Source organism: Cellulosimicrobium cellulans, assembly GCF_024124905.1.
Lineage (GTDB): Bacteria > Actinomycetota > Actinomycetes > Actinomycetales > Cellulomonadaceae > Cellulosimicrobium > Cellulosimicrobium cellulans_G.
In genome coordinates, this window is record NZ_JAMXST010000005.1 from 1 (window position 1) to 57,671 (window position 57,671).

45 protein-coding genes (1 of these 45 running past the window's edge) are annotated in these 57,671 nt (G+C 75.2%); 19 read left to right on the forward strand and 26 right to left on the reverse strand.

The window, feature by feature from the left end; all coding sequences use genetic code 11:
- Positions 1-568: 568 nt before the first annotated feature.
- On the reverse strand, positions 569-1,597 hold the full coding sequence (locus NHH00_RS15190) for a helix-turn-helix transcriptional regulator (protein ID WP_253053741.1): 1,029 nt from the start codon (positions 1,595-1,597) through the stop codon (positions 569-571).
- A gap of 93 nt (positions 1,598-1,690) precedes the next feature.
- Between NHH00_RS15190 and NHH00_RS15195 the strand changes: the two genes are divergently transcribed.
- Both NHH00_RS15195 and NHH00_RS15200 read left to right on the forward strand, forming a co-directional pair.
- Positions 1,691-2,779, forward strand: a complete 1,089-nt coding sequence (locus NHH00_RS15195) for an ATP-binding cassette domain-containing protein (RefSeq protein WP_253053751.1) — start codon at positions 1,691-1,693, stop codon at positions 2,777-2,779.
- Entirely contained in the window at positions 2,776-3,630 is an 855-nt protein-coding gene (locus NHH00_RS15200) for an ABC transporter permease (protein ID WP_253053753.1), read from the forward strand. The genes NHH00_RS15195 and NHH00_RS15200 overlap by 4 nt, the downstream gene beginning before the upstream one ends.
- A gap of 83 nt (positions 3,631-3,713) precedes the next feature.
- On the opposite strand, the gene NHH00_RS15205 is transcribed toward NHH00_RS15200, so the two are convergent.
- A complete protein-coding gene (locus NHH00_RS15205) occupies positions 3,714-5,168 on the reverse strand; it encodes a restriction system modified-DNA reader domain-containing protein (RefSeq protein WP_253053755.1) in 1,455 nt (484 codons plus the stop codon).
- A gap of 115 nt (positions 5,169-5,283) precedes the next feature.
- Positions 5,284-5,604: an MTH1187 family thiamine-binding protein gene (locus NHH00_RS15210; protein WP_253053765.1), complete on the reverse strand. Its 321-nt coding sequence runs from the start codon at positions 5,602-5,604 to the stop codon at positions 5,284-5,286.
- A 70-nt stretch (positions 5,605-5,674) separates the two neighbouring features.
- On the opposite strand from NHH00_RS15210, the gene cofD reads away from it, so the two are divergent.
- Both cofD and NHH00_RS15220 read left to right on the forward strand, forming a co-directional pair.
- Positions 5,675-6,628 carry a 2-phospho-L-lactate transferase gene (cofD, locus tag NHH00_RS15215; RefSeq protein ID WP_253053767.1) on the forward strand — a complete coding sequence of 318 codons (954 nt, stop codon included), beginning with the start codon at positions 5,675-5,677 and terminating at the stop codon, positions 6,626-6,628.
- Complete coding sequence (locus tag NHH00_RS15220) at positions 6,621-7,493, forward strand: 2-phospho-L-lactate guanylyltransferase (protein ID WP_253053769.1); 873 nt, start codon at positions 6,621-6,623, stop codon at positions 7,491-7,493. The genes cofD and NHH00_RS15220 overlap by 8 nt, the downstream gene beginning before the upstream one ends.
- 60 nt (positions 7,494-7,553) lie before the next feature.
- Here NHH00_RS15220 and NHH00_RS15225 read toward each other — a convergent pair whose 3' ends face one another.
- The 4 genes from NHH00_RS15225 to NHH00_RS15240 form a co-directional block, all read right to left on the reverse strand.
- A complete protein-coding gene (locus tag NHH00_RS15225) occupies positions 7,554-8,303 on the reverse strand; it encodes a hypothetical protein (protein WP_253053771.1) in 750 nt (249 codons plus the stop codon).
- A complete protein-coding gene (locus NHH00_RS15230; RefSeq protein ID WP_253053780.1) occupies positions 8,300-8,917 on the reverse strand; it encodes a nitroreductase family protein in 618 nt (205 codons plus the stop codon). Before NHH00_RS15230 ends, NHH00_RS15225 begins: the two co-directional genes overlap by 4 nt.
- Before the next feature lie 88 nt (positions 8,918-9,005).
- Positions 9,006-9,146: a hypothetical protein gene (locus tag NHH00_RS15235; RefSeq protein ID WP_253053782.1), complete on the reverse strand. Its 141-nt coding sequence runs from the start codon at positions 9,144-9,146 to the stop codon at positions 9,006-9,008.
- A gap of 59 nt (positions 9,147-9,205) precedes the next feature.
- Positions 9,206-10,189: an aldo/keto reductase gene (locus NHH00_RS15240; protein WP_253053784.1), complete on the reverse strand. Its 984-nt coding sequence runs from the start codon at positions 10,187-10,189 to the stop codon at positions 9,206-9,208.
- A 108-nt stretch (positions 10,190-10,297) separates the two neighbouring features.
- Between NHH00_RS15240 and pdxR the strand changes: the two genes are divergently transcribed.
- Positions 10,298-11,941, forward strand: a complete 1,644-nt coding sequence (pdxR, locus tag NHH00_RS15245; RefSeq protein WP_253053794.1) for a MocR-like pyridoxine biosynthesis transcription factor PdxR — start codon at positions 10,298-10,300, stop codon at positions 11,939-11,941.
- Here the strand turns inward: pdxR and NHH00_RS15250 are convergent.
- The gene (locus NHH00_RS15250; RefSeq protein WP_253053796.1) at positions 11,916-13,715 is read right to left on the reverse strand and encodes an oleate hydratase; all 1,800 of its coding nucleotides are present in this window, start codon (positions 13,713-13,715) and stop codon (positions 11,916-11,918) included. The two genes, pdxR and NHH00_RS15250, sit on opposite strands and share 26 nt — an antisense overlap.
- Positions 13,716-13,866: 151 nt before the next feature.
- On the opposite strand from NHH00_RS15250, the gene NHH00_RS15255 reads away from it, so the two are divergent.
- Complete coding sequence (locus tag NHH00_RS15255; RefSeq protein ID WP_253053798.1) at positions 13,867-14,361, forward strand: DUF6174 domain-containing protein; 495 nt, start codon at positions 13,867-13,869, stop codon at positions 14,359-14,361.
- A gap of 58 nt (positions 14,362-14,419) precedes the next feature.
- Here NHH00_RS15255 and NHH00_RS15260 read toward each other — a convergent pair whose 3' ends face one another.
- The 3 genes from NHH00_RS15260 to NHH00_RS15270 all read right to left on the reverse strand — a co-directional run bounded on the left by NHH00_RS15260 (position 14,420) and on the right by NHH00_RS15270 (position 21,069).
- A complete protein-coding gene (locus NHH00_RS15260) occupies positions 14,420-17,338 on the reverse strand; it encodes an FAD-binding and (Fe-S)-binding domain-containing protein (RefSeq protein WP_253054896.1) in 2,919 nt (972 codons plus the stop codon).
- A gap of 792 nt (positions 17,339-18,130) precedes the next feature.
- Positions 18,131-20,233, reverse strand: coding sequence for a YhgE/Pip domain-containing protein (locus tag NHH00_RS15265; protein ID WP_253053800.1), 2,103 nt, complete (start codon positions 20,231-20,233; stop codon positions 18,131-18,133).
- The gene (locus NHH00_RS15270) at positions 20,230-21,069 is read right to left on the reverse strand and encodes a hypothetical protein (protein WP_253053802.1); all 840 of its coding nucleotides are present in this window, start codon (positions 21,067-21,069) and stop codon (positions 20,230-20,232) included. Before NHH00_RS15270 ends, NHH00_RS15265 begins: the two co-directional genes overlap by 4 nt.
- Positions 21,070-21,184: 115 nt before the next feature.
- Between NHH00_RS15270 and NHH00_RS15275 the strand changes: the two genes are divergently transcribed.
- Both NHH00_RS15275 and NHH00_RS15280 read left to right on the forward strand, forming a co-directional pair.
- Positions 21,185-21,886, forward strand: a complete 702-nt coding sequence (locus NHH00_RS15275) for a TetR/AcrR family transcriptional regulator (RefSeq protein WP_253053804.1) — start codon at positions 21,185-21,187, stop codon at positions 21,884-21,886.
- Positions 21,887-21,946: 60 nt separating this feature from the next.
- Positions 21,947-22,990, forward strand: a complete 1,044-nt coding sequence (locus NHH00_RS15280) for an NAD-dependent epimerase/dehydratase family protein (protein WP_253053814.1) — start codon at positions 21,947-21,949, stop codon at positions 22,988-22,990.
- A 101-nt stretch (positions 22,991-23,091) separates the two neighbouring features.
- Here NHH00_RS15280 and NHH00_RS15285 read toward each other — a convergent pair whose 3' ends face one another.
- Complete coding sequence (locus NHH00_RS15285) at positions 23,092-23,535, reverse strand: OsmC family peroxiredoxin (protein WP_253053816.1); 444 nt, start codon at positions 23,533-23,535, stop codon at positions 23,092-23,094.
- 255 nt (positions 23,536-23,790) lie between these two features.
- On the opposite strand from NHH00_RS15285, the gene pnuC reads away from it, so the two are divergent.
- The 7 genes from pnuC (at position 23,791) to NHH00_RS15320 (ending at position 32,696) form a co-directional block, all read left to right on the forward strand.
- The gene (pnuC, locus tag NHH00_RS15290) at positions 23,791-24,468 is read left to right on the forward strand and encodes a nicotinamide riboside transporter PnuC (RefSeq protein ID WP_253053818.1); all 678 of its coding nucleotides are present in this window, start codon (positions 23,791-23,793) and stop codon (positions 24,466-24,468) included.
- Positions 24,465-25,592 (forward strand): AAA family ATPase, encoded by a 1,128-nt coding sequence (locus tag NHH00_RS15295; RefSeq protein WP_253053820.1) that lies wholly within the window; start codon positions 24,465-24,467, stop codon positions 25,590-25,592. Before pnuC ends, NHH00_RS15295 begins: the two co-directional genes overlap by 4 nt.
- Positions 25,593-25,674: 82 nt before the next feature.
- On the forward strand, positions 25,675-27,282 hold the full coding sequence (locus NHH00_RS15300; RefSeq protein WP_253053822.1) for an AAA family ATPase: 1,608 nt from the start codon (positions 25,675-25,677) through the stop codon (positions 27,280-27,282).
- The gene (locus tag NHH00_RS15305) at positions 27,279-28,544 is read left to right on the forward strand and encodes a hypothetical protein (protein ID WP_253053823.1); all 1,266 of its coding nucleotides are present in this window, start codon (positions 27,279-27,281) and stop codon (positions 28,542-28,544) included. The genes NHH00_RS15300 and NHH00_RS15305 overlap by 4 nt, the downstream gene beginning before the upstream one ends.
- Complete coding sequence (locus NHH00_RS15310) at positions 28,541-30,517, forward strand: hypothetical protein (protein WP_253053825.1); 1,977 nt, start codon at positions 28,541-28,543, stop codon at positions 30,515-30,517. Before NHH00_RS15305 ends, NHH00_RS15310 begins: the two co-directional genes overlap by 4 nt.
- Positions 30,507-31,118 carry a hypothetical protein gene (locus NHH00_RS15315; RefSeq protein WP_253053827.1) on the forward strand — a complete coding sequence of 204 codons (612 nt, stop codon included), beginning with the start codon at positions 30,507-30,509 and terminating at the stop codon, positions 31,116-31,118. Before NHH00_RS15310 ends, NHH00_RS15315 begins: the two co-directional genes overlap by 11 nt.
- Positions 31,119-31,139: 21 nt before the next feature.
- Complete coding sequence (locus NHH00_RS15320) at positions 31,140-32,696, forward strand: AMP-dependent synthetase (RefSeq protein WP_253053829.1); 1,557 nt, start codon at positions 31,140-31,142, stop codon at positions 32,694-32,696.
- Positions 32,697-32,700: 4 nt separating this feature from the next.
- On the opposite strand, the gene NHH00_RS15325 is transcribed toward NHH00_RS15320, so the two are convergent.
- A complete protein-coding gene (locus tag NHH00_RS15325; RefSeq protein WP_253053831.1) occupies positions 32,701-33,435 on the reverse strand; it encodes a hypothetical protein in 735 nt (244 codons plus the stop codon).
- A gap of 313 nt (positions 33,436-33,748) precedes the next feature.
- Between NHH00_RS15325 and NHH00_RS15330 the strand changes: the two genes are divergently transcribed.
- Both NHH00_RS15330 and NHH00_RS15335 read left to right on the forward strand, forming a co-directional pair.
- Positions 33,749-37,351 (forward strand): S8 family peptidase, encoded by a 3,603-nt coding sequence (locus tag NHH00_RS15330; protein WP_253053833.1) that lies wholly within the window; start codon positions 33,749-33,751, stop codon positions 37,349-37,351.
- Positions 37,352-37,453: 102 nt separating this feature from the next.
- Complete coding sequence (locus tag NHH00_RS15335; RefSeq protein ID WP_253053835.1) at positions 37,454-38,143, forward strand: DUF4241 domain-containing protein; 690 nt, start codon at positions 37,454-37,456, stop codon at positions 38,141-38,143.
- A 104-nt stretch (positions 38,144-38,247) separates the two neighbouring features.
- Here the strand turns inward: NHH00_RS15335 and NHH00_RS15340 are convergent, their stop codons facing one another.
- The 9 genes from NHH00_RS15340 to NHH00_RS15380 all read right to left on the reverse strand — a co-directional run bounded on the left by NHH00_RS15340 (position 38,248) and on the right by NHH00_RS15380 (position 48,055).
- Positions 38,248-39,666: an alkaline phosphatase family protein gene (locus NHH00_RS15340; RefSeq protein ID WP_253053837.1), complete on the reverse strand. Its 1,419-nt coding sequence runs from the start codon at positions 39,664-39,666 to the stop codon at positions 38,248-38,250.
- On the reverse strand, positions 39,663-40,979 hold the full coding sequence (eboE, locus tag NHH00_RS15345; protein WP_253053839.1) for a metabolite traffic protein EboE: 1,317 nt from the start codon (positions 40,977-40,979) through the stop codon (positions 39,663-39,665). Before eboE ends, NHH00_RS15340 begins: the two co-directional genes overlap by 4 nt.
- Positions 40,980-41,007: 28 nt before the next feature.
- The gene (locus NHH00_RS15350) at positions 41,008-41,886 is read right to left on the reverse strand and encodes a TatD family hydrolase (RefSeq protein WP_253053841.1); all 879 of its coding nucleotides are present in this window, start codon (positions 41,884-41,886) and stop codon (positions 41,008-41,010) included.
- Entirely contained in the window at positions 41,886-42,587 is a 702-nt protein-coding gene (locus NHH00_RS15355; RefSeq protein ID WP_253053843.1) for an EboA domain-containing protein, read from the reverse strand. Before NHH00_RS15355 ends, NHH00_RS15350 begins: the two co-directional genes overlap by 1 nt.
- Positions 42,584-43,534 carry a sugar phosphate isomerase/epimerase family protein gene (locus NHH00_RS15360; RefSeq protein WP_253053845.1) on the reverse strand — a complete coding sequence of 317 codons (951 nt, stop codon included), beginning with the start codon at positions 43,532-43,534 and terminating at the stop codon, positions 42,584-42,586. The genes NHH00_RS15355 and NHH00_RS15360 overlap by 4 nt, the downstream gene beginning before the upstream one ends.
- The gene (locus NHH00_RS15365; RefSeq protein WP_253053847.1) at positions 43,531-44,448 is read right to left on the reverse strand and encodes an SCO3242 family prenyltransferase; all 918 of its coding nucleotides are present in this window, start codon (positions 44,446-44,448) and stop codon (positions 43,531-43,533) included. Before NHH00_RS15365 ends, NHH00_RS15360 begins: the two co-directional genes overlap by 4 nt.
- A complete protein-coding gene (locus NHH00_RS15370; RefSeq protein ID WP_253053849.1) occupies positions 44,445-45,683 on the reverse strand; it encodes an inositol-3-phosphate synthase in 1,239 nt (412 codons plus the stop codon). The genes NHH00_RS15365 and NHH00_RS15370 overlap by 4 nt, the downstream gene beginning before the upstream one ends.
- Positions 45,684-45,973: 290 nt before the next feature.
- Entirely contained in the window at positions 45,974-47,434 is a 1,461-nt protein-coding gene (locus NHH00_RS15375; protein ID WP_253053851.1) for a hypothetical protein, read from the reverse strand.
- A 69-nt stretch (positions 47,435-47,503) separates the two neighbouring features.
- The gene (locus NHH00_RS15380) at positions 47,504-48,055 is read right to left on the reverse strand and encodes an RNA polymerase sigma factor (protein ID WP_205206527.1); all 552 of its coding nucleotides are present in this window, start codon (positions 48,053-48,055) and stop codon (positions 47,504-47,506) included.
- Between the two features lie 140 nt (positions 48,056-48,195).
- Between NHH00_RS15380 and NHH00_RS15385 the strand changes: the two genes are divergently transcribed.
- Positions 48,196-50,037 carry a DUF4012 domain-containing protein gene (locus NHH00_RS15385; protein ID WP_253053853.1) on the forward strand — a complete coding sequence of 614 codons (1,842 nt, stop codon included), beginning with the start codon at positions 48,196-48,198 and terminating at the stop codon, positions 50,035-50,037.
- A 303-nt stretch (positions 50,038-50,340) separates the two neighbouring features.
- On the forward strand, positions 50,341-51,381 hold the full coding sequence (locus NHH00_RS15390) for a hypothetical protein (RefSeq protein WP_205206529.1): 1,041 nt from the start codon (positions 50,341-50,343) through the stop codon (positions 51,379-51,381).
- A gap of 99 nt (positions 51,382-51,480) precedes the next feature.
- Here NHH00_RS15390 and NHH00_RS15395 read toward each other — a convergent pair whose 3' ends face one another.
- From NHH00_RS15395 to NHH00_RS15410, 4 genes are all read right to left on the reverse strand, one after another.
- Positions 51,481-52,101 (reverse strand): hypothetical protein, encoded by a 621-nt coding sequence (locus NHH00_RS15395; RefSeq protein ID WP_253053855.1) that lies wholly within the window; start codon positions 52,099-52,101, stop codon positions 51,481-51,483.
- A 204-nt stretch (positions 52,102-52,305) separates the two neighbouring features.
- Positions 52,306-54,972, reverse strand: coding sequence for a glycosyl hydrolase family 18 protein (locus NHH00_RS15400; protein WP_290445530.1), 2,667 nt, complete (start codon positions 54,970-54,972; stop codon positions 52,306-52,308).
- Between the two features lie 293 nt (positions 54,973-55,265).
- On the reverse strand, positions 55,266-57,179 hold the full coding sequence (locus NHH00_RS15405; RefSeq protein ID WP_253053857.1) for a glycosyl hydrolase family 18 protein: 1,914 nt from the start codon (positions 57,177-57,179) through the stop codon (positions 55,266-55,268).
- Between the two features lie 226 nt (positions 57,180-57,405).
- Positions 57,406-57,671, reverse strand: the 3' end of a protein-coding gene (locus NHH00_RS15410; protein WP_253053859.1) for a helix-turn-helix transcriptional regulator. 2,803 nt of this gene lie beyond the right edge of the window; only the last 266 of its 3,069 coding nucleotides appear in the window; its start codon lies beyond the right edge, outside the window; the stop codon is at positions 57,406-57,408.

The following is a 57,671-nucleotide window of genomic DNA, read 5'->3' on the forward strand; positions in this document are numbered from 1 at the left end:
TGATGAACAATCCATACGAAGCGAACCCACCAGGGTTCACAAAACTGGCATCAACACGAAAGATGACATCATCTTCCGAAATCAACCAAAGGAATCCCAGACACAACCAACCACCCCACCCGACGGGCGAAGACGATCAGCCATGCCACAGGGACAAAAATTGGCATTGACTAACAAGCACACTGTTGAGTTCTCAAACAACCGACACACACCGCCTCCGACCTCGTTCCCGAGGCCCTTGCGCGGGGCGTTTCCTTCGTTCTGAATCCTACCAGACCCGGCCGTTCGTCCCGGACCGGTGAAAACCGGATTTCCGTTCAGAAATGTACCTGATCCAGACACCCTCACCGTACTCACGGCGCAGCACTGTGCTCCGAGAATCTGGTGGGAGTTTCACCCGGGGGACCAGCCACTTCGCATCTGCTCCGAGGAGCTGTGCCGTGGTGTCTGTTCCTCCCTGCCGGGCGACCTCGAGAACATTACGGGGTCCGGAGGCAGGAGGTCAACTCGCGCCGTGGTGACCCGGACCACTCTCCTCCGGGGCACCACGCCCGGCGAGCACCGCCCCTCACGCAGGACGTTGCCGTAGGCCCGCTGCGTCCGTCCCCGCGGGATCGGCCGCGGCCGTCGCCCGCGCCGCGAGGCGGGTCATCGCCGTGCGCAGCTCGTCCGGCCCGACCACGGTGAAGGGGGCGTCGAAGATCCCGAACCAGGCGGCGAGCCCGCCCCACGACCAGGAGCCCGCCGTCAGCCGGCACCGCCCCTCGCCCACGGCCTCCACGAGTGCGCCCGTTCCGGCCCATGCCGCCACGACGGCGGCGTCCAGCTCGAGCTCGACCGTCCCCCGCACGGGCGTCACGGGCTGCGTGAACCTCTCGGCGATGAACGTCGCCACGTCCGGGGCGGGCAGCGCCCGCCGCTCGAAGCGTGCTCCGACGCCCTCGCGCGGCGCCATCCGGTCGATCCGGAAGGTTCTCCAGTCGTCCCGGTCGAGGTCCCACGCGACGAGGTACCACCGCCCGCCCCACGTGACGACGTGGTGCGGCTCCACCCGGCGCGGCGCACGGAACCCCTCCCCCTCCTCCTGGCCCGGGGCGCGGAGCACCTCGCCCGTCCCGCCGTCGTAGTCGAACCGCAGCACGCGGCGTTCGGCGGCCGCCGAGCCGACGGCCACGAGCACGTCGGCGCTGACCGCGGGCAGGGCCCGCTCCCTCCGGCCGGGCACCGCCGTCACCTCCAACGCGTCGATGCGCGTGCGCAGGCGCGCGGGCGTGACCTGACGGATCGTCGCGAGCGCGCGTGCTGCGGCGTCCTCGACTCCGGGGAGCGTCCCGGTACGCAGCGCGATCGCGACGGCGACCGCCTGCTCGTCGTCGAACAGGAGGGGCGGCACGTCCGCCCCGGCATCGAGCCGGTACCCGCCGTCGGGCCCCTTCGTCGCGCGGACCGGGTAGCCGAGCTCGCGCAGCCGGTCGACGTCGCGCCGCACGGTGCGCGGGCTTACCTCCAGCCGCTCGGCGAGCGCGGACCCGGGCCAGTCCCGGCGCGCCTGGAGCAGCGAGAGCAGTCGGAGCAGTCGTCCAGAGGTCTCGAGCATGACCCCAGGGTGCCAGGAGTAGAGGACCGAACCTGGCCTCTACTCCTGGCACCGTCGGTCTCGACGCACGAAGCACACCCAGGAGGAGCCACCGTGATCCGCACCAGAGCACTGACCAAGGACTTCGCCGTCGGGCGCGACGCGAGCGCCACGGTGCACGCCGTCCGCGGCATCGACCTCGACGTCGCACCCGGCGAGCTCGTCGCCGTCCTCGGCCCCAACGGCGCCGGCAAGACGACCACGCTTCGCATGCTCACCACGCTCATCCGTCCCACGTCGGGCACCGCGACCGTCGCGGGCCACGACGTCGTCGCCGAGCCCGACGCCGTCCGCCACCGCATCGGCTACGTCGGGCAGGGCAACGGCGCCGGTCACGCGCAGCGCGCCGTCGACGAGCTCACCAGCCAGGGCCGCATCCACGGCCTCGACCGACGCACCGCCCGACGCCGCGCCGACGAGCTCCTCGACTCGCTCGAGCTCGGGTCCTACGGCGCGCGCAAGGTCTCCGACCTCTCCGGCGGGCAGCGTCGCCGGCTCGACGTCGCCATGGGCCTCGTGCACGCGCCGTCGCTGCTGTTCCTCGACGAGCCGTCGACCGGCCTCGACCCGCACAACCGCGCGAACCTGTGGGAGCACGTGCTGCGCATGCGCGACGACGCCCTCGCGTCGACGGGCGAGCCCATGACGATCGTCCTCACCACGCACTACCTCGACGAGGCCGACACCATGGCCGAGCGCGTCGTCGTCGTCGACCACGGTCAGGTCATCGCCGACGACACCGCCGAGAACCTCAAGGCCGACCTCGCCGGGGACCGCGTCGTCGTGACGCTCGCGCCCCCGCAGGGCCCGCTGCACGACGACGCGGCGCGCCTCCTCGCGCTCGCCCGCCGCGTCGAGGGCTTCCGCGAGGCGACCCGCACGCCCGACGGCACCCCCGCCGTCGGGCACGACGCCGCACCCTCGCTCGAGGTGCGGGCCGAACGCGGCGACGCGTACCTCCCCCGGCTGCTGCGCGCCGCCGACGCGGACGGCATCGCCGTCGAGACCGCGCTGGTGCACCGCCCCACGCTCGACGACGTCTTCCTCGCCCTGACGGGCCGCAGCCTGCGCGAGGCCGGCGCCGCGACCCCGACCGACACCCCCGCCGAGGGCACCCGCACCACCGAGAGGACCGCAGCATGAGCACCGTCGACATCGCCCCCACCAGCATCGCCCCGCACCCGGCCCCGGCGCGTCCGCGTGCACGTCGCGGGCTCGCCGCGTTCGCGCGCGACACCGGGATCGTGCTCGTCCGCGAGCTGCGGCCCGTGCTGCACGACCCGTTCTCCGTGCTGTTCGGGCTCGTCCAGCCGATCGTCTTCCTCGCGCTGTTCGGCCCCCTGCTCGTCGGGTCGCTCGGCGGCACGACGACCGGGCAGGAGGTCCTGGGCGGCAACGTCTGGCAGTGGTTCGTCCCGTCCATCCTCGTGATGACCACGCTCTTCGGGACCACCACGACCGGCGCGAACCTGCTCGTCGAGCTCCAGACCGGCGCGCACGAGCGCATGCTCGTCGCCCCGCTCTCGCGCGCCTCGCTGCTCGTGGGCCGCGCGCTCAAGGAGATGGTCCCGATCGTCGCGCAGTCGGTCGTCGTCGTGCTCGTCATGCTCCCGTTCGGGTTCGAGCTCCACCCCGCCGGGGCCGTCGTCGGGCTCGCGCTCCTCGCCGTCTTCGGCGTCGGGATCGGGTCCCTCAGCTACGCGCTCGCGCTCGCGGTGCGCAAGCAGGACTGGATGTTCTGGGTCGTGCAGCAGACGCTGATCTTCCCGCTCATGATCCTGTCCGGCATGCTCCTGCCGCTCGAGACCGGGCCGCGGTGGATGCAGGTGGCGTCCGACGTCAACCCGCTCCGGTACGTCGTCGACGCCGAGCGCGCGCTGTTCGCCGGCGACCTCACGGCCTCGGCCGTCGCGTGGGGCTGGGTCGCCGCCGTCGTGACGGCCGCCGTCGGGCTCGCGGTCGGGATCCGCACCATGGTGCGCTCGACCGACTGAGCGCGGCCTCCTCGCGTCGGGCCCGGGCCGGCTCCACGGCCCGGGCCGCCGTCCTGCCCGGGCTCGTCAGCCCGAACGGTGGGTCAGGCGTGGTGCTGGCGGAAGGCGTCGGTGAGGGTGGGGCCGTCGTCGCCGCCGAGGCGCCAGACGCTCCAGCCGTCGGCGGTGTGGGTGCCCGACACGGCGACGGCGGCGAGGTCGGGGTGGCGGTAGCGCGCGCCGTCGGACAGCTCGATGAAGCCGTCGGGCTGGAGGACCGCCTCGAAGCGCTGGCCGCGCCGCGGCCGGGACCACACGAGCTCGCGGGGCGTGCCGAACGCGCGGGCGAGGGCGACGAGGTCGGGGTCGTCGTCGGGGCCGAGCGGCACGTCCGCGGGGGGCGGGGGCGGCACGGGGACGACGTCCCGGCTCGCGGACGCGCGCGGGGGTGCCGGGTCGAGGTCGACCGGCGGGTGGTACGACAGCGGGTCGTACGGCTGCTCGCGCGACGGGCTCCGCTGCTCGCCGTACTCGTGGGTGAGGTACGACTCGCGCGTCCGGATGGACTCGCGGGTCCGGATGGACTCGCGCGTGAGGATCGAGGTGCGCGGGGTGGGCGTCTCGTCGCCGGCCTCGACGGGTCGGCGGTCGGCCCAGCCGGTGGACGCGGGCTCGGGCACGGTCCGCGCCGTGAGCGGGTCGTCGAGGGGGACGAAGTCGAGGACCGGGGGCTCGGCGTGCGACGGCACCGAGGGCGCGGCGACCGGGGCCAGCGGGCCGGTCTCGTCGGCCGCGGTGGGTGCGATCCCGGGGAGGGCGCGCGGCTCGAGCTCGGCGGCACGACGGCGCTCGGCCCGGGACTGCGCGGCCTGCCGCGTCACCACGGGAAACTTGCCGGTCAGGGCTCGGCCCACGGCGACGCCGTCCGCGAAGTCGGATCCGGGGGCCACGGCGCGGCCCCGGCGGGGCTCGGGTGCCGCGGGTGGCGCGGGGTTGTCGCGCGTCATCGCGAGCGGGGACACGTCGACGAAGCGGCGGCCGTCGGCCCCCTGCACGACGCCGAGGCGCAGGACCGCGACCGGGGAGCCGGGCTGGCGGAGGAAGTCGAGCGCGTCCTGGATGCCCGGTGCGGCGCTCGAGCAGATGACGATGAGCCGGGCACCGGTCGCGCGGGCGGTCGCCTGCGAGCGCGTGAGGGGGACGTTGTCGTAGAACGCCGCGACGTCCTGCTGGAACCGCGACGCGCCGCCGCTGTAGCGGGCGGCGAGCTCGGCGCGCGTGAGACGCCCGGCCCGGCCGGCGTGGTTGAGCGCCGCGGTGAGGGCCTCCTCCGTGAGCTCCGCGGTGACCTCGATGACGACCGGGAGCCCTGCGGCGTCGAGCGCGAGCAGGTGGGGCTCGTCGTCGGACGTGCCCTGCGCGACGGGGAAGATCTGCTCGCCCAGCAGCCCCTCGATGTTGCCGTCCACGACACGCTGCGCGTCCGTCCCGAAGGCACCTGCCGGCTGGGGCGGCTGGACCAGTACGGGACGCTCGGCGTCCACCTCGAAGAGGGGCATCGGGGGATCTCCTGCTGCAGCGGGACGCGACCTGGGCGGGGGCGTTTGCGCCATAGCCTACGTCGCCGGTCAAGTCCCTCGAACCGGTCGAACCGCCCCCGCGCGACCGTGCAGGTCAGGCGTGCCCGGTCTCCTCGGACTCCACGGCGAGGCGCTCCTCGACCCGTTCGACCTTCCCCGTGAGCTCCCCGGTACGGCCGGGACGGATGTCCGCCTTGATGACGAGCGAGACGCGGTGCCCGCCCGCGCCCACGGCCTCCGTGGCGCGCTGGATCACGGGCATGACGGCGTCCCAGTCGCCCTCGATCTCGGTGAACATCGCGGTGGTGCGGTTGGGCAGGCCCGACTCGCGGACGATGCGGACGGCCTCGGCGACGGAGTCCGCGACGGACTCGCCGGCACCGAGCGGGGCGACGGAGAAGGCGAAGACGGCCATGCGTCCATCGTGGCACGGGTCCGGCACACGAACCGCCGGGACCCCGACGCCCCGACGTAGGCTCGTCGTCGTGACAGCAGAACACCGCACCGACCGCGTGACCGTGCTCGCGGGCGGGGTCGGCGGGGCACGCCTCGCGCACGGTCTGGACCTCGCCGGGGCCGAGCTCACGGTCGTCGTCAACGTGGCGGACGACGTCGAGCTGCACGGGCTGTGGATCTCGCCCGACCTCGACACCGTGACGTACACGCTCGCCGGGCTCGCGGACGAGGAGCGCGGCTGGGGCGTCGTCGGCGAGACGTACGCGGCGCTGGAGGCGATGGGCCGGCTCGGCGAGGACACGTGGTTCACGCTCGGGGACCGCGACCTCGCGACGCACGTGGTCCGGACGGCCGGGCTGCGCGCGGGGTCGACCCTGACCGAGGTGACCGCGCGGCTCACGACGGCGCTCGGCGTCCGGGCGCGCGTCCTGCCCGTGAGCGACGACCGCGTCGCGACGCTCGTCGACACGCCCGCGGGCCGGCTCGGGTTCCAGGAGTACTTCGTGGGGCGCCGGCACGCGGACGACGTCCTGGGCCTCGTCTACGACGGGATCGACGCCGCGCGCCCCGCGCCCGGCGTGCTCGACGCGGTGACCGACGCCGACGTGGTCGTGGTCGCGCCGTCGAACCCGTTCCTGTCGGTCGAGCCGGTGCTCGCGGTCCCGGGTGTGCGGGAGGCGCTGGCCGGGACGTCCGCGCGCCGCGTCGCGGTGAGCCCGATCGTCGGCGGCCGCGCGATCAAGGGGCCCGCGGCGCAGATCCTCACGACGCTCGGGCACGAGGTCTCCGCGCTCGGCGTCGCGCGCCTGTACGCCGGGCTCGTCGACGTCATGGTGATCGACGACCACGACGCCCACCTCGCGGACGCCGTGCGGGGCCTCGGGATGGACGTCGTGGTCACGGACACCGTCATGGGCGGCGCCGCGGGCCGCGAGCGCCTCGCGCGCACGCTCCTCGCGTCGGCGGGTGCCGCGCGTGGGTGACCTCGTGGTGCCCGACGGCGCTGCTCGTCCCGGTGGGCCCGCCCGTCCGGGGCGCGTGGTCGCCGTCGTGCCGCTGCGCGACGGGTCGTCGGGGAAGTCGCGGCTCGCGCACGTCCTCGACCCTGCGGCGCGCAGCCGGCTGATCGCCGTGCTCGCGCGGCACGTCGTGGGGACGCTGCTCGCGAGCGACGGCGTCGAGCGCGTGGTCGTGGTGACGTCGGACCCGCGGTTCACGTGGCGGGCGCTGCGCGACGTCGTGGTGGACGAGTCCGCCGGCGCTGCGGACGCGGCCGCGTCGGACGGTCTCCTGCTGACCGACGACGCCGACCGGCTGCGCATCGTGCTGCAGCCCGCGGACCGGCCGGGGCTGGACGCGGCGGTCGACCTCGGCCGGGAGATCGCGGCGCGTGACGAGTCCCCGGAGGGTCCGGTGCGGCTCCTCGTCGCGCACGCCGACCTCCCCGCGCTCACGCCCGCCGACGTGGCGGCGCTGCTCGCCGAGGACGCGCCCGTCGTCGTCGCGACGGACCGCGGGGGCACGGGCACGAACCTCCTCGTCCTCGACCCCCCGGCTTCCGCGCCGACGACCACGGGGTCGCTGTCGGAAACCGGCTCAGAACGACGGGAACCTCGTGCTCGGCGAGGCAGCGGTCCCGTCGGCGACGGGTTTCGGTTTCGGTTCGGGGCGGGCAGCCGTGCGGCCCACGTCGCGGAGGCCGCGCGGCTCGGGCTGCGGGCCGTCGTCGTGCAGCGGCCCGGGACCGCGGTCGACCTCGACACCGTCGAGGACTGGGACGAGCTGCCCGCGGACGCGCGCGCCGTCGTCGGGCTGCACGTCCCGGCGCTGCGCGACCGCGACGCCTGACGTCGCCGCGCCACGGCTCCGCGCCCACGGGCCGGGCCGTGCGCCGGCTCCAGGATCCGGCTACGAGAGCCAGACGCCGGGTTCCTCGACGGGTGCGACGAGACCGACGCGCACGTCGGCGAGCAGCCGCTGCCACGCGCCCTCGTCGAGCGGCCCGGCGCAGTCGAGCGCGAGCACGACGGACTGGGTCGACGCGCCGCCGTCGAACGTCGGCACGCTCACGACGCGCGCCGCACCGCGGACCCGGACCTCGCCGCGCGGCGTGCCCACGGCCCAGTCCTGGGCGACCGCGTTCACGCCCTGCACCGCCACGCCGTCGGACGTGAGCGGGAGCAGGACCTCACGCGTCGCACCCGGGTCGCCCCGGTCCGCGACGACGGTCTCGGTGAGCAGGGCGTCGGACGCCTCCCGGGCGCCTGCTCCCGGCGCCTCAGGGTCGCTCGCGCCGCGCCACGACAGCACGCACGCGCCGCTCGACCCGACGACCTGCCACCCGGCGCGCGCGACGAGCGGCGGTGCGGACGCGGCCCCGCCCAGGATCGTGACCTCGGGGGCCGGCGCGTCCGCGGGGTCGGGCAGCAGGTCGGACGGGCCGCCGGTCGTCGCGTCCGGATCCCCCGGTGCGGTCTCGGTCGTCGGCGCCGGGGACGTGGGGTCGCCGGCGTCCGGACCGGGCGCGTCCGCGGTGCCCGACGTCGTCGGGCCGCCGGTCGGGCCGGGCGACGGTCCGCCGGTGCAGGCGGTCGTCCCAAGGACGGCGAGCACGGCCGACGTCGCGAGCACCGCCGCGCGGGCGGGCGGGCGCCTCACGATCGGCCTCCCCAGCGGCCGCGGTGCACGACGTCGTCGAGCGGCTTGCGCTCGCGACGTCGCGGCGAGCCCGTGGTCGCCCGGTCGGCGGGGTGCCCGACGGCGACGACCCCGGTCGGGGCGTACGCGTCGGGGATGTCGAAGGCCGCGCGCAGCCGCCCGACCTCGCCCGGCGCGACGCCGAAGAAGCACGCGCCGAGCCCCTCGTCGACGGCGGTCTGGAGCATGAGCAGCGCCGCCATCCCGGCGTCGACGTGCCAGTAGGGGACGGCCCAGCGGTTCTCGTCGCGGTCCGCCCAGCCCTTGTCGTCCTCGGCGTACCGGTCGAGGTAGACGTCCTTCGACGTGAGGACCACGACGAGCACGGGCGCGGTGCGCATCCCGGCGAGCCACGCGCTCATGCTCCGCTCGGGCCGCTCGGGTGAGGTCGCGGCCCAGAAGCGCGCGACGTCGTCGGGCTCGGTGAGCACGAGGAACGACCACCCCTGCGCGAACCCCGCGCTCGGCGCGCGGACGGCGTTGCGCACGAGGCGGTCGACGGCGTCCGGCGCGACGGGCTCGTCGGTGAACCGGCGCACCATGCGTCGGCGTCGCACGACGTCCTGGAACTCCACGTGGCCCCCTCGGCACGGTCCGGGAACAGGTCCCCGCACCCTACCCGGCGACGCCCCGCGACGTCCGCAGCCCGGCCGCGCGCTCGCGTCACACGTCGTGGGGGAAGGCGGCCTCGCGCGCGACGGTCGAGCCGAACGCGGTCGGCGCGTCCGCGAGCGCGCGCAGGCGGACGTCCCGGAGGTCGCGCCAGTCGTCCGCCCGGACGCGCGCGACGGTGGTGGTGAGCACCCGCCCACGGTGGCAGCCCGGCCCGACGCCGTGGCGCCGGGCCGGGCGAGCACGCGGGCTCAGGCGGCGTCGAGCCGCGCGCGCAGCTCCGGGTCGAGCTCGAGGTCGGCCGCGCCGAGGAGCTCGTCGAGCTGCTCGATCGTGCTGGGCCCGACGAGCGGGATCACCGGGTGCTCGCCCCCGAGGAGCCACGCGAGCGCGACCTGGTTGGGCGTCGCGCCGAGCTCGCCCGCGACCTCGTGCAGGAGGCGGATGCGCTCGCGCGTGGTCGGGTGGTCGAACCCGTCCCACAGCGGCTTGTCCCGGCGCACGTACGCGCCCTGGAGGATCGGCGAGTAGGCGGTGACGGCGAGCGGCGGGCGCCCGTCGACCCCCGTGGACGCCGCGTAGTCGAGCAGCTCGTACGAGGCCCAGTTGTGCCGGCCGACCTCCGGCGTCGGGTAGGCGTACGTGTAGTTCTGCTGGACGAGCCCGTAGGGCGCGACGCCCTGGCGCAGCGCCTCCTCCCGCGCCTCGACGACGCGCCACAGCGCGACGTTCGAGATGCCGGTGATGCCCACGACGCCCTCGGCCTGGAGCTTGCCGAACGCGCCGACGGTCTCGGCGAGCGGCGTCTCGTGGTCGTCGACGTGCCCGTACAGCACGTCCAGGTGGTCGACGCCGAGGTGCCGCAGGCTCTCGTGCGCCTCGTAGCCGACGACGTCGGCGCCGAGGCCCTGGAAGTTCGTCGGCGGCGTGTTCGACAGCGGGAGGGACCTGTCCTTCTGCGCCGCGCCGAGCTTCGTCGCGATGCGGACCTGGTCGCGCACGCCGCGGCTCGCGAGCCAGCGGCCGAGGAGGTCCTCGCTGTCGCGGCCGTGCCCCCCGGCCCAGAGGCTGTAGTTGTTCGCCGTGTCGAGGAACGTGCCGCCCGCCTCGACGAAGCGGTCGAGGATCGCGAACGACGTGTCCTCGTCGACGAGCGTGCCCATGTTCATCGTGCCGAGGCACAGGGTCGACACGTCGAAGGAGGTGCGCCCGTCGCCGATGGTGCGGTACCGCATGGTGGTCTCCCGAGGTTCGTGGTGGACCTGTGGTCCGTGGTGAGCCTGTGGCCCTGATGACGTGCTCCACGCTACGGAGCGATCGGCGCGGGTGTATGGTCCGATTCCATGGGTGTCGACCAGACCAATCCTGCTCCACCGCCGGGCACGACGGCGGCGCTCGCCTGGGAGGCGCTGCTCGACCTGGGGACGGGGCCGGGGTCGCGCGTCGAGCGGCTCGAGCGCGCGGTCCGCGACGCCGTGCACACCGGCCGTGTCCCGGTCGGGGCGGCGCTGCCGCCGAGCCGCCAGCTCGCCGAGTCGCTCGGGGTGTCGCGGTGGGTCGTCACGGAGGCGTACGGCCAGCTCGTCGCCGAGGGCTTCCTCGAGGCGCGCGCCGGCTCCGCGACCCGCGTCTCCGCCGCAGCCGGCGCCCGATCGACGAGCCCGAGGGGAACGAGTGCGCTGGGCGAGCGGCCCACGAGCCCGGCGGGAACGACGGCGCGCGCGGGTCGTGGCGGGCCTGGCGGGAGCCGCGAGGACCGAGCGGCGGATGGTAGACCCGCGCGCGCCGTCGTGGACGCCGGTCGGACCGACACCGGCAGGACCCACGCCGCGCGCGCCCGGTTCGACCTCGCACCCGGCGTACCCGACCTGCGCCACGTCCCGCGCGACGCGTGGCTGCGGGCGGCGCGCGACGCGCTCGGTTCCTCGACCGGTACCGCGTCGAACGACGACCTCGGCCAGCCCGCCCCTGCCGGGCACCCGCACGCGCGCGCCGTCGTCGCCGGCCACCTGCGCCGGGCGCGCGTCGTCTCCGGGCCGGACGACGCCGTCGTGCTCACGCGCGGCGCGACCGACGGGATGGCGCGCGTCGCCGCGGCGCTCGTCGAGGCGGGCCACACGCACGTCCTGGTGGAGGACCCGAGCTGGTCGGTCCTGCGCGACGTCGCGGCACGGGCCGGCCTCACGCCCGTCCCGGTCCCCGTGGACGACGCGGGCGCGGACGTCGACGCGCTCGTCGCGGCGTCGCGACGGACCGGGGCGCGCGCGGCGCTGCTCACGCCCGCGCACCAGTTCCCCACCGGCGCCGCGCTGGCGCCCGAGCGGCGCGAGGCGGTGCTCACGTGGGCCCGCACCGTCGACGCCCTCGTGATCGAGGACGACTACGACGCCGAGTTCCGCTACGACCGCCGGCCCGTCGCCGCGCTCCAGCAGCTCGACCCCGACCGCGTCGTGCTGCTCGGCTCGGTGAGCAAGACGATGAGCCCCGCGTTCGGCGTCGGGTGGATGGTCGTGCCCGCCCGCTGGCGCGAGTCCGTCGCGCGCGCGGTGACCCCGCACGGCCCGACGGCGGCCCCGTCCACGGTCGACCAGCTCACGTTCGCGCGCCTCGTCGCGTCCGGCGGCTACGACCGGCACCTGCGCGCCGCGCGCGGGCGCTACCGCCGCCGTCGCGACGCCGTGCTCGACGCCCTCGCCCGGGAGCTGCCCGGCGCCGCGGTGAGCGGCATCGCTGCGGGGATGCACGCGCTGCTCTCCCTGCCGGGCTCGCCGGACGACCCCGCGCCCGACGCCGCTCACGTCGTGCGCGAGGCCGCGCGGCGCGAGGTGACCGTCGTCGACCTGCGCCGCTACCAGGTGCGCCCCGCCGAGCGGTCGACGACCCTCGTGCTCGGGTACGGGAACCTCGCCGACGCCCGCGTCGACGAGGCCGTCGCCCGGCTCGCCGACGCGGTGCGTGCCGCTACTCGTCGTGGGACAGGAGGCTGAACTCGGCGAGGAGCTCGCCGATCTCGGTGGCGTCCACCTTCTTCTGGAGCCGGTCGCGCAGGATCCGCGGCCCGGGGAGGTCGAGCTCCTCGCCGTCGCGCAGGGCGCTCACCGCGGCGAGCAGCTTGCGGACGTCGTACGTGCTGTTGAAGACCTCGGGCACGCCGCGCTCCAGGTCGAGGAGCTGGTAGGCCGCCTCCATGCCGGTGCGCACGGAGTACTCGGTGGTGAAGATCGTGTCCCGGGTCGTCTCGGCGAACTGGCCGATGAACGCGAAGTTCCGTGCGCCGTCGGGCACGACCTGGGGCCGGTCACCCGCGTGACGGGGCATGAAGAACGCGGTGACGTACGGCATCATCACGGGCACGCAGCTCGCGGCCTCGGCGGCGAGGGTCGGGATGTCGGCCTCGGGGACGCCGAGGTGGTACAGCCACTCCTGCGTGATCTCCTCGCCCGTGCACTCCTGGAGCGACTTCTTCACGTAGTCGCCCGGGGTGTCCACGAACAGGCCGTAGACCCACACGACGATCTCGTCCGGCGACTGCGCCTTGAAGTGCGGCTGCCTGTTGACGGTCCAGCTCATGAGCCAGGCCGAGTCGCGCGCGGTGACGATGCCGCCCGTGACGACCTTCCCGCTGAACGGGTCGCGCCGGCAGATGCGCTCGATGTACTCGGGGATGCGCCGGTCGAGGGTCGTGACCGTGGCGGACTGCCACTTGGTGCGCGGGATGTCGGTGCTGAACACGTCGGGCCGGCCGAACGACGGGTCCTTGGCCGCGACGCGCCGCCACAGGTCCCACGCGGGCGCGGGCCCCGTGTCGAGGCGCGCGGGCGTGTGCTGGTCGCCGTTGTCGGAGTTCTCCGTGAGCGAGCCGATGGTCGCGATGACGAGGTCGTCCTCGCCGAGGTCGATCGTCCGCTCGACGGCGGCCCCGCCGGACTCGTGGGCCGCCGCGTGGTCCAGCAGGTGCAGCCGCGTGGCGACCTTGCGGTCCGGGGCGAGCTCGAAGTCGACGTCGGTGACCTCGACGTGGAACCGGAAGGTGACACCCTGGTCCATGAGCCAGCGCGTGAGCGGCAGCACCATCGACTCGTACTGGTTGTACTTGGTGAACTTGAGCGCCGAGAGGTCGGGCAGGCCGCCGACGTGGTGGATGAACCGGTGCAGGTACAGCTTGAACTCGAGCGCGCTGTGCCATTCCTGGAACGCGAACATCGTGCGCCAGTAGAGCCAGAACTGGCTGTCGAGGAAGTGCCGCGACATGACGTCCTCGATCGACTTCCCCTCCATGTCCTCGCGGCGCGCGAGGAAGATCTTCGTGATCTCCTTCTGCGCCTTCTCGTCGAGGCGGAACAGGTTGTCGAAGTGCGCGTCCTTCCCGCGGTCCTCGGTGACGCGCTGGAGCGAGAAGTTCGGGTCGTCCTTGTTGAGCCAGTAGAACTCGTCGAGGACCGACACTCCCTCGGTCTCGATCGACGGCACGGAGCGGAACAGGTCCCACAGACACTCCATGTGGTCCTCGAGCTCGCGCCCGCCGCGGATCACGAACCCGCGCCGCGGCTCCTTGATGCCGTCGAGCGCACCACCGGGGAGCCTGAGCCGCTCGTAGACGGTGATCTTCTCCCCCGGGACCTGGCCGTCGCGGACGAGGAAGCCCGCCGCGGAGAGCGACGCGAGGCCCGCTCCCACCAGGTGCACGGACCCGAGCCGGTCCGTCCGCTCCGGCTTGCGCGGCCGCGCGAACGCCTCGTAGTTGCCGCTCGAGTAGTACATGTCACTCCCTCTCACCGCTGACGACAGGAAAGAAGCGCCGCCCGCGGTGGCGCTCCCCTGCCATGCTCACGCCGGGCCCCACGGACCGCACCTCGGTGCACGAACGTGCAGCGCAGGGAAAGACCGGGCCGGGTCGGCACACGAGCAGGGCATGGAGAAGACCTCGCGCCGCCGTGCTCGGCCGTCCTGGACGACGGCGGTGCTCGCCCTGGGCGCGCTCGTCGTCGCGCCGCTCGTGACCGCGTGCGCGCCCGCGAGCGCCGAGGGGCCCGTCGCCGGGCTCCCGGAGGCCCGGGACCGGTGGGCTGTGGCGGGGTACGACGACTACGAGTTCACGCTGACGTCGTCGTGCGGCGAGCGGAACCTCGTCGGGGACTTCGACGTCGAGGTCGCGGCCGGCGAGGTGGTCGCGGTCGCCGCGAGCCTCGCGCACCTGGAGATGACCCCCGAGTCCTACGTCGAGAGCGGCGGCCGCACGATCGACGGGTTCCTCGACCTCGTCGACGAGCGCCACGAGGACGTCATCGACGTCGCGTTCGACGACGAGCTGGGCTACCCGACGTCGCTCACGCTCGACCCGATGCCGCGCGCGATCGACGACGAGGAGTGCTACGCGATCACGGACGTGCACCCCGCGCGCGGCTGACGGCCGCCCACGCGGGCGGCCGAGCGCCGTCGGGCGACCTGGCCGCGCAGCGCGACGCTCAGAGCCGCTCGGCGAGCAGCTCGACGAGGGCCTTGCCCTGGACGCCGGCGAGGTCGTCGGCCTGGGTGCGGCACGAGAAGCCGTCCGCGAGGTACACGTCGCCCGGGGCGGCGTCGCGCAGCGCCGGGAGCAGCGCGTTCTCCGCGACGTCGACCGACGTCTCGTAGTGGCCCTTCTGCATGCCGAAGTTGCCCGCGAGGCCGCAGCACCCGGCGAGGACCTTGATCGTCGCGCCCGCGTCGCGCAGCAGGCGCTCGTCGGCGGCGAAGCCCATCACCGAGTGCTGGTGGCAGTGCGGCTGCACGACGGCCGTCACGTCCGACAGGTCGGGCACGCGCCACCCGGACTCGCGCCCGGGCGCGGTGTCCACGGACGTGAGGAGCTCGGCGAGCGTGCGCGTCGCGGCGGAGACCGCCCGGGCGCGCGGGTCGTCGGGGAACAGGTCGACGAGGTCGGAGCGCAGCACGGCCGTGCACGACGGCTCGAGCCCCAGGATCGGGATGCCGTTCACGGCGTACGGGCCGAGCACGGACAGCAGGTTCTCCAGGCGCTTGCGTGCGCCGTCGAGCTGGCCCGTGCTGATCCACGTGAGGCCGCAGCACGCCTGCTCGTCGGGGACGACGACGTCGTAGCCGGCCGCGGTGAGCACCTTCACGGCCGCCTGCGGCACCCCGGGCGACATGTTGTCGCTGAACGAGTCGGTCCACAGCACGACCTGGGGGCGCTCGTCGCGCAGGGGGTGGCCGGGCCGCTCGCCGATGCGCAGGCCGGGGACGCCCTGGGTCGCGCCGCCGCGCTTCCACCACGTGCGGAACGGCACCTCGGCGAACTCCGTCATCGAGCGGCGCGTGTCCATGCCGCCCGCCCACAGGACCGCCTTCGCGAGCGGCCGGAACCCGAGCAGCTTGTTCGCCAGGCGCGGCATGCCCGTGGCGAGGCGCGCCCAGATCGGCAGCCAGCCGAGCGAGTAGTGGTCGACGGGGCGCAGCTTGCCGCGGTACGTGCGGTACAGCACCTCGGACTTGTACTGCGCCATGTCGACGCCGGCGGGGCAGTCGCTCGAGCACGCCTTGCAGGACAGGCACAGGTCGAGCGAGTCGCGCACCTCGGGTGCCGCGAGGCCGCCGACGAGCGTGCCGTTGACCGCCTCCTGGAGCACGCGGGCGCGGGCGCGCGTGACGTCCTTCTCGTCCTTCGTCGCCTGGTACGACGGGCACATGAACCCGCCCGCGGCGCTGGTGTCGGCGCGGCACTTGCCCACGCCGACGCAGCGGTGCACGGCCTGGGTCATGTCGCCGTGGTCGTGCGCGAACGAGAAGCCCTGATAGCCGGCGCGGCGCGAGATCTTCGTGACCTTCGCGGGCGCGGCCGTGCTCGTGCCGGGTGTGCCCGGCGCGCCGACCGTCGACAGCAGCGGGTGCGCGTGCGGGCGGCGCAGGTCGTCGTCGATCGCGCTCGGGCGCACGACGACGCCCGGGTTCATCACGTCCTGCGGGTCGAACAGGGCCTTGAACCGCTCCATGAGGGCGATCGCCTCGGGGCTGTACATGACCGGGAGCAGCTCCGAGCGTGCGCGGCCGTCGCCGTGCTCGCCCGAGAGCGAGCCGCCGTACTTCGCGACGAGCTCGGCCGCCTCGAGCATGAACGTGCGCAGCACCGACCCCGACGCCTCGAGCGGGATGTCGATGCGCAGGTGCACGCAGCCGTCGCCGAAGTGCCCGTACGGCAGGCCGTCGACGCCGTAGCGCGCCATGAGCGCGTCGAGGTCGCGCAGGTAGTCGCCCAGCTTCTCCGGCGGGACGGCGGAGTCCTCCCAGCCCGGCCACGCCTGCTCGCCCGCGGGCGTGCGCCCGGCGAGCCCCGCGCCGTCGGCCCGGATCTGCCACATCTTGGTCGCCTCGGGGCCTGCGGGCAGGATCATCGTGGCCTCGCTGCCCGACGCCGCGACGATCGCCTCCGCGTTCGCCATCGCCTCCTCGGGGGTCGCGCCGCCGACCTCGACCATGAGCCAGCCGGCGCCCGGCGGCAGCGGCGGCACGGACGCGTCGCCCTTGGCGCGGCGCACGACGTCGACGAGCCGCGCGTCGAGGCCCTCGACCGCGAGCGGGTCGAGACCGAGGAAGGTCGGGACGTCGTCGGCCGCGGACGGCATGTCCGGGTAGCCAAGCACGACGAGCGTCGGCTTGGACGGCACCGGCACCAGCCGGACCGTGGCCTCGAGGATCGTCACGAGCGTGCCCTCGGTGCCGACGAGCGCCTTCGCGAGGTCCGACCCGTTCTCCGGCAGCAGGTGCTCCAGCGAGTAGCCCGACACCTGGCGCCCGAACCGCCCGAACTCCGTGCGGATCAGCGCGAGGTTCTCGCGGACGAGCTCCGCCAGGCCGGGGACCGCCGCGAACGTCGGGTCGCCCTTGCCGGCCGTGAAGCGGCGCCCGCGGCCGTCGACGACGTCGAGCGCGACGACGTTGTCGACCGTGCGCCCGTACGCGACCGCGTGCGGCCCGCACGCGTTGTTGCCGATCATGCCGCCGAGCGTCGCGCGGTTCTGCGTCGACGGGTCCGGGCCGAACCGCAGCCCGTGCGGCGCGGCCTCCTTCTGGAGAGCCGACATGACCACGCCCGGCTCGATGCGCGCCGTGCGCGCCTCCGGGTCCACGTCGAGCACGCGGTTCACGTGCCGCGTGAAGTCGAGGACCACGCCCGGGCCGATCGAGTTCCCCGCGACGGACGTGCCCGCGCCGCGCGCCGTGACCGGAACCTCGAGCTCGCGCAGCACGTCGAGCGCCGCGACGACGTCGTCCGCGTCCTGCGGGTACACCACGGCCTCGGGCACGACGCGGTAGTTCGACGCGTCCGTCGAGTACTCGGCCCGGCGGCGCGTGGAGGAGTCGACCCCGCCGCGCACGACCGTCCGCAGCGCCTCGGCGAGCGCCGTGCGGGCCGCGTCGGCCGCCCGTTCGGCCTCGCGGAGAGCGGCCGCGCGCTCCGCCTCCGGCGACGACGTCGCGCGGGAGCCGGACCGCCGCGAGCCGTTCCCGGGGTGCTGCGGGGCGGGGGTCGGGTTGGCGTCGATCTCAGCGGACACGTCGCGATTGTCGCACCCTCGCGCCCGAACCCCCGGAACCGTCCGCCCCCTGGCAGCCGCCCTGCCGAGGTAGAGCCCTGGTCGGTCGAGGTAGAGGCGTGGTCCGCCGACCTCGGGCCCTGGTCCGCCGAGGTAGAGGCGTGGTCCGCCGACGAAGAGGCGTGGTATGCCGACGTAAGTGTCCGGTCCGCCGACAGAGATGCCTGGTCGGGCGCGACGGCGCGTGGTCACCCGTCACGTCAGGGCTACCGGCCGGCATGGGCACCTGAAGCCCGACGGCGGCCGGCCGCCCGCCACGGCGGGTCGCCGCCCGAGGTGTGCGAACGACGCCGCGGGCGGGTCCGCCCAGGTGAGCGTGAGCGAAGACCACGGTGAGACGAAGTCGGGTCGGGGTGGGTGGTGGTGCCGCGTCGTGGTCGGGCCTGGCGGGAGCGACGCGAGGAACGAGCGGCGCGGATGGTAGACGCGGCACCACCACCCACCCCGACCACCCAGGGCGACCACACGCCGTCGGACATGACCACGGCTCTACCGCGCGTGACTACGGCTCTACCTCGCCCAACCAGGGCTCTACCTCGGCGGACCAGGGCTCTACCTCGGCGGACCGGGGCGCGGTCTCGTGGGTCAGAGGACGAGCTCTGGTTGGAGCTTCTTGATCGTCCAGACGCGCTGCTTGCGGGCGGCGATCGTGGTCAGGGCGAGGGCGGCGACCAGCACGACGACGAGGACCGTGACGTCGCGCGTCACCGTCGCCATGTTGCCGCCGTAGAGGAGCTGGCGCAGGCCCTCGACGGCGTACGTCATGGGCAGGAACTGGTGCATCGAGCGCAGCGGCTGCGGGATGGTCTGCCACGGGAACGTGCCGCCCGCGGTGACGAGCTGGACGAGCATGAGGACGAGCCCGAGGAACTGGCCCGCGGCGCCGAGCCAGACGTTGAGCGCCTGGAGGATCGCGACGAACGTCGCGGAGACGAGCACGAGGAACAGCGCGGTCCCGACGCCGTGCACGGGGTCGATGTCGAGCGCGAACTTGGTCACGGTGAACATGGCCGCGACCTGCACGACGCCGATCGCGGCCGGGGTGAGCCAGCCGCCCAGGGCGGTGGCGAGGCCGGACCGCCCGGCGGCGAGGGCCCGCGACGACAGCGGCCGCACGAGGAGGAACAGCACGTAGGCGCCGATCCAGGTCGCGAGCGACAGGAAGAACGGCGCGAGGCCGCCGCCGTACGTCCCGGCCGACGACAGCGCCTCGTTCTCGACGGACACCGGGTTCCCGATGGTCTCGGCGGTGTCCTGACGGGTCTGCTCGTCGAGGTCCGGCACCTGGCCGAGGCCCTCGGCGAGCCCGTCGCGGAGCTGCGTGACGCCGTCGACGAGCTCGCCCGACCCGTTGCGGAGCTGCGACGTCCCGTCCGCGAGCGAGGTCGCGCCGTCGGACACCTGGCGCGTGCCGTCGGCGAGCTGCGAGACGCCGTCCACGAGCTGCGGGGTCGCGGCGGCGAGCTGTCCCGTGCCGTCGGCGAGGCGGTCCGCGCCGTCCGCCGCGCTCGCGATGCCCGCCGTGAGCTGAGGCGTCGCGGCCGCGAGCCGGGCCGCGCCGTCGGACACCTGGCGCGAGCCGTCGGCGAGCTGGTCGAGCTTGCCGGACGCGGCGGTCACCTGGTCGACGGCACCCTGGACCTGCTCGCGCTGCTGGTCGAGCACGGGCGCGACCTGCGACCGCACCTGGTCGGCCGTCGCCTGGTCGAGGACGCCGTCGGCGACGAGCTGGTCGAGCTGCGCGTCGACGTCGCCGCGGATCGTGTCGAGCGTCGGGAGCACCTCGCCCGCGGCCGCGGCCGCCTGCTGCCCGTACTGCGCGACCTGCGCGTTCCCGTCCGCGACCTGCGCGGCGCCGTCGGCAAGCTGCTGGGTCTGGGCGGGCAGGGACGACGTCGCGCCCCGGAGCGTGCCGAGCCCGGACGCGAGCGCCTCCGCGCCGTCGTCGAGCTGCCCGACGGCGTCCGCGAGCGTCCCGGTGCTCGCGTCGAGACGCTCGGCGCCGTCGGCGGCCTGGCCCGCGCCGTCGGCGAGGGTGTGCGCGCCGTCGTCCGCCGTGACGAGGCCGTCGCGGAGCTGCGTCGCGCCGTCGAGGAGCTGGTCCGCACCGTCCACGGCGTCGGCGAGGTTGGTGTGGATGGACGCGAAGCCGCGCAGGAACGTGTCGGCCGCCTCCGTGCCCACCTGTTCCGCGATCGAGTCGCGCACCTTGCCGACGATCTGGTCCGCGATCGTGCGCGCAAGGTAGTTGTTCGCGTCGTTGGTGATGAGCGTGAGGCTCGCCTGCTGGGGCTCGAACTCTCCCGCGGACGCGAGGTCGGCGGAGAACGTGGGGCCGATGACGAGCGCGGCGTCGTACCGCCCCGACCGCACGCCGTACTCGGCGTCCACCTGGCTCGTCTCGACCCAGCCGAAGCCGCCGTCGTCGAGGAGCTGGTCGGCGACGTCGCGGCCGAAGTGGCGCTCCGTCGTCGCCCCGGTCTGGGCGTCGGTGGTCGTCGTGCCCTCGTCGAGCACGACGAGGGCGGCGGGGATCTGGTCGAGCTTGTCGTACGGGTCGTGGTTCGCGAACAGGTACAGCCCGGCGTAGAGCGTCGGGATGAGCGCCATCGCGAGGATGGCGAGGCGCGGCAGCGTACCGGCGGCGAGGCGCCGGAGCTCGGACAGCCCGAGCCGGATCGCGGTCATCGGCCCTCCTCGGGGTCGTTCTCGGCGGCGGCGCGCTCGTCGAACCCGGGATCGTTCCTCAGGTCGTCGCCAGCCTGGGGAGCGATCCCGGGTTCGGCGGCGTCCGGGGGGTCGACCGGGGCCGGGTCAGGGGCGGGGGGCGGGGTCGGGCGCGTGCGCAGGACGACGACGGGCGGCTCGTGGATCGACGCGCCGCGGGCCGGGGGCAGGTCGACGCCGAGGTCGCGGGCCGAGGCGCGCGTGCACTGCACGAGCACGCCGTAGCCCGCGGCGGCGAGGGACTGCGCGACCTCCCACCAGCCCGACGGCTCGCCGCCGTGGCGGTCCGGGAGGGTGAGCACGAGGAAGCGGACGTCGGGGTCCTCGGCCGCGAGCGCCGCGAGGAGCGCGGTGCGCACGACGCCGGGGACCTGGTCGAGGCGCCGGGAGCGGTCGGCGGTGAGCGAGTGGTCGGCGAGCCAGCGCGTCACGTCGGAGGGCAGCGAGCGGCGGCCGGCGAGCGCGAGGCCCTCGGCGACGACGTCGGCCACGGTGAGCGCGTCGTCGGGCTCGCTGATGCCGGGGACGTCGACGACGGCGGTCACGTCGCGCAGGGTGGCGGCGGCGCCGCGGGACGAGCGCCCGCTGCGACGCGACGGCGTGCTCGCGGGCTGGAGCCGGACCTCGCCCGCGGACGGGTCGAACCGTCCCGTGGCGACGAGGGCGAGGGCGGTGTGCCCGTGCCCGGGCTCGCCCGCGACGAGCACGCTCTCGCCCGTGGACCAGGCGAGGTCCATGGGCTCGAGCATCGGCTCGCGCCGCCCGTCGACGCGGACGTCCGTCAGCGTGATCTGCATCCCGGCTCTTCCTTCTCGTGGGTCCCCGGTCCTCACCGAGGACGCCGTTGACTCGCGGTCAACAACGCTACGCCTCTTGTTGACTCGCGGTCAACAACGGCGTACAACGGAGGTCATGCCCCGCACGCCCGCCCCCTCTCCCGCTGCCCCGGCCGACGCGGCGAGCCCGCCACCCGGTGCGCGCCGCCGCCGCGAGCCCGCCGACCGTCGCCGCGAGCTGCTCGACGCCGCCGCGCGGCAGGCCGACGAGCACGGCCTGGAGTCCCTCACCCCCGCGGTCGTGGCCGCGCGGTCGGGAGCGTCCAAGGCGCTCGTCTTCCACTACTTCGGGTCCACCGCCGGACTGCGCCGGGCCGTCGCGCTCGAGGCCGTGGCGGGGCTCGAGGCGGCGACCGTCGCACCGGACGATCGTCCCCTCGCCGAGCGTCCGGCGCTCGCCGTCGGGTCGTTCCTCGACGCGGTCGAGGCCCGGCGCCTCGTCTGGCAGGACCTGTGGCGCGGCGCGCTCGCCGAGGACGACGCGACGCAGGAGGCGCTCGCGCGCGTCCGCGAGGGACTCGTCGCCCGGCTGACCACCACGGTCTCCGCGACGTCCGGCGCGCCGCTCACGTCACCACGCCTCCGGCTGATCGCCGCGGGCTGGGTCGCGCTCGTCGAGAACGTCACCGCGGCGTGGCTCGGCGGGAGCGACCTGTCCCGCGCGGAGATCGAGCGGCTCGTCCTGGCGAGCGCGGTCGTCCTCGTGCCCGAGCTCCCCGAGCCCGCGCGCGGAGCCGTCCTCGCCATCGCCCGGGCGAACTCGGGCGCGGCGGGCTAGCGTCGGGAGAGCGCCCGCCACACGGACACAGGGCGGGCGGACGAGGTCGGGAGGCAGCGCATGCGCGTGGTGGTCGTCGGGGCGAGCGGGAACGTCGGCACGGCGGTGCTGCGTCGGCTCGCGGCCGAACCCGTCGTGACGTCCCTCGTCGCGGTCGCGCGGCGCGTGCCGCGCGCCGACGGGTCGAGCACCGTGCGCGCCCCGCACGACGCGGCGACGTGGCGGTACGCGGACGTCGCCGCCGCCGACGCGGACGAGCGGCTCGACGCCGCGCTGGCGGGAGCGGACGTCGTCGTGCACCTCGCGTGGGCGGTCCAGCCGAGCCACGACCGCAAGCGCCTGCGCCGCGTCAACGTCGAGGGCACGCGCCGCGTCGTCGAGGCGGCGCAGCGGGCCGGCGTCGCGCACCTCGTCGTCGCGTCGTCCGTCGGCGCCTACTCGCCCGCCCCGTACGCGGGCGACGCGCGCGACACGCCGGTCAACGAGGGCTGGCCCGTCGAGGGGATCCCCGGCTCGTCGTACTCCGAGGACAAGGCGGCCGTCGAGACGCTGCTCGACGACCTCGACCGCCGGAGCGGGATCGTCGTCTCGCGCGTGCGCTCGGCGCTGATGTTCCAGCGCGACGCCGCCTCCGAGATCGCGCGGTACTTCCTCGGCCCGCTCGGCACGCGCGCGCTCCGCCGCTCCCCCCTGCCCGCCGTCCCCCTACCCGAGGGGCTGCGCCTCCAGGTGGTGCACGCCGAGGACGCGGCCGAGGCGTACGCGCGCATCGTGGTCGGCCGGCACCCCGGGCCGTTCAACGTCGCCCACCCCACGGTGCTGACGCCGCAGGACGTGGCGGACGTCGTCGCCGACGGCTCGCTGCGCACCGTCCCCTACGGGACGGCCCGGACCGCCGTCGCGGCCGCGTGGCGGGCGCGCCTGGCCCCGGTGGGCGAGGGCTGGCTCGACATGGCGATGCGCGTCCCCGTGCTGGACACGAGCCTCGCCGGGGAGCTCCTGCGGTGGCACCCGGTCCACGGCGCGCAGGACACGCTCGCCGAGCTCGTCGACGGGATCCGTGACGGCGCCGGGACCTCGACCCCGCCGCTCCTCCCCCGCTGAAGTCACCCGGGCTGCGCGCCCGCGCGCCGAGCACGACATGAGGGTCGCTATCCCACGGATAGCGACCCTCATGTCGTGCTCGGCGCGCGGGCGCGCGGGCGTCAGCTCTCGAGAGCGGCGTCCAGCGTGATCGTGGGGACGCCCGCGAGCGCCTTCGACACGGGGCAGGTCGCCTTGGCCGCCTCGGCCGCCTGCTGGAACCCGGCCTCGTCGATGCCCTCGACCTCGCCGCGGACCGTGAGCGCGATCGTCGGGATCTGGAAGCCGCCCGCGGGGTCCGGCGCGAGCGTGACCTCGGCGGTCACCTCGAGCGAGACGGGCGTCGCGCCGGCCTCGCCGAGCAGCGCCGAGAACTGCATGGCGTAGCAGGACGAGTGCGCGGCGGCGATGAGCTCCTCGGGGCTCGTGACGCCGCCCGCGTCGTCCGCGGCGCGGCGCGGGAACGAGACGTCGTACGTGCCGACCTTCGAGCTCGACAGCTCGACCTGGCCCTGACCGTCCTGCAGGCCACCGTTCCAGGCGGTACGAGCGATACGCGTGGGCATACGAGATCTCCTTCGACGTCGGGGTACCCGGGAGGGACCCGGGCTCGTCCCGACCGTAACGCCCCGCGGGCCCACCTGCCCCCGAGCGCGGCACACGTCACAGTGCCGCGAGATCGGCAGTCCCGGTCAAGATCGGCGATCGCAGTCGAGATCGGCGATCGCAGTCGCCGATCTCGACCGCAGGTGCCGAGGTCGCGGTGCCGCCGCACGAGCACCGCCCGGGCTCTGGGGGGCGCGCCCGTAGAGTGTGCGCCCGTGAGCGTCGAGGAGATCCTGGGGTTCGTCACGGGCGCCGCGTGCGTGTGGCTCGCGGTGCGGCAGAACGTGTGGACGTTCCCCGTCGGGCTGGCCAACAACGTGGTGTTCCTCGTGCTGTTCACCGGCGCGGGCCTGTACGCGAACGCGGGGCTGCAGGTCGTGTACCTCGTGCTCGGCGCGCTCGGCTGGTACTGGTGGCTGCGTGGCGGCGCCGACCGGGGACGCCTCGTGGTGCACCGGACGCCGCGCGCGGCGTGGGTGGTCGGGCTGGTCGCCGCCGCGGCGACCACGGCCGCGCTCGTCGCCGTCCTCACGACCTGGACCGACTCCGCGGTGCCGTTCTGGGACGCGCTGACGACGTCGTCGAGCCTGCTCGCGCAGACGATGCTCGGGCGCAAGTGGATCGGGAACTGGTGGGTCTGGATCGCGACGGACGTCGTGCTCGTCGGGCTCTACGCGAGCCAGGGCCTGTGGCTCACCGCCGCGCTCTACGTCGGGTTCGTGGCGCTGTGCGTGCAGGGCCTGCGGGAGTGGTCCGCCGCCCTGCGCACGCCGCGCGCCGGGGCGCCCACGGACGACGGCGCGGGCGACGGCGCGGGCGACGGCGCGGGCCTCGCCGAGCCCGGAGCCGTCGGGCCGGCCCCCGTGCCCGACGACGCGGAGCCGGCCCGGTGACGCGGCTCGCCCACGGCCTCGTCATCGGCAAGTTCTACCCGCCGCACGCCGGGCACGTGCACCTCGTCCGCACCGCGCTCGCGCGCTGCGAGCGCGTCACCGTGCAGGTGCTCGCCTCGACGAGCGAGTCGATCCCCGCCGAGACCCGGGCGGCGTGGCTGCGCGCCGAGGTCCCGGGCGCCCGCGTCGTCCACGGGCTCGACGACGCCCCCGTCGACTACGCCGACCCCCACGCGTGGGACGAGCACGTGAAGGTCATGCGGTCGCTGCTCGACCCCGACGACCCGCCCGTCGACGCGGTGCTCACCTCCGACCGGTACGGCGTCGAGCTCGCGCGACGCTTCGACGCCACGTGGGTCCAGGTGGACCCCGACCGCCGGCACCTGCCCGTGTCCGGGTCCGCGGTCCGCGCCGACCCCGCGGCACACTGGTGGGCGCTGCCCGCGCCGGTCCGGTCCTGGTACGTGCGGCGCGTCGTCGTGCTCGGCGCCGAGTCCACCGGCTCGACGACGCTCGCCGCCGACCTCGCCGCCCACCTCGGGCTCGACCCCGTGCTGGAGTTCGGGCGCGAGTGGTCCGAGGTCCGGCCCGGCGGCCTCGCCGCGCCGTGGCACACCGCCGAGTTCGACCTCGTCGCGCGCGAGCAGGCCCGGCGCGAGGACGACGCCGCCGCCGTGTCGCCCGTCCCGCTCCTCGTGTGCGACACCGACGTGCTCGCCACGACCCTGTGGCACGAGCGCTACGTGGGGCACCGCTCCCCGAGCGTCGAGGCGCTCGCCGCCGCCCGGCGCCCCGACCTCTACGTCCTCACGGGCGACGAGATCCCGTTCGTCCAGGACGGCCTGCGCGACGGCGAGCACGTGCGGCACGCGATGCAGAACCGGTTCCGCGAGGTCCTCGCCGCGACCGGCCCGCGCCTGGCGGACCCGGCCGACGTGGTGCGCCACCTCGGCCCCGCCGAGCTGCCGACGCCGGACGGTGCCCGCCCCGGCGTCCCGTGGTTCGAGGTGAGCGGCGACCGGGCGAGCCGGCTCGCCCAGGCGCTGGCCGCCGTCGGGCCGCTGCTCGCCACCCCGCGCCACGTCGCCGACCCGCTCCCCCAGGCCGGCACCGACGCCTTCTGATCCCCGGCCCCGCCCCGGCGAGCCCCACGGACCCGGCACGGACGTCCCCACGACCCGCGGACGACGGTGGCAGGATCGGCCCGTGACCGATCTCGAGCACGTGTCCTCCGCGCCGACCCGGCCGCAGCCCGCGGGGCAGGCCGACGGGCGCAACCCGTTCGCCCTGGGCGTCGACGACCTGTTCGGCACGCCCGTCGCCGGGGCCGGCCCCGACGACGGCGCGGCCCGGGGCGGGCTGCCGCTCGACGAGAAGCTGCGCCAGGCGTACTTCTGGGTCGTCAACCACGCGATCATCAGCCCGCACTACGACGTCGAGTTCGCGGCGCCCGGCGCGCGGGAGACGAGCTTCCGCCTCGGCGACTCGAAGGCGCTCCTCACGCTGCCGAGCGACCAGTCGTACTCGAGCTTCGTGCTGCTGCCGCTCCTGACGTTCGCCGTGCGCGGGCGGTGCCTCATGATCGGCGGGCCGGGCCGCGGGAAGACCGCGAGCGCCGTGCTCATGGGCGTCCTCGCCGGCTACCCGGTGCGCGACGTGCGCCGCGCGATGCAGCACGGGCACCCGCAGCTCACGGTGTCGGACCTGTTCGGCACGCCGCTCCCCAAGGATCTGGTGCAGGCGGACAGCCTCGCGGACGTGGACGTCGCGTGGCGGTCGTGGCTGGGCATGCGCGTGAAGATCGTCGACGAGTACAACCGCATCCCGACGCGCACGCAGTCGGCGCTGCTCACGGTGCTCGCGGACGGGTACGTCGAGGTGTACGACCAGGTGTACGAGACGGGCGATGCCGCCTGGTACCTCACGGCGAACGACGACGCGGGCGGCGGCACGTACCAGGTGGTCGACGCGCTGCGAGACCGCATCGACGTCGTCGTGCACGCGCTGCCGTTCAACAACCGCTTCCTCGGCGACCTCGTGGCCCGGGCCGAGCGGCGCGTGCGCCCGGAGGAGAACGTGCCGCCGGAGATCGTGTTCGACGCCGCCGAGCACGACACGCTGCACGCCGCGATCCTCGCCGTCCCGTTCCCGGAGCCGGTGCGCCGTCGCCTCGAGTTCTTCGCGAGCCAGCTCGAGGTGCTGGAGCGCGCGGGGTGGCAGTTCGAGTACCGGACGAAGGACACGGCGCGCGTCGCGGGCGTGGACCCGCACCTCGTGGCGACGGCGGACACGGGCCGCGACCGCCTGGGCGACGTGGGGGCGCAGACCCTCAACGGCCTGTCGGTGCGCGCGCTGCAGTCGCTCGTCGCGTACGCGAAGGCGATGGCGTACTTCCGCGGGGACGCCGAGGTGGAGCTCGCCGACCTGCGCGCGGTGCTCCCGTTCGTGCTGCACGACAAGCTGCTCCCCGACCTGCAGTCGGCCCCGTTCGACGACCGCGAGCGCGAGCCGCTGCGCTCGGACCGCGTGTCGTGGATTCGCGACCTCTTCGACACGGCGTGCCGCCAGTACGACGCCGCCGGCCTCGACGACCAGGACGACGTCGGGGCGGTCCTCGCGGACGTCGCGGCCGGGTTCGAGGGGCTGCCCGAGGCGGAGGTGCTGCGCCGGCTCGCCCGGATCGAGCACGTGCTCGCGTCGTGGGAGAAGCACGCCAAGCTGCACGGCCACGTGTACGAGGACGCGCTCGCGCTCAAGTACGCCCACCAGCGGTACACGAACTACCTCACCTGGCTGCGCTGGAGCGGCGCGTGACGCTGCCCGACGGCGGCCGCCCGCCGTCGGCCGAGGACGCGGGTCCCGGGGTCCGCCCGACGTTCGCCGCCCGCGCCCTCGCGGAGCGCGCGCGGTACGACGCCGTCCTCGCGCGGGCCCTCGCGCACGGCGCGGACCGCGACGGCCTGGCCGACGCGGTGCGGGAGGTGGCCGCGGCCGCGGACCCGCTCGCCCGGCAGCTCGGTGCGGACGCGTTCGCGGCGACGTGCGACGCGCTCGTCGACGCGCTCGCGCGGCTCGCCGCCGCGCGTCGCTGGCGTCCTGGCGCACCGGAGCGACGTGCGCTCCTCGACGTCGTCCCGCGGCTCGCGCCGTGGCTCGCCCTCGCCCCCGCGGCCACGGTCGCGGCCGTCGTGGACGCCGCGCGCGCCGTCGGCGGCGGGCCCGGCTCGCGCGGCGACGTGACGGCGTGGGCGGAACGCGTGGTCGCCGCCGCCGCGGCGTCACCCGCCGCGGGGCAGGACGTACCGACGGCGGGCACGGTCCGGGGCGCGGTGCTCGTCGCGGCGTGGCGCAGCGGGCTCGTGCGCTACCGGGACGCGGCGCTCGACGCCGCGCGGTCGCTCCCGGAGCCGGTCGCGCGGGCCGCGCTCTCGCTCCCTGCGTCCGGGGCGGGCGGGGCTTCCGGGCCGGTCGGGACGGTCGACGCCGCGGACCTGCGGGCCGTGCTCGACCGCCACGCCGCGGACCCGTGGTGGTGGCCCGCCGTCGGGCCGGGCGACGAGCCCGCCAGGGCACGGTGGGTCCTGCTCCCGGGCGCTCCCGGGCCCGCCCAGGTCCTGGGTCGCTTCGGCGGCTTCCGCGGGTTCGGCGGGCCGTGGCTGTCGCCCGCGCTGGTGGTCGGCACCGACGCGCGTCACCCCGGCCTGCGCTGGGTGCTGCTCTCGACCGGCGACGGCGTGCCGGCCGCCGTGGGCGCCGCGGCGGACGCCGCGACCGTCGGCGCCGAGACGGTGGAGTGGACGCTCGTCGCGGACGTCCACGGCGCGTTCGTCGCGCGCGCCCCGGGCGCCGGCGACCACGCCGCGGGCGCGGTCACGCCGCCCCGCGCCGACGTCGACGACCAGGGCCTCCACGGGTCGGACCACGGTCCCGCCGGACGACGCGCGCCCGGCCCGGCGCCCGACGCGGCCCTGACCGACGTCAGCGGCGCCGCGGTGGTCGAGACGCCGTCAGGCCGGCTCGCGCTGCTGAGCCGGACCGGCTCGTACGACGTCCTCCTCGTGCGGTGGCCCCGGTGAGCGTGCCGACGCCGGAACCCGTCGGGGCGCTGCCCGACGAGCGACCTCGCGCCGACCTCGGGGCGCTGCGTCAGCGGTGGCAGGCCGCGTGGCCCGAGGCGCTCGCGGCCTGGGGCCGGTTCACGCGCCTCGGCGCCCCGACGCTGCACGGACCCGGCACCGTCCCGGAGGGGGTCGGGTCGTTCGCGTGGTTCTCGACGACCCGCGTGAGCGTGCACGTGGACCTCGCCGAGGTCGTGGCGCTGGGGATCGAGGACCACGCGGTCGCGGTCCTCGCGCACGAGGTGGGTCACCACGTGCTCTCCCCCGGCGACCTCACGACGAGCGCGCTCCTCGTCGCGCGCACGCGCGCCGGGCTCGTGGACCAGGACCAGCTCGCGCCGCTCACCGCGAACCTGTGGAGCGACCTGCTCGTCAACGACCGGCTGCAGCGCCGCGCCGGGATCGACCTCGCCGGTCTGTGGCGCGCGCTCGGGCCGGGGACGAGCGTGGTCATGCAGACCGTGCTGCGCGCGGACGAGATCCTGTGGGGCCTGCCGCGCGGCGACCTCACCGCGTCCGACGTCCCGGTGGCCGAGCGCGAGGCGGCGCTCGTCGCGCGGCTCGTGCGGGCCTACGCCGACGACCCCGTCGGCGGCGCCGCGGGGTTCGCCACGCTGCTGCGCACGCTGCTCGCGACCGAGGCGGGGACGCTGGCCACCGCGCAGGACCCCCGCCGCCGGGCCCGGCCCGAGCGCGGCGACCGCGAGGTCCGCCGGCGGCACCTCCAGCGGCGGCGGTCCACGCTGCCCCAGGTCGTCTGCGGGCAGGACGAGGTGGCCGGGGCGGTGCCCGGCGGGCTCGCGACGGACCCGCGCGCCGTCGAGCCGGTGCGGCACCCCGCGCTCGACCCGCGCGTCGTCGGGGACCTCGGGCTGGGCGCGGAGGAAGACCCCGTGACGGACGCCGCGCACCACGCGCCCGGGACGGACGGCGAGGGCGCGCACGACGCGACCGGCCAGGCCCTCGCGCCGGCGGACTACGACGCGACGCTCCGGCTGCTCGGGCTCACGACGGACGCTGCGGCGTCCGCCCGGCGCTGGTACCGCGAGCACGCCGCGCCCCTGCTCGTCCCGTTCCCCGTGCGCGAGCACGTGCGCGCCACCGAGCCGCTGCTCGGCGCGCACGAGCAGTGGGACGTGGGCGACGAGCTGGGCGACGTGGACTGGACCGGGACGCTGCTGCGCTCGCCCGTCGTCGTGCCGGGGTTCACGACCGTGCGCCGGTCGGTCGACGAGGACGCGGGCGACGAGCCCGACCGCGTCCCCGTCGACCTCGACCTCTACCTCGACTCGTCCGGCTCGATGCCGGACCCGACGCGACGCGTCGCGCCGATCGCGCTCGCCGGGGCCGTCCTCGCGCTCTCGGCCCTGCGTGCGGGTGCCCGCGTGCAGGCCACGACGTGGAGCGGGCCGCAGCAGGTCGCCGGGACGGACGGGTTCGTGCGCGACGAGGACCGCGTGCTCGACGCGGTCGTCGCGCACTTCGGCGGCTCGACGTCGTTCCCGGTCCCGCTCCTGGAGCGCACGCACCTCGGCGACCCGGTCACCGGTGCCCCGCCGACGCGCACCCGCCCGTGCCACGTCGCCGTCATCTCCGACGACGGCGTCGTGTCGATGTTCGACGACGTCGTCCGGCTCCGCTGGGGTGCGCGCCCCGACACGGAGCTCGTGGCGCCCCACGAGGGCACCGCGGCGCGCGCCGTCGCGGCCGCCGGGGGCGGGGGCACGCTCGTGCTGGACGTCTCGGCGAAGGGTGCCGAGACGGTGCGGGACTACGCGGTGGGCTACCGGGTCCACGCCGTGCAGACCCAGGACGACCTCGTCGCGTTCGCCCGCGCCTTCGCACGCGAGCTGTGGGGCGCCTCGACCGGCGCTCCGCCAGGCGTCCCGACAGCGGGCGGCCGACCGGAAGGAGCCCGCCGTGACCGATGACCCCGCCCGCCCGACGGTGGAGGGCCCCGCGCTCGCCGACGTCGTGCACCGCCTGGCCGACACGCCCCCGGACGTGCTGGACCACCCCGTGGTCGCGGCCGCCGCGCTCGTCGGCGACACCGCGGACCTGCTCGCCGGGTCCGGCGCGGTCGGCGTGCTGCGCGGCCCGCAGCGCGCCGCCGTCGAGGCGCTGTGCACGCACGCCCCGTACGCGGCGCTCGCCGGGACGGTCTGCTGGCTGCTGCGCGACGAGCGCCTGCTCGCCACGCCCGCGTCCCGGGCCGCCGCGACGCCGGGCGCGCTCGTCCGGGTCGTCGAGCAGACCGTGCCCGCCCTCGCCCTGCTCCGGACGCCGGACGAGTGGCTGCACGCGCCGACGGCGCGCGAGGAGCTGGCCCGCGCCGTGCTGCGCGAGCTCGGGCTGCGGCCCGCGGGCGAGAGCCCCGAGGTGGCCGCGGACCGGTGGGCGGCCGTGAGCACGGCCGAGCAGCGCCGGATCGCCCGCGAGATGGCGCAGGAGGCGCGCCGCGCCGAGCAGCTCGCACGCGAGCTCGCGGAGAAGCGCGCCAAGGAGGCCGCCGCGCAGTACGCGAACTACTAGCGAAGCTCCTGACGAGGACTCATGACGACACCCGACGACGCCCCCGACCTCACGCTCGACGAGTACGCCCCGGGCTCCGCGGTCGCGCTCACCGACGCCGAGCGCTGGCCCACGCTCGACGACGCGGGCCGGGCCGCGCTCGACGCGGTGCGGGACCACCCCGCCGCGCCCGCCTGGGTCCACGTCACGGGCGACCGGCTGCGCCCCGACGACCTGCCCGTGCTCGACGAGGTCGCGGCCCGCCTCGCCGCGGGCCGTGCCGACACCCGTCCCGGCACCCGCGTCGAGGCCGCCGACGACACCCGTCCCGGCACCCGCGCCGAGGGCCCGGCCGCGCCCTCCGGCGTCGCGGCCGCGCCCTCCGCCCCGCCCGCATGGGTGGGCGCCCTCGTCGACCGGGCGCACGCCGTCGTGCCGCGGTACCGCCGGGCGCGCGACCGCGGGGAGAGCCGGGCCGGGTCACCGCTCACCGCGGTCCCGCCTGTCACGCGCGACGACCTGCGGCACGACGTGGCGTCGTTCGTGCCGGTGGACGTGCCGCTCGGCCGCGTGCTCGAGGGCACGAGCTCCGGCAGCACGGGCGCGGCGGTCCGCGTCCCGCTGCACCCCGTGGCCGTCGCGGCGGACCTCGTGCTCCTGCAGCACCTCGTCGCGAGCACGGGCGCGGACTGGGAGCCCGCGCCCGGCCGCCTGGGCCTGATGAACCTGGTGGACCAGCGCGAGGCGTTCACGTACGCGTCGGCGATGACCGGGTTCCGGCGCGGCCCCGGCGTCGCCGCACCGACCATGGCGCGCGTCAACCTCGACCCCGGCGCGTGGACGCGCCCGGGCGACCGTGCGGCGTTCCTCGCGGCGCAGGACCCGCAGGTGGTGTCGAGCTCGCCGCTGCCGCTGCTCGCGCTCGCCCGGCTCGCGCACGAGGGACTCGCCCTGCACCCGGTCGCGCTCGTCAGCGGGGCCGCGCACCTGTCGGGCGTCGCCCGCGCACGCCTGCACGCCACGTGGGACGTGCCCGTCGTCGACCTCTACGGGCTGCGCGAGACGGGCGCGGTCGCGGCCCGCACGGACGGGGGGCCGTTCGTCGTCGTCGGGGGCCGACGCGTCTGGGTCGAGATCCTCGACGACGACGGCGTGCCCGTCCCCGACGGCGGCCTCGGCGAGGTCGTCGTCACGGTCGACGAGAACCCGTACCTGCCGCTGCTGCGCTACCGCACCGGCGATCGCGCGCGGATCGTGCGGCGCGGTGACCAGGTCGAGCTGCACGACCTGGAGGGCCGGTCGCCCGTGCGCTACCTGCGGCCCGACGGCGCCTGGGTGCCGTCGGTCGACGCCGCCCAGCACCTCCAGGCCCACGGCATGGCCGCGTGGCAGCTCCACCAGGCGGCTGACGGGAGCGTGGTGCTCGACGTCGTCCCCGACGCGCCCGGTGACGCCGGGGCCAGGGCCGCGCGCGCCGCGGGGGACGCCGTCGGGCACCTGCTGGGACGCCGCGTCGCCGTGCGCGAGGTGAGCCCCGCCCGGCTCGGGGCGGGCCGGGCGCGTCGCTGGTCGAGCGACGTGCCCGGCGGGGCCGCCTGACGCCTCAGCCGAGCTGGCCGACCGGGCGGTAGACGACCGAGGACGCCTTGTTGTCGAACGTGCCCAGCGTCGCGCAGTGCGGCGTGCAGTTCTTCTTCGCGCCCGCGTAGCTGTACGAGTCGTACAGGGTCACCCAGCAGCCCGCGTAGGTCGTGGCGGAGCTGACGACGTTGTTCATGAGCAGGTTCGCGAGGTTCGGGAACCCGTAGGTGGACCCGCCGTAGCAGCCGTTGGTGCCGGAGCCGTAGAGCACCTTCGACGCGCCCTTGTAGTTGGCGTCCCGCCACAGCACGCCCAGGACGAGCGAGCTCGCCGCCGCGGTGGTCGCGCGCGCCGTCGTGCCGAGACCCGACCCGGCCACCGCCGACGCGTTGAGCTCGGCGACGAGCCCCTCGACCTCGGCGGGTGTCGCGTCGGCGAGGCGCGCCGCGGCGACGTCGCCGCCCGAGGCGAACTCCAGCGCCTCCTCGAGCGAGTCGAAGCACACCTCGGGCGCCGGCGGGAGCGTGGCGGGGTCCTGGCCGGGCAGGAGGGGCTGGGCCTGCACCGCGCAGCTCTCCCCGCTGGAGACCTGCGCGTCGGAGGCGGCGTCGGCGGTCGGGTCGGTCGTGGCCGTCCGGTCCCACGTCACGACGCGCAGGTCGGGCTCGGACGCCAGGGCAGGAGAGGCGACCGCGGCGGTCGCGACGACGCCGGCGACGAGCGCGGCGGACAGGACCCGGAGCGAGGATCTGGTCATGGTTCTCCTTCTGCGTGGGCCACGCCCCCGGGTTTCGCACCCCCGTGGACCTGACGCGGGAAGGGGACTCCCACAGGACGGCCACGTCCTGTGACCCCGCCCGCATCGTAGAGCGTGCCGGCCACGTTGTCTCCGGGCGCCGTGCCCGAGTGCGGGCGCCCGTCGCTGGGCAGTTCGGGCAGTCGTTGGTTACCGTGCTCGGGTGGTCTGTGTCCCACCCGGGCGAGACCGCAGGGAAGGACCCATCCACGAACCCTTCGCCGAACCGGCTCTGCCGGGGAGATGAGTGTCGATGAAGCACCGTTCTCTACCCGTGTCACTGACCGCTGCCGCCGCGAGCCTCGCCGTCGTCGCCGCGGCCGCCGCGCCTGCTGTCGCGGACCCGCCGCCCGACCCCGGGGACTCCCTCGGCGTGCAGTCGGGCGCGTCCCTCGCCCCGACCGACAAGGTCGCCCCGTCCCTCGCGAAGGCGACCGGCACCGTCACCGCGTTCGTCGAGCTCGACGCGCCGTCGGCGGTCGACCTCGCCGCGCAGGGCGCGAGCCCCCAGGAGGTCGAGGCCAACGCGCAGGAGGTCGCACAGCTCGCGGACGACGTCGTCCCGCAGCAGGCGACCGCCCGCAGCGCCGGCGCGCGGAACCCGCAGCAGGTGTCGGTGACGAGCACGCTCGTCGCGGGCGTCGTCGTCACGGGTGACGCGGCCCGCGTGCGCGACCTCGCGCGCGACGCCTCCGTCGTCACGGTCTACCGGATCATCCCCAAGAAGCCGGCGAACAAGGGCACGGACGTGTTCACGCGGGCGCTCGAGACGTGGCAGAGCACCGGCCTCACCGGCGAGGGCGTGCGCATCGGCATCATCGACACGGGTATCGACTACACGCACAAGGCGTTCGGCGGCCCCGGCACGCAGGAGGCGTTCGACGAGGCCTACGGCGACCGCGGCACCGGCCCGGTCCCCGAGGGGACCTACGACGAGCTGAAGTTCCTCGGCGGCCACGACTTCGCGGGGTACGACTACGACGCGAGCGGCACCGTCCCCGGCACGACGCTCGTGCCGACGCCCGACGAGAACCCCATCGACTCGCTCGACTCGGTCGGCTCGGGCCACGGCTCGCACGTGGCCGGCACGACCGCGGCCTACGGCGTCACCGCCGACGGCGAGACGTTCGACGGCGACTACTCGACGCTCACGGACATCTCCGACTGGCAGGTCGGCCCGGGCTCCGCGCCCGAGGCGGGCCTGTACGCGCTCAAGGTGTTCGGCGACCTCGGCGGCTCGACCGGCGTCGTCGTCGACGCGCTCGAGTGGGCGGCCGACCCGAACGGCGACGGCGACCTCTCCGACCGCCTCGACATCGTCAACCTCTCCCTCGGCTCCGACGGCTCCCCCGCGGACGACCCGGAGAACCTCTTCATCGACCAGCTCTCCCGCCTCGGGACGCTGTCCGTCATCGCGTCGGGCAACGCCGGCGACGTGACGGACGTCGGTGGCTCCCCCGGCAACGCGCGCACCGCCCTCACGGTCGCCAACTCGGTCGGCGACACCCAGACGTTCGACGCCGTGCGCGTCGACGCCCCCGAGGCGCTCGCGGGCGAGTACCCCGCCCAGAACTCGGTGGACTACGCAGGCGGGGCGGACGTCACCGCGCCGGTCGCGTTCCTCGGGGGCGACGTCGACGGCTGCCGGGCGTTCACGCCCGAGCAGGCCGCGGCCGTCGCGGGCAAGATCGCGTTCCTCTCCTGGGACGACAACGACGCGACGCGCGCGTGCGGCAGCGCCGCACGGTTCAACAACGCGCAGGCCGCGGGCGCCGTCGGCGTGCTGCTCTCCTCCGAGCTCTCGTCGTTCGTCGCGGGCATCGCGGGCAACGCCGGCATCCCCGGCGCCCAGCTCACCGGCCCGAGCCACGACGCGCTGCGCCCCGCGATCGAGGCCGGCCAGGTCACGATGACCATCGGCCCGTCGCTCGCGCTGTCGTCGTTCGTCTCGATCCCGGAGATCGGCGACACGCTCAACAGCGGGTCGTCGCGCGGTGTGCACGGCTCGCTGGGCGTCGCCAAGCCCGACGTCGCGGCCCCCGGCACGGGGATCGCCTCCGTCGCGTCCGGTCACCTGGACGGCGCGAGCATCAAGTCCGGCACGTCCATGGCCACGCCGCACGTCGCCGGCATCGCGGCGCTCGTCAAGGAGGCCCACCCGGGCTGGGCGCCGGCCGAGGTCAAGGCGTCGGTCATGAACACGGCGACGCACGACGTCTTCACCGGGCCGTCGGGCACGGGCACCGCCTACGGACCCGAGCGCGTGGGCTCCGGGCGCGTCGACGCCGTCGACGCGGTCGCGAACACGACCCTCGCCTACGCGTCGCAGGACTCCGACCAGGTGTCCGTGGCGTTCGGCGTCGTGCCGGTCGGCCAGGACACCGTGACCGTGCGCAAGACCGTGACCGTGCAGAACACGGGCGACGCCCCGAAGACGTACGCGACGAGCTTCGCGCAGTCCAGCACGGCGGGCGGGGCGACCGTGTCGGTCGCCCCGGCGTCCGTCACCGTCCCCGCGGGGCAGCGCACGGTCGTCACCGTGACGCTGACCGCGGACCCGGCGACGCTCGCCAAGGAGCTCGACCCGACGTCGTCGGACGACTCCGGCGTCGGCGTGCCGCGCGACTTCGTGTCGTCCGTCAGCGGCCGCGTCGTCCTCACCCCGACCGACGGCGGCGCCGCGCTGCGCGTCCCCGTCCAGGCGTCGCCGAAGCTCGTGAGCGACCTCTCCGGCACGGCCGTCGCCTTCCCGGGCTCGGCCACCACCGCCGACCTCGACCTCGACGGCCGCGGCGTGGCCTCGGGCGGCTGGTTCTCGCTCGTCGCGCCGTTCGAGCTCAAGACGACGAGCCCGCGCCTCGAGGCGGACGCGGCGGTCGGCGCCTCGGCGTCGGCCATCGCGGCGGCCGACGTGCGCGCGGTCGGCTTCACGTCGACCGCACCCCAGGTCGCCGCGGACGGCGGCGACCCCGCGGACGGCGTCATCGGCATCGGCGTCGCGGTCGACGGGGAGTGGGCGAGCCTCGGCTCGGTCTCGATCCCGGCGGTCGAGGTCGACGTCGACTCCGACGGCACGGCCGACTTCGAGGTCGCGGCGATCAAGTACAACAGCGAGACGGACCTCACCCTCGCGGCGACGTTCACGCTCAAGGACTGGACCGCGCCGGACGGCACGGAGTACGAGGCCGGGGACAACGTCGACCTCCAGCCGATCAACTCGGTGTGGGGGAACGTCGACACCTCGGTGTTCGACAACAACGTCGTCGTCATCCCGGTCGGCATCGGGTCGCTCGGGATCGAGGAGGGCGACGTGCCGACCTTCCAGGTCCTCACGTACTCGCCGTACTCGCAGGCCGCCGACCAGCTCGTCGACGCGACCGAGACGTTCACGGGCGACCCGTACGACCCGGCCTACTGGTTCGACGGCGGCGACCAGCTCCTGTACGTCGGGGCCGACGACACGTCGATCCCGGTGCACCGCTCCCAGGCCGCGGTCGAGGCGGGCAGCGGCAAGCTCCTGCTGCTGCACCTGCACAACGCGACGGCGACCAAGCGCTGGCAGACCGTGGACGTCACGACGTCCGCCGTCGTCGACGCGACGGTCACGGCCGAGGCGCGCTGCCTCGGCGGCAAGGCGCACGTCGCGGTCCGCGTGCTCAACGAGTCGGGTGCGACGGCCGACGTCGTGGTGACGACCCCGTACGGCGAGAAGACGTTCCCGAACGTCAAGGACGGCAAGAACGCCTACCAGTCGTTCTCGTCGCGCTCCGCGTCGTTCGACGCCGGCTCGGTGACCGCGACCCTCACCGCCGACGTCGACGGCGAGGAGGTCACGACGACCTACGACGCTGACTACGAGGCGCTGAGCTGCTCGTAGCCGCGCGCCGCACCGCGAGGGCCGTCACCCGTCCGGGTGGCGGCCCTCGCCGCGTCAGGGGCCGAGCGGGCCCGAGCCGGCGGCGGCGGCTACGCTCGCGGCGTGAGCGACTTCCCCGCCCCTGACACGTTCTTCGCCCTGCGCCCCGGCCCCGCCGCGGGGACGGGGCCCGCCGGGAGCCCCGGTCTGCGCCTCACCGTGCACGACCTGGGCGAGCTCGTCCTGCCGAGCGGCCGGCTCGAGGCGTCCGACCCGTTCACGCTGCTCGGCGAGGGTCTCGTCGTGCAGGTGGAGCCGGGCCGCTACCCCGTGCGCGTCACGGTGGCCGACGTCTCCGACGAGCAGGACGGGTCCCACCTGCGCGAGGCGTACCTGAGCGTCGTGCTCGCCGACGGCGAGGTGGCGGCCGTCGAGCCGGTCGTCCCGGAGGGTGCCGACGGGCCGCCCGAGGCCGGCGCCGCGTACGGCGTGCCGGTGGACGCCGGGACGGTCGCGTTCGCCGACGCGGACGCCGTCGCCCGGCTCATGCCCGACGGCGACTGGTACGACGAGGTGTTCGACGACGGCACGGACACGAGCTGGTTCGCGCTCACGGACTCGCCCGACCACCTGCGCGAGGGGTCGGCGAACATCCTGCTCCCCGGCGCGCAGGACGGCGAGAACGTCGTGCTCTCCCACTCGGGCTGGGGCGACGGCTTCTACCCGCTCGTGCGTACCGTCGCCGCCGACGGCACGGTCCTCGGCCTGCACCTGGACCTCCTCGTCGCCCTCCCGGACGACGACGAGGACTGACGGTTGCGCCGAACCCGGGACCGCTCCTCAGCGGCGACCGTCGCTGAGGAGGGATCCCGGGTTCGGCGTCGTGGCGCGGGGACGGCCGGCCCGGGGGCTGCGGGTCAGACCCGGGCTCCGAGGCCCTGGAGCTCCAGGACCAGGCCCTTGGTCGCGGCTGCCCGGATCTGTCCGCTCCCGCTCTCCACGACGCCCGCGACGGACGCCGGCACCTCGGCGTCGGAGCACAGCACGAGCGGGGTGTCGGCCGACGAGTCGGGCAGGCGGCCGTGCGAGCCCTTCACGTACGACGCGTCGAGCGGGACGGTGCTCATCGCGTACCGCAGCCCGACCTTCTTCTTCACGAGGTTGAGGCCGGCCTTCGCCTTCGCGAGCTTGTCCGCGGGGTCGAAGAACAGCTCGGCGGGGTCGTAGCCGGGCTTGCGGTGGATGTCGACGCCGCGCGCGTACTCGGGCGCGCGCGCGTCGTCGAGCCAGAAGTAGTACGTGAACCAGGCCCCGGGCTCCGCGACGACGACGAGGTCGCCGGAGCGCTCGTGGTCGAGCCCGTACCGGGCCTGCGCGTCGCGGTCGAGGACCTCGTCGACCCCGGGGATCCCCCGCAGCAGGTCGGTGACGCGTCGCTGGAGCGCGGGGTCGTGCTGGTCGCCGAGGTAGACGTGCGCGACCTGGTGGTCCGCGACCGCGAACGCGCGCGACGTCCACGGGTCGAGCTGCTCCTTGCCGTCCTGCACGTAGACCTCGAGCAGGCCCTCGCGGCGCAGGAGGCGGTTGAGGTGCACGGGCCGGTCGGCGTCGGCGATGCCGTACTCCGAGACCACGAGGACGGTCACGCCCTGGTTCGCGGCGTCGTCGAGCAGGGGCGCGAGCGTCGCGTCGAGCTCCGCCGCGGCGGCGTCGGCCTGCGGCGACGTCGGCCCGAACCGCTGCAGGTCGTAGTCGAGGTGCGGGACGTACGCCATCGTGAGGTCCGGCGCGTGCGTGCGCAGCACGTGCCGCGTCGCGTCGACGATCCACCGGGACGAGGAGATGTCCGCCGTCGGACCCCAGTAGGTGAAGAGCGGGAACTCGCCGAACCGGCCGACGAGGTCGTCGTGCAGCGCCGGGGGGCGCACGTACGCGTCCGGGGACTTGCGGCCGTCGGCGTGGTAGATCGGGCGCGGCGTGACCGTGACGTCCGTCGTCATGCCCATCGCGTACCACCAGCAGACGTTCGCCGACGAGTACTCGCGGCTGGCGCGGCGCGCGGCCTCCCACAGCTTCTCGCCCTCGACGAGCCGGGCGTGCTGGCGCCACAGGTACACGTCGCCGAGCTCGCGGAAGTACCACCCGTTCCCGACGATCCCGTGCTCCGCCGGGCTGAGCCCGGTCGTCATCGTGGCCTGGACGCTGCACGTCACGGCGGGCAGCACGGTCGCGAGCTCGGACTGCCAGCCGCTCGCGGCGAGCTGGCGCAGGCGCGGCATGTGCGCGAGCGCGGTCGAGGTGAGCCCGACGACGTCGAGCAGCAGCACGGGCTTCATGCGGTCCTCCTGGTGGTGGTGTCCTGCCCGCCGAGCACGACCTGGCCCGCTGTCGAACCCGACATCGAGGGCGTCGACGGCTCCTTCGCGTCCTTCATGTCGTGTTCGGCGGGGGTGGGGGTCAGGTGGGTCGTGGCCCAGCGGAGCTCGGCCGCGATGCCCGCCACGAGCGAGTCCGTGGCTGCGCCCGCCGGGAGCACCGACCACGTGTACGTCTCGACGTCGAGGTGGGCCTCGTCGCCGTGCGGGGACGCCCGCACCGCGTCGACCGCGTCGCGCAGGACGTCGGTCGTCGCGGCGAGCGGCGCCGCGGGCTCGTGGTGCAGCGGCACGTGGAAGTGCACGCGCCACGGCCCCTCCCCCGGCAGCGGGTGCCCGACGGCGTCCCCCGCCCCGGTCCCGGGCCCGTCACCGAGGGCGTCGGGCAGGTCGTCGGCCGCGAGCACGTCGCCCGCCGCCGTGAGCTCGCGCACCTGGTGGATGTAGCGCTTCTCGGCGAACGCGCCGACGGCGGCGCGCGCGGCCGGGTCGGACGGGTCGTCCACGTGCAGCGCCGCCGACGCCTGCACCTTGACGACGCGCAGCCCGGCGTCCGTGATGCGCCGCACCGTGGCCGCCGTCCCCGCGCGCCGGTCCGCGAAGGACACGGCGAGGTGGCACGTGTCGAGGCACACCCCGACGTGCTCGGAGTCGATCCGGCTCTCGTCCGGCACGCCTCCGGCACCCAGCGGCCCCGTGCGCGCCGCGAGCCAGGCCACGACGTCGTCCACCGTGTCGAGCACGCACCCCGGCTCCGGCTCGACCGCGACGCGCACGGTCTTGCCCGTCCGTTCCCGCAGGTCGCGCAGGCCGTCGCCGAGGGCGACGAACGCGCGCGTCGCGGCGTCGTCGTCGGCCGCGGACCACGGTTCGCGCCACGCGAGCGGGAGCGTCGAGATCGAGCCCGCGGCACCGTCGGGCAGCAGGTCGGCCAGCACCTCGGCGCACTCGAGCGTGTACGCGAGCCGCTCGGGCTGCGCCCACGTCGGCGTGTACACGTCGAGCTTGACGACGTCCGCGTGGAACCCGCCGTACGGGAACGCGTTGAGCGTGTGGACCTGGAGGCCCTGCTCGTCGAGGACGGCGCGCAGCCAGGCGCGGTCGGCCGGCGAGCCGGCGAGCCGGTGCGCGAGCGTCGCGGGCATCCAGAGGCCGACCCCGAGGACGTCGAGGCCCGCGGCCGCGCGGACGGGGCCCGCGTAGGTCACGAGCTGCTCGACGACCCCGTCGAGGTCCTCGGCCGGGTGGACGTTGGTGCAGTACGACAACAGCATGGTGGTGGTGCCCTTCCGAGACGGCCCGCTACGCCCGCGCGCCGCGCAGCACGGACGAGCCCTCGAACTCGACGCCCGGCGTCGGCAGGTCGCCCTCGACGAAGCCCGGCACCGGGTCGAGCACGAGGTTGCCGGACTGGCCGTAGAACTCGACGGGGTTGCGCCACAGCACCTTGTCGACATCGTCCTCGGTGAACCCCGCCGCGAGCATCGCCCGCCCGGTCTTGAGCGTCTTGAGCGGGTCGGACCGGCCCCAGTCCGCCGCGGAGTTGACGATCATCCGGTCCGTGCCGTGCTCCTGGAGGATCGCGACCATGCGGTCCTCGTCCATCTTGGTGTCCGGGTAGATGGAGAACCCGGCCCACGCCCCCGCGTCGAGCACGAGCGCCACGTTCGTCTCGTTGAGGTGGTCGACGAGCACGTGCTCCGACGGCACGCCGGACTCGCGCACGACGTCGAGCGTGCGACGCGTGCCCGAGAGCTTGTCGCGGTGCGGCGTGTGCACGAGGACGGGCAGGTCCACGTCGCGCGCCATCTGGAGCTGGCGGGAGAACACCTCGTCCTCCTCGGGCGTCATCGAGTCGTACCCGACCTCGCCGACCGCCACGACGCCGTCCTTGAGCAGGTAGCGCGGGATCTCGTCGAGCACCTCGCGGCACCGCGGGTCGTTCGCCTCCTTGGGGTTGAGCGCGATCGTCGCGTGGTGGCGGATGCCGAACTGCGCCGCCCGGAACCGCTCCCAGCCCAGCAGGGCGTCGAAGTAGTCGAGGAACGACCCCACGTTCGTGCGCGGCTGCCCGAGCCAGAACGCCGGCTCCACGAGCGCGCGCACGCCCGCGGCGTACAGGGCCTCGTAGTCGTCCGTCGTGCGGCTGGTCATGTGGATGTGGGGGTCGAAGATGCGCATCAGGCGGTCCTCCCGGTGGTGACGTCAGGGGCGAGGCGGGCGACGTCGTCGGGCACGACGCGTCCCGCGGCGCGGCGCTCGGCGGCGAAGTCGCGCGCCATGCGGGCGAGCTCGTCGTCCGCGCGGTCGTCGAGACCGGCGACGGCGTCGAGGCTCACGCCCATGAACACGAGCTTGAGGACGGCGTGGCGCCACGCGTGCTGGTCGAGGTGCGCGGCCGCGAACGGCCCGACCGCCGCGGCGACGAGGCTCTGGTCGTTGGTGCGCAGCGCGTCGGCGGCGAGGTCGCGCCCGACGGCGACGACCGACGGCGCCGCGTCGCCCGCGAGCGCCCCTCGCGCGGTGAGCGCGTCGAGCCCGCGCAGCACCCCGCGCCGCTCGGCGGTGTCGCCGTGCTGGTAGAGGTCGGCGAGGCGGGCCGCGAGGGACGCGTCGCCGTCGGCGCCGCGCCCGAGCGCCTCGGCGAGCGCGACGACGATCGCGGCGCGCGCCTCGTCGTCGACCGTCCCGTGGACGACGCCGGCGGGGTCGGCGTCCGGGCGCACCGGCGCCCGGCCGACCTTGCGGCCGGCGAGCGCGAACGCGCGCGACACGGTCGCGGGGTCCTGCGCGACGTCGGCGCGCGCCTCGGCGAGCCAGCGCTCGCCCTCGGTGGTCGCGCCGTCCTGGGCCGCGGGGGCCGCGGGGGCTGGCTCGGTCATGGCACCTCCTGGGGGTGGTCGGAGACGGGTGGTTCCTGGTCGGGCGCGTGCACCGCGGGGCGTCGGTCCCACGCCTCTTTCAGCGCTGTCATGCTGCGGCGCGCGAGGCCGGGAGCGTCGTACGAGTGGCGAGGCAGCTCGACCGCGGCGACGCCGGTGTAGCCGACCTCGGCGAGGGTCGCGAGCACGAGCGGCAGGTCGATCTCGCCCTCGCCGAAGGGGCGGTGCTCGTGGTGCGTGCGTGGCATGTCGTCGAGCTGCACGTTCGCGAGGTAGGGCGCGGCGGCGCGCAGCGCACCCACCACGCCGTCGGGCTCGACGACGAGGCAGTGCCCGACGTCCACCGTCACGCCGAGGTCCGCGAGGTCCCCGGTGTCGCCCCCGAGGTCGTCGCGCAGCCGCAGCGCGTCGCCCACGGTCTCGACGAGCATCCCGGGCTCGGGCTCGAGCGAGAGCCGCACGCCGTGCTCGCGAGCGTGCTCGACCAGGCCGGGCAGGCGGTCGCGCAGGAGCGACCAGCCCGCGGCCGGGGACGCGCCGTCGGGCAGGACGCCGGAGAAGAAGGACACGCACTCGGCGTCGAGCACGGCCGCGATCTCGACCGCGCGGCGCAGGAAGCGCAGCCGGGCGTCGGCCTCGGCGTCGACGAGCGTGGGCCGGTGCTTGCGGTACGGGTCGAGCAGGAACCGCGTGCCCGTCTCGACGACGACCCGCATCCCCGCGCCGCCGTGCATCGCGGCGAGGCGGTCGCGCAGCGCCTCGACCTCCGCGCGCCACCCGTCCGCGAACGGGTCCAGGTGCGGGAACCCGAGGGTGAGCGCGACCGCGCCGTAGCCCTCGTGCTCCAGCACGTCGAGCGTGACGTCGAGCGGGTGGTCCGTGAAGCCGTTGGTGCCGTAGCCGAGCGTGAACGGCGCGCCCCGCCCGGAGTCCTCGCGCCCGCTCACGTCTCGCTCATCTCGGCGCGTCCGCGCCCGGCCCGGCGCAACAGGCGACCCGCGACCTCGACGCCCGCGAGCACGCCCACCGACGCGAGGCTGCCGCCGCGCGCCGCCCAGGCCGCCTGGAGCGGGAGCATCGCCCGGATCCCGGCCTTCGTCGCCGCGAACGCGTTGCTCGCCGACGGCGTGATCGCGGCGTCGACCTGACGCGGCAGCGCGGTCGCGAGGTACGCGCCCGCCGCCACGGCGCCCGCGACGGCCGTCGCCACACGCGTCGCACGGCCGGGGCCGGTCCCGCGACCGCGGCGCAGCGCCCCCACGCCGACGACCGCGCCGCCCACCGCGGTGGCCGCCGCCACCCCGGTGGCGAGGGACGACGTCGTGCCGTGCACCTCGCCGCGGGACACGAACGTCACGCCCGCGGTGTGCACCGCCATCCCCGCCGCGGCGGGCAGCGCGGCACGCAGGTGCCCGACGCCCGCACCCAGCAGGACGTCGAGACCACGGCACGCGGCCATGACGACGGGACCCACCGCGTGCTCCTTGGCGACCGTGTCGTAGGTCCAGACGCTCGCGGCGAGCGGGACGGCGACCGCGAGCGCGCGCGGTCCCCCGCCCGCGGCGGCGAGCCCCACGCCCGCGGCCGTGAGACCCACCGCGACCCGGAGCGCGCGGCCCTCGGAGATGCGCCCGGACGGGATCGGCCGCTCGGGCCGCTCCACCGCGTCCAGCTCGCGGTCCGCGTAGTCGTTGAGCGCCATGCCTCCGGCGTAGAGGCACGCAGACGCGAGCGGGAGCAGCGCACGGCGCGGCGTGAGCGGGTGACCGGCGGCGGCGGCGCCCGCGAGGGTGTCACCGACCACCGAGAGGACCGCGGGGGCGCGGACGAGGTCCAGGTGGTCGTGGAGGGAGCCGGTCACGGCCGGTCGGCCGGTGCGGCGCCGACGCGAGCAGCCGCCTCGCGGACCCAGTCCGCGAGCGCGACGGTCTGCGCCGCGAAGTCGTGCACGTCGCTCGCCCACGGGTCCTTGAAGAAGAACCCGAGCTCCGCGACCGGTCCTGCGTACCCCGCGGCGTCGGCGAGCGCGAGCAGGCGCGCGAGGTCGAGCACGAGCGGCGCGGCGAGCATCGAGTCGTAGGCGGACCACGTGGTCTGCAGCGTGAGGCGCGAGCCGAGGAAGCCCTCGACGTGCACGTGGTCCCACGCGACCTTGATGTCGCCGAGGTCCGGCACGTTGTCGATGTGCAGCGGCGTGACCTGGCTGCCCGTGAGGTCCTGCAGTCCGCGCGACTTCGAGACGAGCTTGCTCTGCACGGCCTCGGGGTCGGCCAGGGTGGCGCCGTCGCCGCCGCCGAGCAGGTTGGCGCCGGCCCAGGACAGGACGCGCAGGCCGCGCGCCGCGAAGGCGGGCGCCAGGATCGTGCGCAGCCACGTCTGGCCGGTCTTGCCGTCCTGGCCCGCGACCGGGACGCCGCGCTCGGCGGCGAGCTCGAGGAGCACCGGCAGGTGCATGCTCGCCGACGGCGTGAACTCCGCGAACGGGGCGCCCGCGAGCAGGGCCGCGTACGCGGTCACGGAGCTCGGCGGGAGCACGGCGCGCTCCGGGTCCGCGAGCGCGACGCGCAGGAGCTCCCGGTCGGAGAGCTCGGGGGCCGGCTCGGGCAGCGGCTCGGTCGACACGAGGTCGACCACGACGACGCGGGCGAGGCCGTGGCGCTCGCGGAAGTCGACGATGTCCGCGGCCAGGCGCTCCGCGGCGGCCTGCTGAGACTCGCGCGGTGCCCCCTCGGCGGGGTGGGCGGAGTAGCCGGGCCGGACCTCGGCGTCGGCCCGCTCCAGCGCGGCGTGGGCCGCGGTGAGCAGGCGCGGCGCGATCATCCCGGCCTCGACGAGCAGCTCGGCGCGCTTGACCATCGAGACGTCGGAGATGTCGTGGCCGCCGACGACGAGGTCGCCGAACGACGGGAGCGGCGCCGACGCGAAGGGCTCGGAGACGGTGACGCACCCCGTGGGGGCGGCACGCCCGTCCGCGATGGCGGCGAGGCCGAGGGCCGCGGTGGTCGCGACGGAGCCGCGGGCGCCGACGAGCCAGAGCCCCGTGCGCGCGTCCGGAGCAGGGCGGTCTGACGAGCCGTCAGAAGCGAAGTGGTGCATCGTTGCTCCCGTTCCCGTCGGCGGACGCCGGAGCGCCGCCGAGCACGACGACGATGGCCTCCCTGCCATCGTCGGACCGCACGCCCGGACGAGGGCGTGTGACCGCTCTCCGACCCGGTGGGCGCCCGGTCTGCTGCGACCCTAGCCACACTTTTGTCGAGGGTCAATCAAAAGCGTGCCTACTTTCGCGGAGCACGACGCTTGCACGATGCAAAAGCGCACGCCGGGGACGACCCGACGGTCGGCATCGCGCGGACACCGGCCGCCGGGTCGTCCCCGGCGAGGTGGGCTCAGCCCGCGGGAGAGAAGTCGAGCCGGTCGTCGACGACGGCCACGACGGACCACACGTTGCCGTCGGCGTCGGAGAGCTCGTAGGCGGGCAGGAGCACCGCCGCGCCGTCGGGCTGGTACTGCACCGCGTGCCCCAGGCGCGCGTCCGTGATCGTCACGTCCGTGACGGGCCACGCGAACCGGGCGCCCTCGCCGACCGTGGGCGGCACGGTCGGCGCCTCCGGCTCGGCGGGCGCGATCTCGGGCACGGCCTGCGCGGTGCCGTCCTCCCGCGCGAAGGCGATCATGCCTCCCCCGCCGAACCGCGGGTCGCCCAGGCGGTCCACGGCCTCCGCCGGGCTCACCACGTCGTACGCGCCGATCGCGACGCGCGGCGCCAGGCTCCCGTAGAGGGACGCGAGGCCGTCCCCGGAGTACGTCGCGCTCCACTGCGTCCCCGTGCGCCGCCCCTCGACGACCTCGTAGGCGGTCACGTCGGTCGCCCGCGGCGCGCCCTGGTCGGCGGGCTGCTCCGCCGCGACGACCTCGTACCCCGCAGGGTCCAGGCCGAGCGTCGCGAGCAGGTCGCGCAACCGCTCGACCGCGTCCGCACCGCTCGGCGGCGCACCGTGGTCCCGCTCCTGGCACGCGCCCGGCTCGGCGGACGGGCCGTCCGGCTCGTCCGCACCGTCGGCCGGCAGCGGCGTGACGGCCACGCAGCCCCACGGGTCCTTCGTCGGGTCGTTGTAGCTCACGCTCGCGAGGCCGTCGGGCTGCAGCGAGACGGTCGGCCCCGTCCAGTCCGCCGACCCCACGACGTAGGAGCCGTACTCCTCGCGCACCTCGCCCGAGACGCCGAGGACGTCCGCGACGCGCCGTGCGGTCTCCTGCGAGAACACGCCCGCGGCGTCGTACGCCCAGGCGTCCGCGCTGGTCCCCTGCGTCGAGAGGCCGTCCTGGTGGAACACCGTGCGCCCGCCCCAGGCGCCGGGGTAGGCCATGTCCGCCGAGGCCCGTGCGTCGGACGAGAACGCCTGCCCCGACGCGGCGGCGTCGGGGGCGAGGCCCGACTCCTCCTGGGCCGCGCCCGCGCCCCCCAGCCGGAACGGCGCGAGCGCCGTCGACTCCACGGCCGAGTCCCCCGCGGGCGACGCTCCCACCGCTCCGGCACCGAGCGCGTAGCCGCCCGCCCCGATGACGAGCGCCCCCGCCACCACCGCGGCGACCTGGAGCGGGGCCCGCCGACGCAGGCGTCGCGCACGGCGCTCGGCGAGCTCGTCGACGAGCGTCGCCGTCGGGCCGCCCGGCCCGGACAGCGGCTCGCCGGTCACCGCCGAGCGGTCGCCGAACGCCTCGGGGACGCGGTCGCGGACCGCGGCCTCCAGGGCGCCGGTGTCCGGTGCGGCGCTCGCCGCCGGGTCGGCGGCGCGCAGGCGCTCCAGGTCGACGTCGTCGGGCTGGTCGGGGGTGTGGCTGGTCATGTCGCCCTCCAGGTACTGCGGGGCCGCGCCGCGGGGGCGCGGCCGGTCGGGTCTACCCGTGATGTGTGCTCAGGCGCCCGACTCTTGCGCGAGGGCCGACTGCTCCGCCCACGCGGTGCGCAGCCGCGCCCGCGCCCGCGAGAGCGCCGCGTCGGCTCCCCCGCGCGACGTGCCGAGGACCGCCGCCAGGCCGTCGCCGCCCAGGCCCTCCCAGGCGTGCAGGAGGAGGATGCGCCGGTCGCGGACCGACAGCGCGCCCAGGGCGCGCCGCACCTCGTCGTCCTGCACGACGACGTGCTCGACGTCCGCGCCCTCGTCGCCCCGGTCGGGCACCTCGGCCACCGGCACCGCCCGCGCCTTGCGCCGGTGGTTGGCCAGGACGAAGCCCGCGGTGCGGTAGAGCCACGGGAGCTCGGCGCCGTCGGGCACGTCCTCGCGGCGCCGCCAGGCCGTCGCGAGGACCTCGGCCGTGAGGTCGTCGGCGTCCGGCCCGACGGAGCCGGCCGCGCTCGGCAGCCGGCGGCGGAAGTAGCGGTAGAGCGGCGTCGCGTGCGCGGCGAAGAGCGCGGCGAACCAGGCCTCGTCGTGGACGGCGGCGTCGGCTGCCTCGTCGGTCGTCACGGCGGCTCCTCGTCGGCGGGTCGGGGCTGTCAACCGCTCTGTGTCCCGGGGAGCCGGTTCCTTGCACGGCACGTCCTTCACCCGAACCTCACCCGCGACGGCACCGATCCTGCCACCGCGCAGCACCTACGCTGTGGGGCATGACGAGGACGGAGCCGGTCGACCTGCCGCCCCGCCACACGGGCGGCCGACGACGGCGGCACTGGGCGTCGTGGCTGGGCTGGGCGCTGATCCTCCTCGCCGTGCTCCTGGTGGTCTGCGTCGCGCTGCTCGCCCGCGACGCCCTCGCCGCGCGCGACGCGCTGACCCGCGCGCTCGACGAGGTCCCCGCGGCCGAGGAGGCGCTGCGCGCGGGCGACGTCGAGACCGCGGAGGCGGCCCTGGACCGGGTCCAGCCCTTCACCGCGACCGCGCGCGCGAGCACCGACGGCCCGCTGTGGTCCCTGGCCGCGCACCTCCCCGTGTACGGGCAGGACGTCCGCGCGTTCTCCGCCGCGGCGGCGACCGTGGACGACCTGGCCGCGACCGTGCTGCCGGCGCTCACGCAGGCTCTCGGGGCCGTCGAGGGCGACAGCCTGACCGTCGCGGACGGGCGCGTCGACCTGGCCCCGCTCGCCGCTGCCGCTCCCGCCGTCGCCCGCGCCGCGGACGCGTTCGACGACATCGACGCGCGCCTCGCGGCCGTCGAGCCCGACGCCCTGCACCAGGAGATCGCGGAGCCGTACGCGACGCTCGTCGCCCGGACCGACGACCTGCGCCCCGTCGTGCGCACCGCCGACCGCGTCACCGCGCTCGGCCCGGCCATGCTCGGCGCCGACGGCCCGCGCCGGTACCTCGTGGTCGCGCTCAACAACGCGGAGCTGCGCGCGGGCGGCGGCATCCCCGGGGCGCTCGCGGTCCTCACGGTCGACGGCGGCGCGGTCTCCCTGGAGCGCCAGGCCTCGACGGCCGACGTCCCGCCGTTCGCCGAGCCCGTCCTCCCGCTGGACGCCGGGGTCGAGCAGCTCTTCACGGACCGCGTGGGCCGGTACGTGCAGGACACCCCGCTCACGCCCGACTTCCCCACGACCGCGGAGCTCACGGCAGCCATGTGGGAGCAGGCCCAGGGCGAGACGGTGGACGGCGTGGCCGCGATCGACCCCGTCGCGCTGTCGTACCTGCTGGAGGCCACCGGGGCGGTCCAGGTGCCGTTCGGGGACGAGGCCGTCGCGCTCGACGCGGGCAACGTCGTCCAGGTCCTCCTCTCGGACGCCTACGTCGAGCTGGAGCCCGGGGAGCAGACGGACGCGTTCTTCGCCTCCGTCGCGTCGACCGTCCTCGGGACGTTCCTCGCCGGGGGCGCGGACCCCGCGCTCGCCCGCGACGCGCTCGCACGCGGCGCGGACGAGCACCGCGTGCTCCTCTGGTCCGCGCACCCCGACGAGCAGGACCGCCTGGCGGGCACGGTCGTCGCGGGCGACATCGACACCGCGGACCGCGCGGAGGGCTCCGTCGGCGTGTTCCTCAACGACGCCACGGGCGGCAAGATGAGCTACTACCTCGGCACGGACGTCCGGCTCACCGGCAGCGTGTGCACCGACGGCGGACGGGTCGACACGTTCAGCGCCGCGCTCACGTCCACCGCGCCGGCCGACGCCGGGACGAGCCTGCCGTGGTACGTGACCGGCGGCGGCATCTCGGGCGTCACCCCGGGGAACGTCCGCACGGTGGTCGTCCTCTACCCGCCGCGGGGCGGAGAGGTCGGCACCGTCCGGGTGGGCGGGGCACCGACGGGGGCGCTCGTCGCGGAGGTGGGGGGACGGCGCGCGGCCTCGCTCCCCGTCGAGCTCGCGCCGGGTCAGAGCACGGCGGTCTCCTTCACCGTGACGACGCCGGGCGACGCCCCTGACCACCCCGGCGCCGACGGCACGATCGACGTGTGGACGACCCCGACGGTGTCGGCGCCCGGCCTCGAGGTGGTGCCGGTCGCCGCGTGCGGGTGAACCCTCGCGACGCCCTCCCGAACCTGCCGGCCCGGCCCCCGGGACGGGCGGACGAACGCGTGGTCTCCCGCCGAGGATGACGCCGAGGATGACGCCGAGGATCACGGCACGATAACGATGGTCCTGACGGCCACATTTCACCCGGACGACCGTCCAGTTCAGGGTCCGATCCTCGCTATCCTGGGCGCCTGTCGCTCGACCCGTGCCATCGGTCCGTGGCGCACGATGCATCACGGACCGCACTCCGGGGCTCTCTGTGTACCGGAACACCACAATCCCTGAACCGAGACGGGTGAAGAAGCCATGCGTACCTCGAAGGGTCTGCGCAGCACGGGACGGGCGGTGCTCGTCGGAGCGCTCTCCGCGGTCGCCGCGCTCCTGACCGTCCCCGTCGTCGCGACGACCGCGAGCGCTGCTACCACCGACCCCGAGACGTACGTCCCGGAGATCACCGTGGCCTCGCCGGTGTGCGACGGCGACGTGCCCTACCTCGACTACGTCTTCGAGCTCCCCGAGAACTACGAGAACGACGAGACGAACCCGCTCACGATCACCTGGGTCAACCCGGACGGCGAGGACGTCGTCCAGTCCGGCCTGCCGCTCTCGGGCCGCGTCCTGTGGCCGGGCGCCGAGGTCGACGGCGCGGGCAACCCCGTCGACTGGCCCGGCTGGAGCCTCGTGGACGGCGAGTGGGTCGTCGGCGACGAGTTCGACTGGGTCCGCGCGGGCGTGACGGTGGTCTTCGAGGTCAACCCGACGGCCGAGACCGTCGTGGCCTACCCGCCGTCGACGCCGGAGTGCGCGACGAACCCGCCCGGCACCCCGGAGCCGACGATCAAGGTCGACGTGCTCACGCCCGTGTGCGTCGAGGGCGTGTCCTACCTCGACTACGGGGTCTCGGTCACCGGCACGCCGAACACGACGGCGACCCTCACGTGGCACAACCCCGACGGCGAGGACGAGGTGATGGCCGACCTCCCCCTCAGCGGACGGGTGCTGTGGCCCGGCGCGTATCCCGAGCGCTTCGTCGACCTGCCGGCCGACGAGGGCTGGGAGCTCGTGAACAACATGTGGATCAACACCGCGACCCACGGCTGGGCCACGGGCACCGTGGACGTGACGTTCGCCGTGAACCCCGAGGTGACCGTCCCGGTGACCTATCCGCAGGACACGAGCAACTGCTTCCCGGGCGTGACGCCGGTCGACAACCCCGTCGCCGGGAGCCAGAACCCGACGCTCGCGGAGACCGGCGCGACGGTCGGCCTGTACGCGGCGATCGCGGCCGGGCTCGCCGTGGTCGGCGCGGCGATCGTCCTGCTGACGCGCCGGACCCGCAAGGGCTGACCGGGCACCGCACGCACGACGAAGGCCTCGCACCCGCCAGGGTGCGAGGCCTTCGTGCGTCGCCGGTCGCGACGAGACGACCCGTCGGGGGCGGGTCCGTCAGGCGGCCGCCCAGGCGCCGGCCGCCAGGCGCGACTCCAGGCCCTCGAAGGCCCAGCGGTCGACGACGAGCACCGCGCCGCCCGGAGCGTCCGGGACGTACCACTGGAGCTGCTCGACGGTGCGCACCTCGGCCCCGGAGGGGTCGACGCACGAGAGCGTCCAGCGCGCGAGCGTGGCGGCCGTCCCCGCGACCTCGACGTCCGACTCGACCGCCTCCCCCACCGCGCGGGCCGCGAGCTGGTCGGTGCCCGGGCAGGTCGCGCCGTCGGGCACGTAGGCGGCGGCGGGGTCGACGCCGTCGAGGCCCGCGCCGGTGAGGATCTCGAAGGCGGGGCAGACCGCGTCCTCGGGGCACCCGCCCGAGCGGACCTGCGTGACGCCGTCGGCGGGCTGGAGCACGGACCAGTACTCGGCGGCCGGGAGCTGGAGGGGGCCGACCGGGACCTTGCTCTCGTCGGCGTGGGCGCCGTGCGCGCCGTGGTCCTCGGCCGTCGCCGGGCCCGAGCCTCCGTCGGCGGTCGCGTCGGGCTCGGAGCCCCCCGAGCAGCCGGCGAGGAGCAGTCCGCCGAGCGCGACGGCCGCGAGGGAGAGGGAGAGACGGGTCGTTCGATGCTGCACGTGCACGTTTGGTCGCCTTTCACGGTCGGAGGTCCCCGCAGCCCACTGGGGAGAGCTGCGGAGACCTCGTCGGTCTTGTCACGCTAGCGAGCGCGACCACGGGTCGAGATGCGTGAGACCCACACGATGGCGGCTCGCGGGTACGGGATTCCCCGTACCCGCGAGCCGTCGCGGCGGGACCTCGTCAGGGACGCTGGCGGCGCGTCAGCACGCGCCGCCGTCGGCCCACGGACCCCACGCCGAGGCGCCGGGGGTGTCGTTCTGGGTCCAGTAGCGCGCCGTCCACACGTGACCGCCGTGGCTCACGACCGCGCCGCCGGTGTAGACCGTGCCCGCGACCCAGGCCGCGGCGGCGCACTCGCCCGTGCCGGTGCCGGGGCCGCCCGGACCCCCGCCGCTCCCGGAGCCCGGGAGGTCGACGACGGTGACGCCGCGCGGGTGGTCGTACGTCGTGGCGTAGTCCACGCCGTCGACCGTGACGATCACGTTGGAGAACTGGGCGGCCGGCATCGACCACTTGAGCTGGTTCGTGATCGAGCCGCCCGCCGGGATGCCCCCCGTCGGGACCGTGAACTGCACGGTGTGGAAGTCGCCGTCGAGGCCGCCGACGTTGTCCCCCGTGTGGCCCTTCGCGGTGACCGTGGTCTTGAAGCCGCTCCAGTCGCTCATCTCGCCCGGGTCGGTCGTGCCGTACTGGAACGAGATCGTCGCGCCCGCCGGGATGTCCTTCGCACCGTTGTTGGCGAAGACGACCTTGGGCGAGATCGGGTAGTTGTTGTCGCCGAGCGCGAACTCCGTGTACCGGATGTCGACGTCGAGCGCCTGCGTCGGCATCGTCCGGTCGGCGTTCGCCTTCGACGCGCCGTACGGCGTCGTGGTCGAGAGCTTGCTGTGCATGAGGTCGACGAGCGTGCTGCCGATCTCGTACTGGCCCTTCGCCTGGTCGTAGCCGAAGTCGCCCGCGAGCTCCCAGATCATCAGGCCGCCGAGGCCGGTGTCCGCGACGTAGTCCGCCTTGGCCGCGATCGCCTCGGTCGAGTCACCGGAGAGGAACGTCTTCGTCTGCGCGTTCCACCACCACTCGTTCTTCGTGACCGGGTCGAAGTGGCGCTCGTAGGTGCCCTGGATCGTGTCCGTGACGCCGTACGCGGAGACGTAGTCGCCCGTCACGCCCTTCTCGAGGTTGAGCACGTGCCACATCGGGTTGACGCCCGCCGGGACCGCGTTGCCCTGCGGGTCGCTGTCGTACCAGAGGTTGTCGATGCCCTCCGCGCCGTAGCCGCACTTGTTGTTCGTGCCCGCCGGGCAGAGGAACCCGGCCGGCGCCTTCGCGGTGCCGCCCATGCCGTACGTGCCGCCCTGGACGCCCTGGAAGCCGCGCGTGTAGAACGGCACGCCCAGGTTGATGCGGCCGGCCTGCATGGCGCCGCGGAAGTAGTGCGAGGCCCAGTCGCCGTTGAGGTAGCCGATGCCCTTGTACGCGCTGTACACGCCGCCGGCCGCGAGCTCGGGGTCCTTGCCGTCGTCGAACAGGGCGCCGTTGCCGCCCACGTACTCGTTCCAGGCGCCGTGCAGGTCGTACGTCATCATGTTCACGTAGTCCGTGTACTGCGTGACCTGGTAGACCTCCATGCCGCGCAGCAGCCAGCCCGACGACGGCGTCGCGGTCGTCAGCATGTAGTACTCGCCGTCCTGCGCGCCCGCCGCGTCGAGCTTCTCGCGCAGGGTCTTCATGAGGTTCACGTAGCCCTGGAAGAGCTGCCCGCGGCGCTTGTCGGAGATCTGGAAGTCGTCCGGGTTGCCGGCCTGGTTGTTGGACGTCGGGTACTCGTAGTCGATGTCGATGCCGTCGAACCCGTACTGGCGGACGAAGTCGACGACCGAGTCCGCGAAGGTGTCGATGCGCGCCTGCGACTCCGTCATCGTGTAGAAGCCGCCGGACGCGACGCGCTTCCCGCTCGCGTCGAAGTAGCCGCCCGTCTCGGCCCAGCCGCCCACGGCCGGGATGACCTTGACGCCCGGGTGGGCCTTCTTGTACTTCGCCAGCAGGTTGAAGTGGCCCGTGTAGTCGAGCGCCGGGTCCATCTCCGCACCCGCGACGCCCGGCCACGTCATGTCCGTCGCCGCGTTGCCGGCCGCGCCCGCGTTCACGGAGACCTTGTCGTTGCCGTCGATGTGCGCGAACGCGTAGTTGATGTGGGAGAGCTTGTCCCAGGGGATGTCGCTCGCGAGGTAGCGCGGCTGGCCGTTCGTGCCGGTCCGCCAGCTCGAGAAGTAGCCGATGACGCGGCGGTCGAGCCCGTTCGGCAGCTTCTCCCGACCGCTCTCGTCGTACACGTCGCAGTAGGGCGTCCTGACGCCCGGCGTCTGCGCCATGCCGTCAGGACGGCACTTCTCGTCCGGGTTCGCGGCGGGGTCGGTCGTCGGGTCCGTCGTGGGGTCGGTCGTCGGGTCCGTCGTGGGGTCGGTGGTCGGGTCGGTCGTCGGGTCGGTGGTCGGGTCCGTCGTCGGGTCGGTCGTCGGGTCCGTGGTCGGGTCCGTCGTCGGCTCCTCGGTCGGGGTGTCGCCGCACGCGCCGAGCGACTCCCAGGGGCCGTACGCCTCCGCGCCCGGGACGTTGTTCTGCGTCCACCACTTCGCCCGGTAGTTCTGGCCGCCGTACGCGACGGTCGCGCCGCCCACGTAGGCGGGGGTCGCGGACCAGGGGTCCGCGCACGCCGTGGCCGTGGCGGCGGCGAGGGGGGTCGTGGCCTGCGCGGCCGCGGCACCGGCGAGGCCGGTGGCCAGCACGGCGAGCGTCGTGACGGCCGCGACGACCTGTGGCCGGCGTCCGGGAGCGCGGGGGGCGCGCGCCCGAGGGGTCAGGGACAACCGCATGGGGTACCTCGATCTGCTGGGTCGGTGCGCACGACGCCGGACGGCGTCGCGTCGGGCACGGTCGCCGGGGGGAGGGCGACCGACGGGTGAAGGGTTGCTGAGGGGTGCCGAGCGGGACCCGTCACGACGGCGGTCGACGACGGAGGCGTTCGGTGACGCGGCGAGGGGAGGGTGCACGGGCGGGTGCACGGGACTCGTCACCGCACCCGCCGTCGACCACGTCGTGGACGGGGCCCCGCTCGGCGGCGCCGGTCGCTCGTGGCGACCGGCGCCGTCAGGGGTGGGCGTCAGCAGGCGCCCAGCGACTCCCAGGGGCCGTACTGCTCCGCGCCCGGGACGTTGTTCTGCGTCCACCACTTCGCGCGGTAGCTCTGGCCCTGGTAGGAGACCGTCGCGCCACCGGTGTAGACCGCGCTCGACGACCAGGCGGGCGCCGTGCACGTGCCCGGGTCCGTCGGGTCGGTCGGGTCGGTCGGGTCCGTCGCGCCGCACGTGCCGGTCGCCTCCCACGGGCCGCCCGCGCTCGGGCGGTCGCCCTGGGTCCACCACTTGGCGCGGTAGTTCTTCCCCTCGAACGACACCGTCGCGCCGCCCGTGTACACCGCGGTCGACGACCAGGCGGCCAGGCAGTCCGTCGGGTCGGTCGGGTCCGTCGGGTCGGTCGGGTCCGTGGGGTCCGTGGGATCGGTCGGGTCCGTCGGGTCGGTCGAGCCGTCCGTGCCGTCGACCGGACCCGCCGGGAGCGCACGGACCTTGTCCGTGAAGGTCCCGAGCAGCGTGCCGTCGTGGTTGCCGGAGAGGTCCCACCACATGCCGCCGCCGAGGTTCAGGCGGTCGATGTACTCCGCCTTGGCGGCGACGGACCGCGCGTTGTCGTAGCCCCACCACTGGTCGCCGTCGTAGCGCCAGGCCGAGACCGTCGCCGGGTCGTAGTAGTCCTGGCCCCGCGTGCGGAGCTTGTCGTAGTCCTCGTTGCCCGCCTCCCAGGTGCCCGGTGCGGCCCCGTTCGCCGCCGACCACGGGGCCGAGGACGTGACGCCCTTCCAGCCGCGGCCGTACATGGCCATGCCGAGGCCGAGCTGGCTCGGGTCGACGCCGCCGCGCAGGTACTCCTGCACCGCCTTGTCGGCGCTGAACTGGCGGTTGGCCGCCCGCGGGTCGGCGGGGTCGTCGTACAGGTTGGCCTGGGGGCCGGCGAGCGCGGGGTCCCACGCGCCGTGCAGGTCGTAGCCCTGGACGTTGCCGTAGTCGAGGTACTCGAAGATCGCCGGGTCGTTCCAGCCGCCCGCCGCGATGTCGTCCGGGTTGGCCGGGAGGAACGCCGAGAGCAGGTAGTGCTTGCCGGTCTGCGCGCCGTACGCGTCGAGCTGCTTGCGGAACTCGGCGAGCAGCAGCTTGAAGTTCGCGCGGTCGTTGACGGTGTCGACGTAGTTGCCGACCTCGCCGTTGTTCGAGCCGGGCCACTCCCAGTCGATGTCGATGCCGTCGAACACACCGGCGGCGGCGCCGGCCCCGCCGCGGCCGTCGATCACCGGGAGGTTGCCCTTGATGTAGATGTCGATGCACGACGACACGAACTTCTCGCGCGACGCCTGCGTCGCGGCAGCCCGCGAGAAGTTCTTGGACCAGGTCCAGCCGCCGATGGAGATGAGGGCGCGGAGCTGCGGGTTCTTCGCCTTGAGCTGCTTGAGCTGGTTGAACGAGCCGGCGAGCGGCTGGTCCCACGTGTCGGCGACGCCGGCCACGGAGTTCGCGGCGGTGTAGCCCATGCCGAAGTCCGCCCACGCGTCACCGGCGCCGTCGGAGCCGTTGGGCCCCGTGCCCTGCGCCTTGTTCGCGATGAAGCACGTGAGGTTCTGGTAGTGGATGTTGCCGAACGAGTAGTTGATGTGCGTGAGGTCCTGGGCAGCGCCGGAGTCCTGGACCTTCTTGAGCTGGAAGTTGCGGCCGTACACGCCCCACTGCGTGAAGTAGCCGACGTTCCGGTAGCCGTTCACGTCGCTGTCGCCCGGGTGGGAGACGGCGGCGGGTGCGACCTCGGCGGCCTGGGCCGGTGCGACTCCCGCGAGGAGTCCGCCGACGAGCGCCGCAGCGGTCGCGAGCGCCGCGACACGTGCGCCGCGACGGCGCCCGGGTCGGGGTGGTCGGGTGAAGAGGGACACGTCCATGGGTCCTGCCTCGCTGCTGGTGCGGTGGGCCACGCTGCCGTCCTCCGGAGTCGTCGTCGCCCTCGGGTCCTCTCGAACGTAATGACGCGGGCACCGCGGCGTTATCCGCGCTTCCCACATTGTTCATGGTGCGAACTTACCCGCCACGTAAGGGTTCACCCGTAGGACAGAGGCCCTCAGAAGCGGACGAATCACACCGAATCGAACGCGGCTCGCGCCCCTCGCTACGTAGCGTCCCGACGGGGGTGGTGGGTTCCCCTCAACGCCCCACCCGGTGCGCGAGCACGGTGAGCTCGACGCGCGAGCGCACCCCGAGCTTGCGGAACACGCGACCGAGGTGCACCTCCACCGTGCGCACCGAGAGGTACAGCTGGTCCGCGGCCTCCCGGTTGGACGCGCCCTGGACGACGAGCAGCGCGACGTCGAGCTCGCGCTCGGTGAGCTCGTCGGACCACCGGCCCCGGAGCTCGGCGAGCGCCTCGTCCGACACGTCGCTCTCGCGCACCGCGAGCCGGCACGCGTCCG

Excerpts from the sequence above, each read along its gene's own strand:
- NHH00_RS15190 (WP_253053741.1), bottom strand. The coding sequence starts at position 1,597 with ATGCTCGAGACCTCTGGACGACTGCTCCGACTGCTCTCGCTGCTCCAG.
- NHH00_RS15200 (WP_253053753.1), top strand. The coding sequence starts at position 2,776 with ATGAGCACCGTCGACATCGCCCCCACCAGCATCGCCCCGCACCCGGCC.
- NHH00_RS15205 (WP_253053755.1), bottom strand. The coding sequence starts at position 5,168 with ATGCCCCTCTTCGAGGTGGACGCCGAGCGTCCCGTACTGGTCCAGCCG.
- NHH00_RS15210 (WP_253053765.1), bottom strand. The coding sequence starts at position 5,604 with ATGGCCGTCTTCGCCTTCTCCGTCGCCCCGCTCGGTGCCGGCGAGTCC.
- NHH00_RS15240 (WP_253053784.1), bottom strand. The coding sequence starts at position 10,189 with ATGCGGTACCGCACCATCGGCGACGGGCGCACCTCCTTCGACGTGTCG.
- pdxR (WP_253053794.1), top strand. The coding sequence starts at position 10,298 with ATGGGTGTCGACCAGACCAATCCTGCTCCACCGCCGGGCACGACGGCG.
- NHH00_RS15250 (WP_253053796.1), bottom strand. The coding sequence starts at position 13,715 with ATGTACTACTCGAGCGGCAACTACGAGGCGTTCGCGCGGCCGCGCAAG.
- NHH00_RS15255 (WP_253053798.1), top strand. The coding sequence starts at position 13,867 with ATGGAGAAGACCTCGCGCCGCCGTGCTCGGCCGTCCTGGACGACGGCG.
- NHH00_RS15265 (WP_253053800.1), bottom strand. The coding sequence starts at position 20,233 with ATGACCGCGATCCGGCTCGGGCTGTCCGAGCTCCGGCGCCTCGCCGCC.
- NHH00_RS15270 (WP_253053802.1), bottom strand. The coding sequence starts at position 21,069 with ATGCAGATCACGCTGACGGACGTCCGCGTCGACGGGCGGCGCGAGCCG.
- NHH00_RS15275 (WP_253053804.1), top strand. The coding sequence starts at position 21,185 with ATGCCCCGCACGCCCGCCCCCTCTCCCGCTGCCCCGGCCGACGCGGCG.
- NHH00_RS15280 (WP_253053814.1), top strand. The coding sequence starts at position 21,947 with ATGCGCGTGGTGGTCGTCGGGGCGAGCGGGAACGTCGGCACGGCGGTG.
- NHH00_RS15285 (WP_253053816.1), bottom strand. The coding sequence starts at position 23,535 with ATGCCCACGCGTATCGCTCGTACCGCCTGGAACGGTGGCCTGCAGGAC.
- NHH00_RS15320 (WP_253053829.1), top strand. The coding sequence starts at position 31,140 with ATGACGACACCCGACGACGCCCCCGACCTCACGCTCGACGAGTACGCC.
- NHH00_RS15325 (WP_253053831.1), bottom strand. The coding sequence starts at position 33,435 with ATGACCAGATCCTCGCTCCGGGTCCTGTCCGCCGCGCTCGTCGCCGGC.
- NHH00_RS15340 (WP_253053837.1), bottom strand. The coding sequence starts at position 39,666 with ATGAAGCCCGTGCTGCTGCTCGACGTCGTCGGGCTCACCTCGACCGCG.
- eboE (WP_253053839.1), bottom strand. The coding sequence starts at position 40,979 with ATGCTGTTGTCGTACTGCACCAACGTCCACCCGGCCGAGGACCTCGAC.
- NHH00_RS15350 (WP_253053841.1), bottom strand. The coding sequence starts at position 41,886 with ATGCGCATCTTCGACCCCCACATCCACATGACCAGCCGCACGACGGAC.
- NHH00_RS15355 (WP_253053843.1), bottom strand. The coding sequence starts at position 42,587 with ATGACCGAGCCAGCCCCCGCGGCCCCCGCGGCCCAGGACGGCGCGACC.
- NHH00_RS15370 (WP_253053849.1), bottom strand. The coding sequence starts at position 45,683 with ATGCACCACTTCGCTTCTGACGGCTCGTCAGACCGCCCTGCTCCGGAC.
- NHH00_RS15375 (WP_253053851.1), bottom strand. The coding sequence starts at position 47,434 with ATGACCAGCCACACCCCCGACCAGCCCGACGACGTCGACCTGGAGCGC.
- NHH00_RS15385 (WP_253053853.1), top strand. The coding sequence starts at position 48,196 with ATGACGAGGACGGAGCCGGTCGACCTGCCGCCCCGCCACACGGGCGGC.
- NHH00_RS15390 (WP_205206529.1), top strand. The coding sequence starts at position 50,341 with ATGCGTACCTCGAAGGGTCTGCGCAGCACGGGACGGGCGGTGCTCGTC.